This is a genomic window from Anaerobacillus alkaliphilus, assembly GCF_004116265.1.
Classification (GTDB): domain Bacteria; phylum Bacillota; class Bacilli; order Bacillales; family Anaerobacillaceae; genus Anaerobacillus; species Anaerobacillus alkaliphilus.
In genome coordinates this window covers 115,344-173,014 of record NZ_QOUX01000001.1, presented here as the reverse complement: position 1 = coordinate 173,014, position 57,671 = coordinate 115,344, and the positions used below count along the sequence as shown (strand labels likewise).

63 protein-coding genes (2 of these 63 cut by a window edge) are annotated in these 57,671 nt (G+C 36.8%); 2 read left to right on the top strand and 61 right to left on the bottom strand.

Annotated features, from left to right (window positions below):
- From DS745_RS00915 to DS745_RS00850, 14 genes are all read right to left on the bottom strand, one after another.
- Positions 1 to 154, bottom strand: partial view of an amidohydrolase gene (locus tag DS745_RS00915; protein ID WP_129076328.1) — the 5' portion only. It extends 1,145 nt beyond the left edge of the window; only the first 154 of its 1,299 coding nucleotides appear in the window; the start codon lies at positions 152 to 154; its stop codon lies beyond the left edge, outside the window.
- A gap of 25 nt (positions 155 to 179) precedes the next feature.
- Entirely contained in the window at positions 180 to 1,076 is an 897-nt protein-coding gene (locus DS745_RS00910) for a ComEC/Rec2 family competence protein (protein ID WP_129076327.1), read from the bottom strand.
- 38 nt (positions 1,077 to 1,114) lie between these two features.
- The gene (dinG, locus tag DS745_RS00905) at positions 1,115 to 3,925 is read right to left on the bottom strand and encodes an ATP-dependent DNA helicase DinG (RefSeq protein WP_129076326.1); all 2,811 of its coding nucleotides are present in this window, start codon (positions 3,923 to 3,925) and stop codon (positions 1,115 to 1,117) included.
- Positions 3,926 to 4,082: 157 nt separating this feature from the next.
- Positions 4,083 to 5,135, bottom strand: coding sequence for a tetratricopeptide repeat protein (locus DS745_RS00900; protein ID WP_129076325.1), 1,053 nt, complete (start codon positions 5,133 to 5,135; stop codon positions 4,083 to 4,085).
- An 82-nt stretch (positions 5,136 to 5,217) separates the two neighbouring features.
- Entirely contained in the window at positions 5,218 to 5,601 is a 384-nt protein-coding gene (gene panD / locus DS745_RS00895; RefSeq protein ID WP_129076324.1) for an aspartate 1-decarboxylase, read from the bottom strand.
- A gap of 28 nt (positions 5,602 to 5,629) precedes the next feature.
- Positions 5,630 to 6,475 carry a pantoate--beta-alanine ligase gene (panC, locus tag DS745_RS00890; RefSeq protein WP_129076323.1) on the bottom strand — a complete coding sequence of 282 codons (846 nt, stop codon included), beginning with the start codon at positions 6,473 to 6,475 and terminating at the stop codon, positions 5,630 to 5,632.
- Positions 6,472 to 7,308 carry a 3-methyl-2-oxobutanoate hydroxymethyltransferase gene (gene panB / locus DS745_RS00885; protein ID WP_129076322.1) on the bottom strand — a complete coding sequence of 279 codons (837 nt, stop codon included), beginning with the start codon at positions 7,306 to 7,308 and terminating at the stop codon, positions 6,472 to 6,474. The genes panC and panB overlap by 4 nt, the downstream gene beginning before the upstream one ends.
- 493 nt (positions 7,309 to 7,801) lie before the next feature.
- Positions 7,802 to 8,761, bottom strand: a complete 960-nt coding sequence (locus DS745_RS00880; protein WP_129076321.1) for a biotin--[acetyl-CoA-carboxylase] ligase — start codon at positions 8,759 to 8,761, stop codon at positions 7,802 to 7,804.
- Positions 8,754 to 9,911, bottom strand: a complete 1,158-nt coding sequence (locus DS745_RS00875; RefSeq protein WP_129076320.1) for a CCA tRNA nucleotidyltransferase — start codon at positions 9,909 to 9,911, stop codon at positions 8,754 to 8,756. The genes DS745_RS00880 and DS745_RS00875 overlap by 8 nt, the downstream gene beginning before the upstream one ends.
- A gap of 7 nt (positions 9,912 to 9,918) precedes the next feature.
- Positions 9,919 to 11,046: an N-acetyl-alpha-D-glucosaminyl L-malate synthase BshA gene (gene bshA, locus DS745_RS00870; RefSeq protein WP_129076319.1), complete on the bottom strand. Its 1,128-nt coding sequence runs from the start codon at positions 11,044 to 11,046 to the stop codon at positions 9,919 to 9,921.
- Positions 11,043 to 11,780 (bottom strand): bacillithiol biosynthesis deacetylase BshB1, encoded by a 738-nt coding sequence (gene bshB1 / locus DS745_RS00865; protein WP_129076318.1) that lies wholly within the window; start codon positions 11,778 to 11,780, stop codon positions 11,043 to 11,045. The genes bshA and bshB1 overlap by 4 nt, the downstream gene beginning before the upstream one ends.
- Complete coding sequence (mgsA, locus tag DS745_RS00860; RefSeq protein WP_129076317.1) at positions 11,756 to 12,154, bottom strand: methylglyoxal synthase; 399 nt, start codon at positions 12,152 to 12,154, stop codon at positions 11,756 to 11,758. Before mgsA ends, bshB1 begins: the two co-directional genes overlap by 25 nt.
- Positions 12,155 to 12,167: 13 nt before the next feature.
- Positions 12,168 to 12,974 carry a 4-hydroxy-tetrahydrodipicolinate reductase gene (gene dapB / locus DS745_RS00855; protein WP_129076316.1) on the bottom strand — a complete coding sequence of 269 codons (807 nt, stop codon included), beginning with the start codon at positions 12,972 to 12,974 and terminating at the stop codon, positions 12,168 to 12,170.
- A 14-nt stretch (positions 12,975 to 12,988) separates the two neighbouring features.
- Complete coding sequence (locus DS745_RS00850) at positions 12,989 to 13,318, bottom strand: nucleotide pyrophosphohydrolase (RefSeq protein WP_129076315.1); 330 nt, start codon at positions 13,316 to 13,318, stop codon at positions 12,989 to 12,991.
- Between the two features lie 221 nt (positions 13,319 to 13,539).
- Here DS745_RS00850 and DS745_RS00845 point away from each other — a divergent pair, with 221 nt between their 5' ends.
- Positions 13,540 to 14,415 carry a YitT family protein gene (locus DS745_RS00845; protein ID WP_129076314.1) on the top strand — a complete coding sequence of 292 codons (876 nt, stop codon included), beginning with the start codon at positions 13,540 to 13,542 and terminating at the stop codon, positions 14,413 to 14,415.
- Between the two features lie 99 nt (positions 14,416 to 14,514).
- Here DS745_RS00845 and DS745_RS00840 read toward each other — a convergent pair whose 3' ends face one another.
- From DS745_RS00840 to DS745_RS00635, 42 genes are all read right to left on the bottom strand, one after another.
- Positions 14,515 to 15,192 carry a zinc metallopeptidase gene (locus DS745_RS00840; protein ID WP_129076313.1) on the bottom strand — a complete coding sequence of 226 codons (678 nt, stop codon included), beginning with the start codon at positions 15,190 to 15,192 and terminating at the stop codon, positions 14,515 to 14,517.
- A gap of 104 nt (positions 15,193 to 15,296) precedes the next feature.
- Positions 15,297 to 16,088 carry a sporulation protein YpjB gene (ypjB, locus tag DS745_RS00835; protein WP_129076312.1) on the bottom strand — a complete coding sequence of 264 codons (792 nt, stop codon included), beginning with the start codon at positions 16,086 to 16,088 and terminating at the stop codon, positions 15,297 to 15,299.
- A gap of 56 nt (positions 16,089 to 16,144) precedes the next feature.
- The gene (lhaT, locus tag DS745_RS00830; RefSeq protein WP_479680216.1) at positions 16,145 to 16,738 is read right to left on the bottom strand and encodes a lipoprotein heptaprenylglyceryl N-acetyltransferase LhaT; all 594 of its coding nucleotides are present in this window, start codon (positions 16,736 to 16,738) and stop codon (positions 16,145 to 16,147) included.
- A 54-nt stretch (positions 16,739 to 16,792) separates the two neighbouring features.
- The gene (locus DS745_RS00825; RefSeq protein WP_129076310.1) at positions 16,793 to 17,569 is read right to left on the bottom strand and encodes a menaquinol-cytochrome c reductase cytochrome b/c subunit; all 777 of its coding nucleotides are present in this window, start codon (positions 17,567 to 17,569) and stop codon (positions 16,793 to 16,795) included.
- Between the two features lie 37 nt (positions 17,570 to 17,606).
- Positions 17,607 to 18,278, bottom strand: a complete 672-nt coding sequence (gene qcrB / locus DS745_RS00820; protein ID WP_129076309.1) for a menaquinol-cytochrome c reductase cytochrome b subunit — start codon at positions 18,276 to 18,278, stop codon at positions 17,607 to 17,609.
- Between the two features lie 13 nt (positions 18,279 to 18,291).
- Entirely contained in the window at positions 18,292 to 18,792 is a 501-nt protein-coding gene (locus DS745_RS00815) for a QcrA and Rieske domain-containing protein (protein ID WP_129076308.1), read from the bottom strand.
- A gap of 116 nt (positions 18,793 to 18,908) precedes the next feature.
- On the bottom strand, positions 18,909 to 19,385 hold the full coding sequence (locus tag DS745_RS00810) for a YpiF family protein (RefSeq protein WP_129076307.1): 477 nt from the start codon (positions 19,383 to 19,385) through the stop codon (positions 18,909 to 18,911).
- 175 nt (positions 19,386 to 19,560) lie between these two features.
- On the bottom strand, positions 19,561 to 20,112 hold the full coding sequence (locus DS745_RS00805; protein ID WP_129076306.1) for a ReoY family proteolytic degradation factor: 552 nt from the start codon (positions 20,110 to 20,112) through the stop codon (positions 19,561 to 19,563).
- A 130-nt stretch (positions 20,113 to 20,242) separates the two neighbouring features.
- Positions 20,243 to 21,277: a hypothetical protein gene (locus DS745_RS00800; RefSeq protein WP_129076305.1), complete on the bottom strand. Its 1,035-nt coding sequence runs from the start codon at positions 21,275 to 21,277 to the stop codon at positions 20,243 to 20,245.
- Positions 21,278 to 21,334: 57 nt separating this feature from the next.
- Positions 21,335 to 22,600 (bottom strand): tetratricopeptide repeat protein, encoded by a 1,266-nt coding sequence (locus tag DS745_RS00795; protein WP_129076304.1) that lies wholly within the window; start codon positions 22,598 to 22,600, stop codon positions 21,335 to 21,337.
- A gap of 130 nt (positions 22,601 to 22,730) precedes the next feature.
- Complete coding sequence (locus tag DS745_RS00790; RefSeq protein ID WP_129076303.1) at positions 22,731 to 23,663, bottom strand: hypothetical protein; 933 nt, start codon at positions 23,661 to 23,663, stop codon at positions 22,731 to 22,733.
- 373 nt (positions 23,664 to 24,036) lie between these two features.
- A complete protein-coding gene (gene aroA, locus DS745_RS00785; protein ID WP_129076302.1) occupies positions 24,037 to 25,320 on the bottom strand; it encodes a 3-phosphoshikimate 1-carboxyvinyltransferase in 1,284 nt (427 codons plus the stop codon).
- A gap of 26 nt (positions 25,321 to 25,346) precedes the next feature.
- Positions 25,347 to 26,432, bottom strand: a complete 1,086-nt coding sequence (locus tag DS745_RS00780) for a prephenate dehydrogenase (RefSeq protein ID WP_129076988.1) — start codon at positions 26,430 to 26,432, stop codon at positions 25,347 to 25,349.
- 71 nt (positions 26,433 to 26,503) lie between these two features.
- Positions 26,504 to 27,589 carry a histidinol-phosphate transaminase gene (hisC, locus tag DS745_RS00775; RefSeq protein ID WP_129076301.1) on the bottom strand — a complete coding sequence of 362 codons (1,086 nt, stop codon included), beginning with the start codon at positions 27,587 to 27,589 and terminating at the stop codon, positions 26,504 to 26,506.
- Between the two features lie 99 nt (positions 27,590 to 27,688).
- Positions 27,689 to 28,489: a tryptophan synthase subunit alpha gene (gene trpA / locus DS745_RS00770; RefSeq protein ID WP_129076300.1), complete on the bottom strand. Its 801-nt coding sequence runs from the start codon at positions 28,487 to 28,489 to the stop codon at positions 27,689 to 27,691.
- Entirely contained in the window at positions 28,482 to 29,681 is a 1,200-nt protein-coding gene (trpB, locus tag DS745_RS00765; RefSeq protein ID WP_129076299.1) for a tryptophan synthase subunit beta, read from the bottom strand. Before trpB ends, trpA begins: the two co-directional genes overlap by 8 nt.
- Positions 29,678 to 30,310, bottom strand: coding sequence for a phosphoribosylanthranilate isomerase (locus tag DS745_RS00760; RefSeq protein ID WP_129076298.1), 633 nt, complete (start codon positions 30,308 to 30,310; stop codon positions 29,678 to 29,680). The genes trpB and DS745_RS00760 overlap by 4 nt, the downstream gene beginning before the upstream one ends.
- Positions 30,294 to 31,064 carry an indole-3-glycerol phosphate synthase TrpC gene (trpC, locus tag DS745_RS00755; RefSeq protein ID WP_129076297.1) on the bottom strand — a complete coding sequence of 257 codons (771 nt, stop codon included), beginning with the start codon at positions 31,062 to 31,064 and terminating at the stop codon, positions 30,294 to 30,296. The genes DS745_RS00760 and trpC overlap by 17 nt, the downstream gene beginning before the upstream one ends.
- Positions 31,058 to 32,080, bottom strand: a complete 1,023-nt coding sequence (gene trpD / locus DS745_RS00750; RefSeq protein WP_129076296.1) for an anthranilate phosphoribosyltransferase — start codon at positions 32,078 to 32,080, stop codon at positions 31,058 to 31,060. The genes trpC and trpD overlap by 7 nt, the downstream gene beginning before the upstream one ends.
- Complete coding sequence (trpE, locus tag DS745_RS00745; protein WP_129076295.1) at positions 32,073 to 33,593, bottom strand: anthranilate synthase component I; 1,521 nt, start codon at positions 33,591 to 33,593, stop codon at positions 32,073 to 32,075. The genes trpD and trpE overlap by 8 nt, the downstream gene beginning before the upstream one ends.
- A 316-nt stretch (positions 33,594 to 33,909) precedes the next feature.
- Positions 33,910 to 34,287 (bottom strand): chorismate mutase, encoded by a 378-nt coding sequence (aroH, locus tag DS745_RS00740; RefSeq protein ID WP_129076294.1) that lies wholly within the window; start codon positions 34,285 to 34,287, stop codon positions 33,910 to 33,912.
- 49 nt (positions 34,288 to 34,336) lie between these two features.
- Positions 34,337 to 35,434 carry a 3-dehydroquinate synthase gene (aroB, locus tag DS745_RS00735; RefSeq protein WP_129076293.1) on the bottom strand — a complete coding sequence of 366 codons (1,098 nt, stop codon included), beginning with the start codon at positions 35,432 to 35,434 and terminating at the stop codon, positions 34,337 to 34,339.
- On the bottom strand, positions 35,434 to 36,609 hold the full coding sequence (aroC, locus tag DS745_RS00730) for a chorismate synthase (RefSeq protein WP_129076292.1): 1,176 nt from the start codon (positions 36,607 to 36,609) through the stop codon (positions 35,434 to 35,436). Before aroC ends, aroB begins: the two co-directional genes overlap by 1 nt.
- A 404-nt stretch (positions 36,610 to 37,013) precedes the next feature.
- Positions 37,014 to 37,787 (bottom strand): CheR family methyltransferase, encoded by a 774-nt coding sequence (locus DS745_RS00725; protein WP_129076291.1) that lies wholly within the window; start codon positions 37,785 to 37,787, stop codon positions 37,014 to 37,016.
- Positions 37,788 to 37,973: 186 nt separating this feature from the next.
- Positions 37,974 to 38,417, bottom strand: a complete 444-nt coding sequence (gene ndk / locus DS745_RS00720; protein ID WP_129076290.1) for a nucleoside-diphosphate kinase — start codon at positions 38,415 to 38,417, stop codon at positions 37,974 to 37,976.
- Positions 38,418 to 38,832: 415 nt separating this feature from the next.
- Complete coding sequence (gene hepT / locus DS745_RS00715; protein WP_129076289.1) at positions 38,833 to 39,804, bottom strand: heptaprenyl diphosphate synthase component II; 972 nt, start codon at positions 39,802 to 39,804, stop codon at positions 38,833 to 38,835.
- 15 nt (positions 39,805 to 39,819) lie between these two features.
- Positions 39,820 to 40,674, bottom strand: coding sequence for a menaquinone biosynthesis protein (locus tag DS745_RS00710; protein WP_129076288.1), 855 nt, complete (start codon positions 40,672 to 40,674; stop codon positions 39,820 to 39,822).
- Positions 40,675 to 40,676: 2 nt separating this feature from the next.
- Complete coding sequence (locus DS745_RS00705) at positions 40,677 to 41,273, bottom strand: UbiX family flavin prenyltransferase (RefSeq protein ID WP_129076287.1); 597 nt, start codon at positions 41,271 to 41,273, stop codon at positions 40,677 to 40,679.
- On the bottom strand, positions 41,270 to 42,136 hold the full coding sequence (locus DS745_RS00700) for a UbiA-like polyprenyltransferase (protein ID WP_277750896.1): 867 nt from the start codon (positions 42,134 to 42,136) through the stop codon (positions 41,270 to 41,272). Before DS745_RS00700 ends, DS745_RS00705 begins: the two co-directional genes overlap by 4 nt.
- Before the next feature lie 20 nt (positions 42,137 to 42,156).
- The gene (locus tag DS745_RS00695; protein ID WP_129076285.1) at positions 42,157 to 42,852 is read right to left on the bottom strand and encodes a demethylmenaquinone methyltransferase; all 696 of its coding nucleotides are present in this window, start codon (positions 42,850 to 42,852) and stop codon (positions 42,157 to 42,159) included.
- Between the two features lie 3 nt (positions 42,853 to 42,855).
- Positions 42,856 to 43,674 carry a heptaprenyl diphosphate synthase component 1 gene (locus DS745_RS00690; protein ID WP_161568132.1) on the bottom strand — a complete coding sequence of 273 codons (819 nt, stop codon included), beginning with the start codon at positions 43,672 to 43,674 and terminating at the stop codon, positions 42,856 to 42,858.
- Positions 43,675 to 43,929: 255 nt separating this feature from the next.
- A complete protein-coding gene (gene mtrB / locus DS745_RS00685; protein WP_129076283.1) occupies positions 43,930 to 44,148 on the bottom strand; it encodes a trp RNA-binding attenuation protein MtrB in 219 nt (72 codons plus the stop codon).
- A 343-nt stretch (positions 44,149 to 44,491) separates the two neighbouring features.
- The gene (gene folE / locus DS745_RS00680) at positions 44,492 to 45,061 is read right to left on the bottom strand and encodes a GTP cyclohydrolase I FolE (protein ID WP_129076282.1); all 570 of its coding nucleotides are present in this window, start codon (positions 45,059 to 45,061) and stop codon (positions 44,492 to 44,494) included.
- Positions 45,062 to 45,310: 249 nt separating this feature from the next.
- Complete coding sequence (locus tag DS745_RS00675) at positions 45,311 to 45,583, bottom strand: HU family DNA-binding protein (protein ID WP_153188165.1); 273 nt, start codon at positions 45,581 to 45,583, stop codon at positions 45,311 to 45,313.
- Between the two features lie 352 nt (positions 45,584 to 45,935).
- The gene (gene spoIVA, locus DS745_RS00670; protein ID WP_129076281.1) at positions 45,936 to 47,414 is read right to left on the bottom strand and encodes a stage IV sporulation protein A; all 1,479 of its coding nucleotides are present in this window, start codon (positions 47,412 to 47,414) and stop codon (positions 45,936 to 45,938) included.
- Between the two features lie 385 nt (positions 47,415 to 47,799).
- Positions 47,800 to 48,510, bottom strand: coding sequence for a hypothetical protein (locus tag DS745_RS00665; protein ID WP_129076280.1), 711 nt, complete (start codon positions 48,508 to 48,510; stop codon positions 47,800 to 47,802).
- A 27-nt stretch (positions 48,511 to 48,537) separates the two neighbouring features.
- Entirely contained in the window at positions 48,538 to 48,735 is a 198-nt protein-coding gene (locus DS745_RS00660; RefSeq protein ID WP_129076279.1) for a DUF2768 domain-containing protein, read from the bottom strand.
- 343 nt (positions 48,736 to 49,078) lie between these two features.
- Positions 49,079 to 49,372, bottom strand: coding sequence for a stage VI sporulation protein F (locus tag DS745_RS00655; protein WP_129076278.1), 294 nt, complete (start codon positions 49,370 to 49,372; stop codon positions 49,079 to 49,081).
- A gap of 291 nt (positions 49,373 to 49,663) precedes the next feature.
- Positions 49,664 to 50,680 carry an NAD(P)H-dependent glycerol-3-phosphate dehydrogenase gene (locus tag DS745_RS00650; RefSeq protein ID WP_129076277.1) on the bottom strand — a complete coding sequence of 339 codons (1,017 nt, stop codon included), beginning with the start codon at positions 50,678 to 50,680 and terminating at the stop codon, positions 49,664 to 49,666.
- Between the two features lie 12 nt (positions 50,681 to 50,692).
- Complete coding sequence (gene plsY, locus DS745_RS00645; protein ID WP_129076276.1) at positions 50,693 to 51,301, bottom strand: glycerol-3-phosphate 1-O-acyltransferase PlsY; 609 nt, start codon at positions 51,299 to 51,301, stop codon at positions 50,693 to 50,695.
- Positions 51,302 to 51,345: 44 nt separating this feature from the next.
- Positions 51,346 to 52,659, bottom strand: a complete 1,314-nt coding sequence (gene der, locus DS745_RS00640; RefSeq protein ID WP_129076275.1) for a ribosome biogenesis GTPase Der — start codon at positions 52,657 to 52,659, stop codon at positions 51,346 to 51,348.
- 254 nt (positions 52,660 to 52,913) lie between these two features.
- Positions 52,914 to 53,519 (bottom strand): YphA family membrane protein, encoded by a 606-nt coding sequence (locus tag DS745_RS00635; RefSeq protein ID WP_129076274.1) that lies wholly within the window; start codon positions 53,517 to 53,519, stop codon positions 52,914 to 52,916.
- 135 nt (positions 53,520 to 53,654) lie between these two features.
- Here DS745_RS00635 and DS745_RS00630 point away from each other — a divergent pair, with 135 nt between their 5' ends.
- Positions 53,655 to 53,786 (top strand): YpzI family protein, encoded by a 132-nt coding sequence (locus tag DS745_RS00630; RefSeq protein ID WP_129076273.1) that lies wholly within the window; start codon positions 53,655 to 53,657, stop codon positions 53,784 to 53,786.
- Between the two features lie 49 nt (positions 53,787 to 53,835).
- Here DS745_RS00630 and fni read toward each other — a convergent pair whose 3' ends face one another.
- The 5 genes from fni to DS745_RS00605 all read right to left on the bottom strand — a co-directional run.
- Positions 53,836 to 54,897, bottom strand: coding sequence for a type 2 isopentenyl-diphosphate Delta-isomerase (gene fni / locus DS745_RS00625; protein WP_129076272.1), 1,062 nt, complete (start codon positions 54,895 to 54,897; stop codon positions 53,836 to 53,838).
- A gap of 12 nt (positions 54,898 to 54,909) precedes the next feature.
- Entirely contained in the window at positions 54,910 to 56,058 is a 1,149-nt protein-coding gene (rpsA, locus tag DS745_RS00620; protein WP_129076271.1) for a 30S ribosomal protein S1, read from the bottom strand.
- Between the two features lie 86 nt (positions 56,059 to 56,144).
- A complete protein-coding gene (locus DS745_RS00615; protein ID WP_421721799.1) occupies positions 56,145 to 56,735 on the bottom strand; it encodes a lysophospholipid acyltransferase family protein in 591 nt (196 codons plus the stop codon).
- Positions 56,736 to 56,740: 5 nt separating this feature from the next.
- Positions 56,741 to 57,400 (bottom strand): (d)CMP kinase, encoded by a 660-nt coding sequence (cmk, locus tag DS745_RS00610; RefSeq protein ID WP_129076269.1) that lies wholly within the window; start codon positions 57,398 to 57,400, stop codon positions 56,741 to 56,743.
- A 115-nt stretch (positions 57,401 to 57,515) separates the two neighbouring features.
- Positions 57,516 to 57,671, bottom strand: the 3' portion of a protein-coding gene (locus DS745_RS00605; RefSeq protein ID WP_129076268.1) for a DUF5359 family protein. Its footprint extends 57 nt past the window's final position; only the last 156 of its 213 coding nucleotides appear in the window; its start codon lies off the right edge, out of view; the stop codon is at positions 57,516 to 57,518.

The following is a 57,671-nucleotide window of genomic DNA, read 5'->3' as shown; positions in this document are numbered from 1 at the left end:
GGTTTACTTTATTAGGTATTGATGAAAATTGATCTAATTGATCTTGTGTACCAACTACCTCTATGACTCCATCTTCTACTACCATAAATCCGTCAGGTATGACTACCTGATTTTCCCCAGTAACAATGACCCCATTGTAAAAAAGCTGTTTCATCCGTTTCTCCTTTTGTTAGATCACACTATTTTTTAAATAGTTTCGATAAGTTATTCGCTAATCCGAAGGAAAACTCTTCTTCCTCTGGTCTTACTGTCAAGATTTCGTAATCATCATTATGACATTTAATTGAAACAGTACCTAATCGATATGTTTGGTAGATATCGATCCACGTTTCTTGAAGCCGTTCCAATACGAGTTCACTAACTGGAAAATCCTTTTTCTTAAAAAGAATAGCCACTTGCGGATCTACTTCGTCCAAAAAACGTTGGGTAGTTCCTTTCGCACTTCCAAAATCAGCTACCTTAAGGATTGTTGATTTTAGTGAATATTCTTCAACTAATTGCTTTTCCACTTGTTTGTCAGCAATGCCCATAAACAATAATGTTTGTTTCCCATAGCTAAATAATATGGCTAAGGCACCCTGATCTACACCTTCGCGTTCCTCAACATAAATAACCTCCGACTTTAAAAACGGAATTAATTCTGTTGAGTCTCCCTTTTTCCAACCAATCACTTCTTTATCATGAAGAAAATAAAAGGATACCATTTGATTTTTCAGAATTGCTGGAACGATAACAGTTTTAACATTAAAATTATCAATTAACCACTGCAAGTTTCCCGTGTACTCTTCAGTTTGATTTGTAATGATAATTGTGTCGATGAATTCAACATCATACATCTTCAACCTTTGCTCTAATTCTTCTTGAGATTCAAGGCTTCCTGTATCGATGAGGATATTTTGCCCTTTTCCCGATTGCAATAAGGTAGCTTCCCCATTAGATAAATCGAAGAATGTATAGGCTAAATCCTGCTCTTCAAGATTTAAGTCGACTTCAATCGTTTCACGCTCTGCTAAAGCGATTGTCGGTGACAAAATGATACTTATTACTAAGAAAACGATAGCTAAAACTTTTTTCAAGATCATCACTCCGAGATACATGTTTCAAATCTTTTACATTATAACCAATTTTCTAAGTCATATAATAGTTCCTGTAAAGAGTTTTCTTTTAAAGGTACTGTTGGTAGTGATTGAATAAAAAGCTTTCCATAGCGTGTTTCAGTAATTCTTCGGTCAAATACGAAAATGGCTCCGCGGTCATGTGATGAACGAATTAACCGGCCAAATCCTTGCTTAAAGCGAATGATTGCCTGTGGTAACGACAGTTCCATAAATGGACTTTTCCCTTGTTCCTTAATATACTCACTTCTCGCCTCAAACACTGGATTATCAGGAGGAGAAAAGGGAAGCCTGACGATAATTAAACAACTTAAGTCTTCTCCCGGGATATCTACACCTTCCCAGAAACTACTTGTTCCAAACAAAATTGCACGATCAAATTGTTTAAAGTTTTTTGTTAGTTTCGCTCGACTACCACTACTAATCCCCTGCCCAAAAAGCACAAACTCTTCATTGACAATACAATCCTTTAGTTGATAATAAGCTTTTCTGAGCATATCATAGGAGGTAAACAGCACTAACATTCTACCTTTCGTAACTTTGGCAATCTCTAAAATACTAGTAACAACCTCGTAAATATATTCCGCTTCATCAACTTCTTTAATATTTGGCAATGTCGTTGGTATCATCAATTGTACTTGGTCAGCATAGCGAAAAGGGGATTCGATTACTCGGGTAACTACTCCAAAATCTCCTAAACCTAAACGATTAACGATGTAATCAAAAGAGTTTCTTACCGTTAATGTTGCTGATGTCATTATGACACTTGACTTCTTACTAAAGAAGTTCTCCGCTATTATTTCTGATACTTCAATTGGTTTATTATAAATAAAGGTTGCATTTCTAGCACCTTTCGCGTCAACTTCCATCCAATAAACAAAATTTGGATCATACTGAAGCAACAATTCTTCTAGTTTGCCCTTTTCATCTGAGATATTCCCATAAACACCTTTAAAGGCAGTAAAAGTACCGATCTGCTGAAAGTTTAACTCATCTTCTTCAAGCGATATCTCATCTATCACTGTTTTCATGGCCTTCAAGCCGTCTTTTAAAAGCATCTGTACCCGCAAGACTGTTTCTTGTATTTCACGCCAGCCTTTCCCTGTCATTTGATGTGGGAAATATCGCATACTTTTCCTTCCTACTTCACTGTTCGAATGACCAAAGCGATTGACAATTGTCGAATGAATGAGACGAAAACATTCATCTAGCTCGAATTTTACATCAAGAGTAAATTGGTCGAGTTTTTCTAAAGTAGGTTCTAAATTCAAACTAAGTTCTTCCTGCAAAACTGAGATTTGCTGTAATAAATCATTACTTTCAAGTGTACCTAACCTTGAGAACAACTGGTGGAAGACAAAATAATCGGTTCGCAGTCCGAAGTGATCACTTGCGACTTCTTCAAGATGATGTGCTTCATCAACGATTACTTGTTTATAGCTTGGGAGTAATTGATGATCTTGTGTCAGATCGGTAAACAATAATGCATGATTGGTAACTATTAAATCTGCTCCATACGCATTATTTCTTGCACGATGATAAAAACACCTTGAAAACCAAGGACAATGCTTGCCGATACATGTCAACGCATCACTCTGTACTTCATTCCAGAATAATCTGCCACCGCTTGGGAGGTTCACCTGCTCTACATCTCCTTCAAGCGTTTCTGTAAGCCAAATTAGGATTTGCCCTTTAGAGAGAAGCGTATCGTAGTTTTGGTCAATTTGATCATCTAGCTTTTGTTCAAACTTCCTTAAGCATAAGTAATGACTCCTACCCTTTAAAACAGCTGAGCGAAATGGAAATGGGACAGCGGCTTTTAAAATCTTCATATCTCGTTCAATTAGTTGCTGTTGCAGCTGAACGGTATGTGTACTAATCACTAACGAAGATTTTGATTCTTTCGCATAGAATAACCCAGGTAGTAAATAAGCCAACGATTTACCTGTTCCTGTACCCGCTTCTACCAAGAGATGTTGATTCGACGCTAATGCTTCGTCAATTAATTCCATCATCTCCTTTTGCCCTTCCCTTATTTCAAAGCCAGCCATCTGGCTTGAAAGTCTTTTTTCAATGGCTTCTATTTCTTCTTTAAACTCCGGAATGTCATCTAAGAAGTCATCTTTATTGACTGAGTATGACTTTCTAAGTACTAATTGACGGAACTCCTCCAATTCTGAATTAACGATAGGAACGGATGTTAATTTCTCGTTAATGACTGATTGTAAAATTTCATCCAAGGAACTATCAAGTCTTGAAACAATCGGCTTTAACCTTTGTAATGTTAGTAAAGGTAATTGACTTATTTTTTCTAAGAGAATTAATAAAATCTCTGCCGTAACCTCCGCGTCACTATCTGCTTGGTGAGGACGATCATGATGTAGGTTTAATTTCGTAGCCAATTGACTCAGCTTAAAGCTTTCTTCAGAAGGTAAGAGTAGCCTTGATAACTCGACAGTATCAATAATAGGACCATGAAAGGAGTTATACCCTGATAGTTCTAATTCAAATTGCAAAAATGATAAGTCAAAAGGAACATTATGGGCAACAAAATATGCCCCATTTAAGTACTCCATGATTTTAGGCGCAACGGTACTGAATAGTGGAGCATCTGCTACATCTTCATTATTAATTCCAGTAAATTGTTGAATAAAAGCTGGAATTTCCATTTCAGGATTTATAAAGCTAGAAAATCTCTCAACTATCTTTCCGTCTTCAACAACCACAGCACCAATTTGGATAATACGATCTCCCTTTTTAGGGTTATTACCAGTTGTTTCTAAGTCTACTACGACGTATTTATTTTTCACTAGCTTCACCTCTCAAAACGCCCTTTTATATGTATTCATTCCCCCAGCATAACTAGTGAGTTAAATAACCATTTTAAAGTTTACAGCGAAAAGTCCAAGGGTTTTTACCCCTGAACCTTTTTTGTATAATTTGTCTTAGTATTATCCCATCATACCATTAATTGATAATTTTATCGATTAATGGGTGCTGTATCTTTTGCTGTCTTGCTTTTTCAAGATACATGTAAAAACGCTCTTTATCCTCCCATTTTGAGAGAAGCCACAAATAGGAAATCCAGATATTTATATCTTCTTCATTTTGCTCGAGTAGCTCTTCAAACATGGTCATTGCCTGTTTTTTCTCATCTAACAATCCGTAGTTCCAAGCAATGCCATGAAATACCCAAGCCTCATGAAACCCAAGTGCCTCAATTCTCTTATAGCAATGAACTGCGGCTGAATAATAACCATACTTTTCAAATTCGTATGCAATTGTAACTAACAGATCTTTATACTCCAACGACTGTAATGCTGCATACCATGCTTCGAAGGCTTTTGTTTCATTGCCAAGTTTTAAATAACAATGACCTAGAAAATACTGCGCTTCTCCGTCTTCTTCATTTGCTTCAATCGTTTTCTCTAAATAAGGAACGGCAAGCTGATAATTTTTTAACATTACAAATGCCATGCCTATATTATACGGAACATCTGCATTATTATAAAGGGAATTAGCCTTTTCAAAATAGTGTATTGCCTCTTCATATTGATGAACTCTACCGTATAGACAGCCTAATCCAACATAAGCAAAATGTTTTTCTAAGGAATTTAAAGTCGTATGAACAACAAATAAAAAGGCTTCCTTTCCTTCGTTAAACTTTCCTTCATATAAATAGGAGAAGCCTAAGTACAAATAAAGAACTAGCTCTTGATGTTTCTCATTGGCAATTTCTTCTTTTAAAGTAGGAATTGCTTTAGTAAACATCTCTAAATCAAAGTAATGAGGTCCTTCTAAATGTTCTTGAACAGCAATCGATTTTGTTGATGATGCTTTCTCAATTTTCAGTTCTTTAATGTCTTCTAGTTTGTCTTCCATTTCCATCCAAGTATCTAGTAAAGCTCCGCATTCTTTTGCTAGCTCTTCATATAAGTTTTCGTTAAGATTGTTGCTTTTTTCGATCGATTTTTTTAATTTCCAATATCGGGTATGCCAATCGTTCACCCATTTTTCCATTAAAAATCCCCCTAACAGCTAAAACAACTTATGCTAAGTGTTTTACATTAGGGAGATTTATATTCTCAATTTACAGCTGTCTTTATCGGATCGTAAATGCTGGTTCCGTACCAAGCATCTCTACAATACGATTATTTTCATCCATGATCGCTACTTTTGGTTGATGAGTTTTTGCTTCTTCATTTGTATAAAGGCCATATGAAATGATAATGACTACATCGCCTTCTTGAACCAGTCTTGCTGCAGCACCGTTTAAGCAAACTACACCACTACCTCGCTCGCCTGGGATAATATACGTTTCAAGTCTGGCACCATTGTTATTATTCACGATTTGGACCTTCTCATTTGGTAGCATGTCAACAGCGTCTAAAATATCTTCATCAATTGTCACGCTACCTACATAGTTTAAGTTTGCTTGCGTAACCCTGGCACGATGAATTTTCCCTCGCATCATTTGTCTGAACATTTAAGCTTCCTCCTGGATCTCCTAATTTTTATACAGTTATTATTACATTATCAATTAAACGAGCTTGTGAGAACTTTACGGCAACAGCAATAATCATCTGGTCTTCAATCTGCTCTACTTCTTCTAAATCGGGATAAGAAAGGATCTCAACATAGTCAACAATACCAGAGGTTTTAGTTTCCAAATGGCCGATAACATGTTGTTTAATCGTACGACAGTTTATTTCTCCAGACTGAATTGCTGTAATTGCTTGTTGAAGACTTTCAAAAATTTCTTTCGCCTCGTCTCTTTCAGCTTCTGATAGGTAAACATTTCTTGAACTTTTCGCAAGCCCATCTGCTTCTCGTAACGTTACGCATTTCATCACTTGAACAGGCAAGTTAAAGTCTGCAACCATGTTTTCAATTACCGCTACTTGTTGAGCATCTTTTAAGCCAAAATAGGCTCGAGTAGGTTGAACGATATTGAAGAGTTTTAAGACAACAGTTGCCACTCCATCAAAATGGCCGAGACGGGATTTCCCACAAAGAACCTCGACTCCCTTTTTTACAGTAACTGTACAAGATAATTCTTTAGGGTAAATTTCATTGACATCAGGGTAAAAAACAACGTCTACCTTTGCTTCACTCGCTAACTTTTCATCTCTTTGAAAATCCCGAGGGTACCGGTCAAAGTCCTCATTTGGACCAAATTGTAACGGGTTAACAAAAATACTCATCACAATAAAGTCATCATGAATTCTTGCTTCATTTACCAATGAAATATGACCTTCATGTAAATAGCCCATAGTTGGCACAAATCCAACCGATTTTCCTTGCTCTTTCACATCTAATACTATTTTCTTTAGCTCAGCTATTGTTTTGACAACTATCATTCTAATCCTCCATACAAGCGATCAAGCTCTTCGTTTTTCATAGTAAACGTATTTTCCTGACCTGGAAAACGACTTTCCTTTACTTCGTTTACGTAGGAAGAGACAGCATCATGAATGATTGGAGTAATATTTGCATATTGCTTAACAAATTTCGGCACATGACCATTACCATAACCGACTAAGTCATGGTAAACTAGCACTTGCCCATCAGTATTAATCCCAGCACCAATACCGATAACAGGGATGCTCAATTGTTTAGCAATAAGATTTGCCAATTGGGTTGGAACACATTCTAACACGAGCATACAGGCTCCCGCTTCTTCTACCTTCTTAGAATCTTCAATTAACTGCTTAGCTGTCTCAGCATCTTTCCCTTGAACTCGGTAGCCACCCATGACTCCAACTAATTGGGGTGTAAGTCCTAAGTGAGCCACAACGGGAACGCCTGCTTTTGTTAACTGCTCTATCGTCTCAATGACAGCACCATTTCCTTCTAGTTTGATAGCATGAGCGCCAGCCTCTTGCATAAGTCTTCTGGCGTTTGTCATCGTTTCTGCTAGACTTGAATGGTATGTTAAAAAAGGCATATCCGTTACTACAAATGTATTTTTCGCCCCTCGTTTAACCGCCTTGGTATGCATGATCATATCCTCAAGAGTTACAGGGATCGTTGAGTCATATCCAAGAACGACCATTCCCAAAGAGTCTCCTACTAAAATTACATCTACTCCAGCTTCCTCTACTAGTCTTGCTGAAGGAGCATCATATGACGTTATCATAACAATTTTCTCACTATTTTTCTTCATTGCTTTAAATGTAGCTGTTGTTTTCATTTGTTATCCTCCTTCTCATTATTCAGAGGAGAAACAATGAAACTATTTGTTTTCTCTGTATAACAAAGGCTGTTTTCGCAAAGTTTGTTGCTTTCGTAAAAATCCCAAATGCCCGATTTTTACACAAAATACTAAGAATTCACAACTAATTTAGTAAGTATTGCTCTTTTCTTACAAAATTTATTGGCTGATATCCTCATCTAGGGTATTTTTCCCGATTATTTCAGGATAAAAAGCAACCATGTTTACGAAAAGAGCCATAACAAAAAACTTCTCACCAAAAAGGAGAGAAGGATTTCAGTGATACACAGAAAAACAGGTTCTGTATAAGCATCTGATCGTAGTTTCATTATCCCTCTGTCCTAGTCCTTTTGGGATCAAGGCAGAATTAATTAAATTCAAAAACAGGTATGACCAAACATTTTGGTGCAGTTCAAGTAAACGATACTGCCCATGATGCTTTAAGTATAGCAAAAAAAATCTATCTGCGATATTAAAAATCTATATCTGCTGAATAAATTTTATGGATTGTTCCAAAATCGTCTTCTAAAAGAAGAACTCCATCTTCTGTAATTCCTTTTGCAAAACCCTCAATAGCTCCAGAAACCGTTCTCGCAGTAATCCTACGTCCAATCGTAGTGGCATGTGCTTCCCACATTTGTTTGATTGGCAAAAAGCCGTCTTTTAAAAATAATTCATAGAGCTGCTCAAACTCTGCCATGATACTTTGCATCACAAGAGCGCGGTTTACATCTTCGCCTTTCTCTAAGGATAACGAAGTAGCGATCTCTTTTATTTCATCAGGAAAGTTTTTTTGATTAACATTGATACCAATCCCGATAATAACAGAATGAATTTGATCAGGGTCAGCTTGCATCTCGGTTAAAATCCCGACGAGTTTTTTCCCTTTTAGTAATATATCATTCGGCCACTTAATGTCACAATGTAGACCGGTTGCTGCATGGATACCACGAATTACGGCGACCGCTGCTAATAGTGTTAGTTGCGGTGCCCTTTGTGGAGGAATTTTTGGCTTTAAAATCATGCTCATCCAAATGCCCGTACCTATTGGAGAAAACCAAGCACGTCCAAGTCTCCCCTTGCCACCAACTTGTTCGTCAGCAACCACAATCGTTCCTTCTGCAACCTTTTCCCTTGCTAGCCGATGAGCAATTTCTTGTGTCGAAGATACTGACTTTTCGTAAACAACATGTTTTCCTATATAATTTGTTTTCAGACCAGCTTTTATCTCGTTTTCAGTCAATAAGTTTGGTTGGTGAATAATCCGGTATCCTTTCCTTGGAGCTGCCTCTAACTTATACCCCGCTTTTCGAAGCTCCTCAATGTGTTTCCAAACAGCCGTTCTCGAACACCCAAGATGTTGGCTAATCGCTTCACCAGAAACAAAATTTCCTTGATGGTCAAGTAGCATTTGTAACAACTCACTACGCATCTATCAATCCCTCCTCCCTTAACCATTTTATAATCGCACTTTTTGTATTTTCTACCTTTTGGTTAACTACAGCTAGTTCAATTGCTGTAATCAATTGCCCTATTTTAGATTTTGGATCATCGTTAGTTAGTAGCAAAGCTATTTCATCGCCTCTTACATCTAACTCCTTTTTATCCTTGATCGGAAGCTTTCGATACCCTTTTTCAACTTCTATCGGATTTTCAATTGTATGTAACAAGGCTGCCCTTACTCGTTCCGTTCGCAAACTTGTGTCTAAACCTAAATAATACAAGTCTTCACAAGTAAATCCACTTTCTAATATTGAGGGTAGACGCTTTATGATTGAAGCTACCTCTACAATTATTTTTTTTGGTTGCTTCCAATTTTCTAAGAAGACTTCAGGGTCTTCAAGGTTTGAAATAAATAATAAGAACGTCCATACCTCAGTACGATTCGTCAGCTTTGTTAGGGTGGTAGCGACATCTTCATCAAGCAATGCCTTTCTCAGCGGTAATAATGCTTCAAGTTTTTCTAATAGGTTTGTTTCGTTTAAATACCCAAAACTCCTTTTTACATAGGCTCCAGACCATATTTTTTCAAGTTCTAGTGAAACTCGTTCAATAGCAACGTGATTAATAAGAAAACCATTCATTTTTATTGCCTCTAACGTATCATCCTCGATTGCAAAGCCAAGCTGACTAACAAAGCGAATCGCTCTTAGCATCCTTAGTGGATCTTCTTGAAATCGCAAACTAGGATTTTCAACACAGCGAATCATCCTCTGATTAATATCGTCTTTTCCTCTGAATGGGTCCACCATATCACCGTTCCTAGACAAACCCATCGCATTCATCGTGAAGTCTCGTAACCTCAAATCTTCAAACAATGTATTACCACGATAGCTAGTAACTTCAAACGATTCCCCTTGATGACGTACGACAACTGTTCCATGCGCAATCGCTACATCAATTGTTTTCGGAAAAAGCACCTTCACTTCAGTTGCAGGGGCAGAAGTGGCAATATCGATATCGTGAATTTCTCTATTTAATAGAAAATCGCGTACCGCTCCCCCCACTATGTAAGCTTCATAGCCCGCTGTTTTTAGCTTTTGGATAATATAGTTAGCCTGTTGAAGAAAATGCATGTCCATCAAAACCCTACCTTGCTAATACCGTATAGTAAATATCTTCATATTTAGAAATTACTGTGTCTTGGCCAAATGACTCAGTTGCTCTTTGTAAAGATTTTTGAGCCATCTCTGCATGCAGTTCGCTATTACTGAGAATTTCAATAGCTCTAGCAGCAATCATATCTACATCACCAATATCACAAATATATCCTGTTTCAGCATTCGTGATGACTTCAGGAATACCTCCCGCATTGGTTCCAATCACAGGAACTTGACAGGCCATTGCCTCAAGTAAGACTAGGCCAAAGCTTTCTTTTTCAGAGAGTAGCATCATTAAATCGCTAATTGATAGAAAATCAGCCACGTGCTTTTGATTCCCGAGTAACAGTACTTTGTCTCGTATACCTAATTCTTTGACTAATTGACAGACCTTTGAATACTCTGGTCCGTCTCCAAGAAGAAGTAACTTCGCATCCATATGATCTAAAATTTTCGCAAAACTACGTACCACATCTGGCACTCGTTTTACCGAACGAAAATTAGACACGTGGATGATTACTTTTTCATGGTCAGCAATATTATATTCTTGTTTTAAGCAACCACAATCCTTCTTAAAGTAAACACGATTGTCAACAAAATTATAAACAGGTTCAATATGTTTCGTTGTATGTAAAAGTTGTTCTGTTTGTTTAATTAGGTCAACCGATACGGCAGTTACAGCATCTGATTTCTCAATTCCAAACCTAATCATCTCACTTAAAGATTGATCATAACCCAGAACGGTAATATCCGTACCATGAAGGGTCGTAACAATTTTTAAGTCTCCACCAACCATTTCTTTTGCTAAATACGCACAAATTGCATGAGGTATCGCATAGTGAACATGGAGGATATCTAAGTTGACACGTTTTGCTACCTCAGCCATCTTGTTTGCTAATGACAAATCATACGGAGGATACTGAAACACTGAATAGTTATTTACCTCAACTTGATGATAAAAAATGTTAGAGTACACTTTATCTAAGCGAAACGGTACTCCTGATGTAATAAAATGGATCTCGTGACCTCTTTCAGCTAAAAGTTTTCCAAGCTCAGTGGCGATGATCCCAGAGCCACCTACAGTTGGGTAGCAAGTAATTCCAATTTTTAATTTCATCTCTTCTCCCTCAATAGTTGTTGAATTAAGATTGGGCGTTCAGATATAAACCCTTCTCCATAAGCAACTCCTACTTCTTTTCCAAATAAACTTTCTCTAGCTACAACAGACGTAATGTAATTATTCGTCAACGGTGTGTCAACGCTTCCTGATTGTTTTGTGAATTGGCTTTCATAAGCACTCAAGGCTTTTTTCTTCAATTCTATTTCAGACGAGATATCGATAACAAAACTTGGCTTATGAAACCCGTTAATCATGTATAAGTAATAATCAGTGACTTTATGTGGTGGTAATTGTCGTTCATCTTCATATTTACGAATACCGGCAGAGAAGATTGCCTCTTTAACTAATTTTGCACAGTTACCATGATCAGGGTGGCGATCCTCGAAATAAGGTGCAAAGACAATTTCAGGACGATAATAACGAATAATTGTTACAATCTTTTTTAGTTGTTCTGCAGTATTGGAAATACCACGATCAGGAATGTCCAATTGAATTCTTTTCTTTACCCCTAATATAGCTTGTGCTTTTTTTGCCTCTTCTTGTCGTAACTCTACATTTCCATTTGAAGAAAGCTCAGCTTGGGTCAAATCACAAATCCCAATAGAATATCCTTGATTGCTATATTTGGCAATCGTACCCGCCATGCCAATTTCAACATCATCGGCATGGGCGCCAAAAGCTAAGATATCTAAACCACGGGCTAATTTTACGGATTGATAATCTTTCTCCACTCAAAATCTCCCCTTGCTAAACCTTTTACTAATATCTCTCCCGTTGCCATATTTGTAGCAAGTGGAATTCCGTATACGTCACATAAACGAATTAACGCCGTAATGTCAGGCTCATGAGGTTGGGCTGCTAGTGGATCTCTGAAAAACAATACTAGGTCCATTTCATTTCTAGCTACTAATGCACCGATTTGTTGATCGCCACCTAGCGGACCGGATTGGAACCTTTCTATCTCTAAGGACGTTGCTTCCATTATTCTAGTTCCTGTTGTACCAGTACTATATAGCTTGTGGTTTTTCAAGATCGATTCATAGGCAATCGCGAACTGAACCATATCAGGTTTTTTCTTGTCATGAGCAATTAATGCTATTTTCATACGAACTTCCCCTTTATTCGATAATATTTTCTAACCCATAAACCAATAAATCCAGTTTCATCACCGTTTCAACAGCTAGTTTTATACCAGGCATAAATGATGTTCTATCAATCGAATCATGACGGATCGTTAATGTTTGACCTACTCCGCCAAAGAGAACTTCTTGGTGAGCTACTAGACCAGGTAAACGCACACTGTGAATTCTCATCCCTTGAAACTCAGCACCTTTTGCTCCCATTAGTTCTTCTTTTTCATCAGGATTTCCTTGTTGTTTTGGTTCACGAACTTGAGAGATCATTTGTGCTGTCTTAACTGCGGTTCCTGATGGTGCATCAAGTTTACGGTCATGATGCATTTCGATAATTTCCACATCGGGCATGTAGCGAGCAGCCATTTGTGAGAATTTCATCATTAATATCGCACCAATCGCAAAATTAGGAGCAATAATCGCACCGAGACTTCTTTCTTCAGCTATTTGAGAAAGTTCTTTGATATCGTCTTCTGTAAATCCAGTCGTTCCTACAACCGGTCTAACCCCATGTTCAAAAGCAATTTCCATATGCTTTCTTCCGAATTTAGGATTAGTTAAATCAATTAGAACATCAACCTCCTGTTCGCTAAAGGCTTTATGTAAATCAACGTAAATAGGAACCTCTACATTAGGCATCCCCTCTAAATCTGCAAGGGTTTTCCCTTCATTTTTCGTGTCGATTGCCGCAACTAATTGAAAATGAGGTGTTGATGTTACCATACGAACGGCTTCACTTCCCATTTTTCCTCTTGCTCCTGTAATTGCTACTTTTATAACTGTTTCTGTCATTTATACTAACTCCTTTACTCCTCTATTTTGGTCCAACGATCTTTGTCACGAGTTCGGAATTTCTCCATGACGAGATCAAAAGATTCTTCTAAACTAATGTTTAATGAATTAGCAAAGCATACTAATACAAAGAATAAGTCTCCTAGCTCTTGCTCCATTGTCTTTTCTTCTTCGGAAGACTTTTTTGGCTTTTCACCATAATAATGATTAACTTCTCGAGAAAGTTCGCCTAGCTCTTCCGTCATTCTAGCTAGCATCGCTAAGGGACTAAAATATCCTTCTTTATATTGTCCAATATAATTGTCTACTTCTGTTTGAATGTCAGTTAATGTTTTATTGTTCATGCTCTCACCTCAATTTACTTCTAGTAACATGTTAGCTAAATCTTCATGATTTGACAAATATTATTTGTCGGTAGAAAACAAGATAAGTAAATATAAAGCTATTTACCAGTTCACTAATCGTGTTCATCATTAACATTATATCCTTGATTTATTTATTGTAAAAATTCCGGTATAATATAGTTCGCGGAACACATGGAAAAATTATGAAAAGGGACTGAATTATGAATACACCAATTAAATTCAAAAATGTTTTTTATATCCTATTAGGTGCGGCAATTATGTCGTTTGGACTCGTCTATTTTAATATGGAAAATAACCTAGCAGACGGTGGTTTTACTGGAATAACACTTATTCTGTTTTTTATGTTTGGCTTTGATCCTGCCTATACTAACCTACTATTAAATATCCCATTGTTTTTTATCGGTTGGAAAGTACTTGGAAGAAATGCGTTTATTTATACTCTAATCGGAACGACAAGCTTATCACTATTTCTATTTATTTTTCAAAGATACCGATTTCTCGAAATCCCTCTTCATGACGACATGACTCTTGTTGCACTGTTTGCTGGGGTGTTCATTGGGGTCGGGCTTGGAATCGTCTTTCGTTTCGGTGGAACAACCGGAGGCGTCGATATTATCGCTAGGCTTGGGTTTAAGTACTACGGTTGGAGTATGGGGAAAACAATGTTTCTGTTTGATGCAGCTGTTATAACTTCCTCAATTATCTTCTACTTAAACTATCGCGAAGGTATGTATACATTAGTAGCGGTTTTTATTAGTGCGAAAGTAATTGATTTCATGATACAAGGGGCATATTCCGGTAAAGCTGCTTTTATCATTTCAGATAAGTCCAAAGAAATTTCAAGCTGCATTCTTCAACAAATGGATCGCGGAGTCACCATTTTAAAAGGGACAGGTAGTTTCTCAGGACTTGATAAAGAAATTCTGTATTGCGTTGTAAGTCGAAATGAAATTATTCGCTTAAAAGGAATTGTTGAGAAGGTCGATCCCCATGCCTTTGTTACGGTCAATGATGTTCAAGATGTTATGGGTGAAGGCTTTACTTTGGATGAGTATAAACGTCCAATTGAACACTAGAGAATAATTATCAATTGTCAATTTTGAATTGTGAATTAAAATCAAGTGGTTGAAGCATAGAAAAAGGATGGCCCGCTACTTGCGGTCCATCCTTTAGTTTTAATCGTCGTTACGCATTCCGATATACATTAATACGAAACGTAAAAGTTCCATTACGGCAACTACAGCAGCAGCTACGTATGTCAATGCAGCAGCATCTAAAACTTTTTTCGTTTCTCGTTCTTCATTGTTTCGAATGACACCTACAGAAACGATTTGTTCCATCGCGCGACTTGATGCGTTAAATTCAACTGGTAAGGTAACAAGTTGGAATACTACAGCTGCAGCCATAAAAACAATTCCTAGTAAAAGTAAGTTTGGAATTGACATTAAAATACCTGCTAAAATGATAAAAATTGCACTGTTCGATCCAAAGTTTGCTACTGGCACTAGTGCATGGCGGAAACGTAAAAAAGCATAATCCTCAGCATCTTGCATCGCATGCCCAACTTCGTGAGCTGCAACTGCAGCACCTGCTACAGAATGCCCATAGTAATTTTCCTCAGACAAACGTACTGCTTTTGCTCGCGGGTCATAATGATCAGTAAGCTTTCCTGGGATTGGCTCTACTGTTACATTATATAGTCCATTATCGTCTAAAATTTTTCGAGCTACTTGCGCTCCTGTCATACCAGATGAAGCTGGTACTTGTGAATACTTTTTGTACGCACTCTTCACCTTCATTTGTGCCCAGATCGGGATAATGATAAGTATGGCAAAATAAATTAAGAAACCCATCGATCAAATAACCTCCGTTGTAGTTTGAGTGAGAACACTCAAATAGTATTTATCTATAATTTTAGTGAAACTTCTTTTCTGTGTCAATTATTTCGACAAGGAATCTATTTTTGTTTCATCTTTACTTTACTTTTTTCACCTTTGTATTTCCTATAGCCCACATAAGAAAGCGACATTAGTATTGTTCCACCAATTGATAGAATGACCCACCATAATGACGGATCGGCTTGATCTTCCTCGAAACCTTTATATAGGTTTGCAAAATCTTCTTCCATTAGTTTTAAATGTTTTGATTTATCCTCATCATTAATAATTGTCGCACGATATCTCTCAACAAATTTTACATGGGAATCAATTCTTTGAAATTGATGCGGTAATAAATCAATCATGATTGCAGGGCGAATTACTGCATACCTTTGTAAGAAACCATTAAAATGATGTTGAAAGGCATTGTTGTCGCCGCTTGAAACGGCCTCTCTCATCTTTGCAAAATAATTCATTACTTGAGTCTCAGTATTTTTCCACAACGGATGGTGTTCTGATACGAGCGCATCAATAACTAGACGAAATTCCGAAACAGCTAATACTCTTTCTTCATGGCTTGCTCCTGCACTTGTAACAGCCCCCATAGCTTTTTCATAAGAAGTAGTAATTAAGCGAAGATGTGTCATGGACAAATTTTGATCATCGTAACGAATTGCTAAAAATTGTTTAGAGAAAAAGTCCATAACCTGCTTTGCTTCACTATATTTTTCTTCCTTTACAAGCTGGAGTATTTTATCCGCTGTTTTGTTTAAATGTTGCCAGTCTTTTTGTTCTACGTCCTTTTCTGCATGAACACTGGTAGAAAAAACAAGAAAAAATAAACAAATAAAAACGAGCATCTTCTTGTGCATGCCTGTCCCTCCTCTTCTTCTAATTAAATCCTATGAAGAGGTGGACAAGAGTAGACCTACAAATTGAGTTTGTAGCGTGTTTTTCTTACTGCTATGTAATAAACCATGAATAGTGAAAAGATACTCAACCAAAACGTAAAATACCCTATATGAGGCACATAGTCATATAAAGATCTAGAAACCCAAGGGTGCATTCCAAAAACATAATCAATCACATCATTATGTAACGTCCATACAGCAACAACAACTAAATGCCATGGTTTAATTCGAAAAAAAGGAGCAAAAAGAATTGCCTGTAGTGCCATTGCTAAATGAGAGGCAATTAACATATAGTTTTGCCACATTAATGTTGATCCAGCTACGCCCGCAGCAATGTTCATAACAACTGCCCATACCCCATACTTAATTAAGGTAACAGCAGCAAAGGCCTCCATCAACGGCCAGTTTTTTTTGAACAAAAACATTACCAAAACAAAAACTAGAAAAAGACTTGCAGTTGGACTGTCTGGAACAAAGATGTAAAAATGTGATGGCGTAATTGCCAACTGGTCCTTATACCACCAATATCCATAGATTGTACCGATCAGATTAGCCATCAATAAAATAACTAATACAGATCGTTGCTTAAAAAGGTAGAGAATTTGACTAATCATTTTTTCCTCCATTTAGAAAAAAAGCTGACATAAATGTCAGCTTTTTCTTTCTTATTCAGGTTGCCCATCAGCAGCAATGTACTCTGCTAAAATTTCAAGTTCTTCAGGTGTTCCAGCGAAAAGACCTGCTGGCATTCCTGGGGCACCTTCTGTGATAATTTTGATGATTTCTTCTTTTGTGTAATCATGTTCGAATACCGAAGGGGCAACACCAGGATTTCCTTGCATGTTTTCACCGTGACAGCCTATACATGCACCTTGTTGTAGCCAAATTTGATATCCTTCAGCATCAGTATTAATTTCCTTTTCTTCAACAATCGCACCTTGTTTTGCAGCAGCTTCCCAGTCATGGCTAGCAACTGACTCGTAAGTTAACCAAAAGATTGAAGCTATTCCCAGTAACATTAGCCCAGATGCTATTGGTCTTTTAATTGGTCGACGTTCAGCACTTGTATCTAAAAATGGCGCTAATAATAAAGCTCCGAAAGCAATACCTGGAATAACTACGGCCCCAAGAACCGTATAATCCCCTGAAGCAAATTCATATTTCAATAATTGGTATAAAAATAAGAAATACCAGTCTGGTAATGGAATATAACTTGCGTCTGTTGGATCAGCAACACGTTCAAGTGGTGAGTAGTGAGCAACTGTTAAACATAAATAACCAACTAAGAAAACTGCACCAACCATCCATTCTTTAAGTAAGAAGTTTGGCCAAAATGCCTCTGTTTTCCCAGGGTATTCAGAATAGTCTTTGGGAATGTTCGGCTTTCTTTCAGCCGGCACACGAGAATCCCCAACAAATTTCATTCCTTTCCCACGATGCATAGTTTTCCCTCCTTTTGCCTATAAATTAACGTAGTTTTTACAACGGTCCAGAGATACCTTGTTTACGGATCATCACAAAGTGAGCTCCTAGTAAACCTAGTAATGCACCTGGTAAGAAGAATACATGGATGGCAAAAAATCTAGTTAACGTTTGTGCCCCAATAATTTCTCCACCGGCTAATAAAGTCTTTGCAAATCCACCAATGATAGGTGCACTCTCAGCAATTTGTAATCCTACTACTGTTGCAAAGTATGCTTTCATATCCCAAGGTAATAAATAACCCGTAAACCCTAAACCTAACATAACAAAGAAAATAAGTACTCCTACAACCCAGTTTAATTCACGAGGCTTTTTGTAAGAGCCTGTAAAGAAAACACGTAACGTATGTAGAAACATCATAACGATAACTAAACTTGCACCCCAGTGATGCATGCCACGTACGATTACCCCAAATGTCACTTCATTTTGCAAGTAGTATACAGACTGGTATGCATTAATGATATCAGGTACGTAATACATTGTTAAAAACATACCAGATAAAATTTGAATTACGGTAATAAAAAACGTTAAACCCCCAAAACAATATACAAATGCTGAAAAGTGGTGAGCTGGGTTAACATGCTCAGGCACTTCATGATCAGCAATATCACGCCACATTGGCGTAATATCTAGACGTTCGTCTACCCAATTATAAATCTTATTTAACAATTATTACGCCTCCTTACACCTGTGGTCTTGGTCTTCCTAAATAAACAGTACCGTCGCGAACTTCAAGGTCATAAACAAATAACGGTTGCGTTGGCGGAGTACGATCTACGTTTTTTCCATCTTTTTCAAAAGCTCCATAGTGACATGGGCAGAAGAAGCGATTTGGATGATCATCACTTGTATTCCAGTCAACTGTACAGCCTAAGTGTGTACATACTGGTGATAGCGCAACAATTTGACCGCCTTCTTCATAAATCCAAGCAGAACGAGATACTTCTGATTCATACCAAGCATCAACTTGGTTAATCTTAAAGTCAAATCGCTTTGGCTCATTAGAAAGTTGATTCACTTGTGCTACCGCTACCATTTCTGTTTCTTCACCAGGTTTTAAAGCTGGATCAAGGGCAAAACGCACCATTGGTAAAGTAATACCAGCAGCCATAAATCCTCCAACACCTGTTAACGTATAATTTAAAAACTGACGTCTTGATACTTTATGTTCTTTCTCACTCACTCATATTTCCCTCCTTACATTTTATAATAAGTCCCTCCGGACTATGGTAATACTCATTATACTAGGACATTATCATGATACTTTAATACAATATCACTGTCAATAAAATGATAGAGTTAATTCTCTTCATTTTTAGGCTTTTGCCATTTATTGGTCATTATTGGTAACATCTGTTTAATTTGATTTGAAAGCGTTTCTTGCTTATATTTTGGCTCCATATGTTCTAGAGGGATTGAAGGTATCCATAATAAAGTGTCTTTCATTTCAGTTTCGATTTGTTTCCAATCAATATCTGAAGTTAGGTAGACAATAAAATCAAATCCGTGTTCCTTCAGATGGTCGTCTAACATATTAATTCTCGTTAAACGATCCTCTACTTTTTCACTCTTTAAGTATGTATAGGGTGGAAACTGAAATACCCTTCCTTTAAACTGTCTTTCCAATTCATCGCTAATTAACGTAATGAATTCTCCCATTTGCACAGTTGATTTTAGTTCATTCCCCCACGAAATTGGAATAAGCGGTACAATCGCAGTATCAACATATTCTCTCGCTTGTAAGTAAAGGTCAACTTCTTTTGCTTGCCACTTCATGTTTCTCCTCCTCATAACTTTTTCTACGATTTCAATTTTATACTAAATGTACCAAGAATAAAATATATCAAAATAATTTCTTTGCTATTTTTCCGCTAAAAGATGGTTACTATACAAATTCTTGTTATAATACCCAATTCTTCTTTTAGTATAATATGAGCAAAATGAAAAGCCCTTATTCTTTAAGGGCTTTAAGATTTGATAGCATTTCACTATACTTTAGAAAACTCTCTTTGTCACCGCTATCTAAAGCACGATCGATCAGTTCAAGTAAGCGCTTTTTTTCAAACTGGTGCTTGGCTTGATCAATAACTAAATCAGCAAAAAGACTATATAATTTTTCTGTATCCTTATCAATAGGTGTAAAAGGATTATCTTCTAGCACTGAAACATACTGAGGATTTTTCTTCGCATCTTTAAAATTCAACTGAATATAGACTTCTTCTTCCTTATTAAGTCGTATATCATGGAATGATTTTTCAGCATCCATTGTGACGTGTTGCCTCTTATGAAAACTAAACGGGATACAATCAACATCATTAGCGGAAATAATTAAAGATTTCGGGCAGTATTCTGCATTTTCAACAAAATGGACTTTTTCCATTAAGTGATCATCGCTCATTAAATAATTTAATAACCACGCGCATTCTCTTCTTTTTAACTGATAATTATTTAAGAACCATTTTAAAAAATCTTTTTTTTCTAAAACTGAAATGATACTACTCATATCATATCCCCTCCCCTATTATTGACGATAGCGGGCCTCTTTTATAGTTATCAATCCTTACTAATGTATTTATTCGTTTTTAAAATCAAAATTCCTTTTAAATATAGAAATAATTTAAATATTTTCACAATTATTTCAAAAATCGATGACTCGGTCCAATTGTGTATCCTGTAAAGTGTTCTAACTCGACCTTTGAGACAACATCTAAATAAACTAGCATCTGTAAAAAACGCTTTGTTATGACGTCCTCTTTCGTATCGAAATAGTATTCATTAACAAACGGAGCGAACGCTGACAGAAGGTAGTCTTCCTCTACAGCCTCACCTTCGACTAAGGAGTTAAACAATAGTAGATACAACAATCGAACTGAAGGGAATGGACGTCTATATAGTTTATGCCAATACGTAACAATACTTTGCATAAGTTCATTTATCCGCATTTCAAAAAGTTCTTCTACAGAGGTATGAATTGTCAACGTGTCAGCTGTTTCCTTTAGCCAACCATTTGAGAAGCAAAAGTCATAGATTAATGAGAAGCGGTCCGGATATAGCGAAAATCTTCGACCGTAACCGAATCTCCATTGGTCGTTAGGTAAACTCTCTTTATATGAAAAAACATTCATTAGCGCTTGGAAGTCTTTTTTGTACATAGCACCAGACTTCGTTAGTGTCAATGGTTTGTCCATAATAAAATCTACAAAAGCAAATATGTCGGTAACAATCGTAATTTCCTTTTGGTCAGAGGTAGACGAAGGTAAAATAAAGGAATTATCTTTAATTTCGATTTGAATACACCGAATCAGTTCATTCTTTACTTGGATTGGCACAACATAATTTCCTTGCTTAAAGACAAATAATAGACCATTAGTAGCTAGTTCATTTATCAACTCATGAAATTCATTCCCTTTTCGCTTTGGAACAAAACCATTAAGCTCTTCTTTTGAAATAAACATTTTTTTATCATAACACAAATGTAAAATAACTTTTTTAGCGTCATTAGATAGTTGTTGGTATCTCTCTTTTAAATCATCAAAGTTAGCTAACCTTGGGTAAAGAACCTCCACCAATTCTCTTTTTGAATTTATATTAAGTGAGCGATCGCTCTCTTTTAGAAGTTTCCGTAACTCTGATCGGTCTTGAAAAAGTAAAACATCCATTAAATTCATACTAACCACCGTTCTCTCTATTAAATACTAATGTTAGTATGAACGAATTTCATGAATTTAATAATTAGTATCTAAGTCAAACAGTAATTCATTTAGATGTGTTTTCGAAGAATCTAGCTTTAACGCTTTTCTCAACACTTCTACCCCTTTTTCTTTGTAGCCATTTTCTAAAAGGACTTGTCCATACTCCTCCATAAAATCGCTATCATGAGAGAGAGCTTCCTCGATCTCTTGATAAGTCTGAATGATAGATAAGTCTTCACTTAAATTTCGTTTTGCACTTGCTAGGAACCAATCAAACAAAGGATCTTCCTCTCCCTGTTCCTTTAAATAGTTGATTAATTCTAGAAGTTCTTCAAAACGTTCTTCTTTTTTTAATAAGCTAGACAGCATTTTAGCCCCCTCAAAATTACTAGGGTTTATTGCTACTACTTTTCGTAAGTACTCTTCTCCATCATTAATATACCCATTATTTAAAGAAACTCTTGCTCCTTGAACATACAAAGCCTCATTGAATTCATCAATTTCTATTCCTTTTTTAAAGATTTGTAATGCTTCATGGATTTGTCCCTCTTCTTCGTATGCTTCTCCTAAATATGAGTAGACACTTGAGTAACTTTCGTCCATATCAATAACTTTTTCAAATTGAGTAATTGCTACAGTATATTGGCTTAACTGGAAAGCTGTATAACCATACCCAAAATGTGCGTCAATCGTGGCATTTTCATCTATCCCTTGTTCATAATAGGTAATTGCCTCCTCGAAAGACCCACTAGCACTGTACGCTTCAGCTAAGCGAAGTGCTATGTTCGTTCCATCTAGCTCATCCTGGAACGGGAGTACTTTTTTGTAATAAGGAATTGATCTTAAATAGTCCCCTCTTGATAAGTAAAATTCTCCTAACCCAAATAAGACAATAGGTTCCTCAGGCACTTTACTTTCTGCTATTAGAAGCTTTTGCTCTGCTACTTCGTCTAAGCCTTGAAGTTGATATAAATCAGCTAAAAGTAATTGTCCTTGTACATAGACAGGGTCATCTTCTTTTATTTCTAATAACATTTCGATTGCTTCATCTTCTTCATCTAAGTCAATTAATAATTCAGCCATAAACGTATACAGTTCACCTTCGTCAGGGTATAGCATTAATAGCTCCTCAATTATTGCTTTTGCTAAATCTACTAATCCAAGTTCATAATAAACTTCCGCAAGTGAATATTTCGTATCATGGTCAGCAGTCTCATTTACCTTTTTCAACTGTGTAATTGCTTTTTCCATTTTCCCCTCATCTATTAATGCCAGCGCTTGTTTTAATTCTTTATTCATTTTTCCGCTCCTACCCTATTAGTTTTAGTTTTTATCTATGTTCCCATGTTCTCCTTCAAAAAAAGAAAACCACCTCAAACGGTGGGTTAAGTAAGTAGTTAAGTAATTACTATAATTATAGACATTCCTCTTAATAATAATCAATAGGTATAGGAGACGGTTGAAAGGCATTACTAATAGGCACAAGTTTTCTTGGGACATTTACAGTTAGCTCTTTTCCTGAACCAGGCTTAATAAATATATGTCTACCAGCTTTTTTTACTGTTCCACTTGCGTAAACAATCTCTGGCCGAACTTCATCAATTGTCCCTTTTTCGGCTTCCTCTAACGCTTTTTGGGAGAAGAGCAAATAGTCTGCGTCTGCTCCTATGTGTAAAGAACCCTTGATTGGATACAAACCAATATTTAATAAGAACTCTTTTTGTAGAGGTGTATGCTCATCTGGAACATCTACTAGTGTCGTAATTTTATTTTCTGTTAAAATTTCTTCCCATTTGCTTTTTAATCTTCTCAATCTTCCACTCGAATTGGGAACGTTCCAAATCGGGAGTATCATCGGGTGGTAGGGAAACAACTCATTACGGACCCATTGCCATGGAACAACGTCAATATCTTCCGGCTCAGTAATCTCAGTAAATATCACCGGAACTTTGTGTTTACAGCATTTCCTCGCCAAAGATGGAGTTAGTTTCTTTAACGGAGTTCTTATTCCAATCATATAATCAATGCTACTGTTGATTAATGCATGTTTTACTCGTTTTAAATTACTCTTTACTTCGTTCTCATGGTGAACCTCACAAGCCGTTATTAGAGTTGTACAACCAAGACCCTGTAAGTGTCTCATTCGCTCTTTAATGCTATGAAAATCATTAATTGCTACAACACTAAAGTCGATCATAATATGTCCGGGGGCAATTACGTAGTTTGAAGTGTCCAATCTCATATGATTATGTTTCGAGAAGCGGTTTGAAGTATAAATAATTTTTGAACCCTCAATTAAATAAGAATTTATCTTTTCTTCGCCATAACGGTTTGTTAACGTGTTCTCAATAATATATCTCATTGTACCCTCCTCACTATCGAAGCAAAAGGAGGAATATCGCCCCCTTGAACTTTCGCCTATTTCAATTCTTATAGACAAGCTATGAATGGAGGCCATCGGATATACCATTATTTAGAGAATTTAATGTTTAAAGAATAAAACTTTCAACATAGGTTTCATTCCTTTTTCAGACAAAAAAAAGCTCCTGCCAAATTTTAGCAGGAAAGAGTTGGTTGGAGTGGAGAATTTAAGTTATACCGCATTTTCAACACTACGTATAACTATACTAAAACCACCATGTAGATAGGATTTAGTTGGAAAATGGGAACTGACTAATGTTATTATATTATCCACTCCATATTGTTGTCAATAAATTTTCTGAAAATTTTATATTTTAAATTAATTCATACAAATGATCAAAGAAGTTAGGGTAAGATACATCAATGGCTTCTATTTCCTCAATCTCAACAGGACCATTACTAACTAACCCTGCAATTGCCATAGCCATTCCTATGCGATGATCTCCATAACTCTCTACTTGTCCACCGTGTAACCTAGTTGGGCCATGAATAATCATTCCGTCTTCTGTAGCTTCAATATCGGCTCCTAACAGCTTCAGTTGATGTACTACTGTATCTATCCTATTTGTCTCTTTTACTTTAAGCTCTTCGGCATCTTTAATGACAGTCGTTCCATTCGCTTGTGTTGCCAGGACAGCTATAACTGGGATTTCATCAATTAAGCGAGGAATAATTTCGCCCCCGATTTCTGTACCAGTAAGGTCTGACGCGCAAATCAGTAAGTCTGCCATTTTCTCTTCATTGACGACTCGTTCATTTTTTATCTCTAATTTTGCACCCATTGCCTGTAAAACATCAATAATTCCTGTTCTAGTATCATTAATGCCTACATCTTTCATTAGAATTTCACTGTTTGGAACGATTGCCCCTGCCACTAAAAAGAAAGCTGCAGAGGATATATCACCAGGTACAACAATGTGTCGTCCTTGTAGAACTTGTCCTCCAGTAACCGAAACAGTGGTACCGTTCTCTTGAATGTCTGCGCCAAATGCTTTTAACATCCGTTCTGTATGATCACGAGATTTATGCGGTTCTGTTACAGTTGTTACTCCCTCACTTTGAAGGCCGGCAAGAATAACCGCAGACTTTACTTGTGCACTGGCAACAGGAGAAGTAAACGTAATCCCCTTTGTTTTTCCACCGCGAATTGATAATGGCGTAAAATTCCCTTCATGACGACCATCAATGTTTGCACCCATTTGTTTTAGAGGAGAAGTAACCCTTGCCATTGGTCTTTTCGCAATAGAGGCGTCACCGATAACAACTGAATGAAAAGGTCTTGTTGCTAATATCCCTAACATAAGTCGAGTCGTTGTCCCTGAGTTACCAACATCCAATATATCAGAGCTTTCTGATAAACCGTCCCAGCCTTTACCGTAGACCGTCACCAAGTCCTCTTTTTGCTCAATTTCAATCCCGAGTTTTCGAAAGCAGGCAATGGTACTTAAACAATCTTCACCTGGTAGGAAGCCTTCCACTGTTGTTTTCCCATTGGCTATTGCGCCAAACATTACGGCTCTGTGGGAAATTGATTTATCTCCCGGAACTTTTATACTTCCTTTTAATTGTTGGACACGTTCAACAACTTTTTTCGCCATGACTAACACCTCAATTTTTTAGACATCTAAGAGCTTATGTAACACTCGTATAAATGGTCAGTTAAGCAAGCAAGGGCTCTATCCCGATCTGGATCAGATCTAAAACTTAACCGTAAAACTCCCATTATATCTTCTCTCGTTTCTAATATTCTTATGTTTGTGATACTTATATCTTCTCTAGCTAATATCCCAGTTACATCAGAAATCACACCAGGATGGTCTGGAACGTCCACATACAAATCATAAAAAGAAGGGATCGCTCCTTTTTGTTTTACTGGAAGACCATCGCGGAACATCTTTGCTGTATCGAAGTATTCATAGATAGAACTGTCATCTGCAGCTTCGATTAAGTTTTTCACACGATCCATTTCAACTTGCCATCTTGATAATAGTTCTAATAATGTTTCTTTGTTATGAATAAGAATATCACGCCACATGACAGGGCTAGCTGATGCAATTCTCGTGATATCCCGGAATCCACCAGCTGCTAAATTTGAAAGAAGTGGTTGCTCCTTTTCAATTTTGGCTACTTGATGTACAAGACTGGCCGCAATAATATGTGGAAAATGGCTAATAATACCTGCAAGCTCATCGTGCTGTTTCGGTGACAACTCAATAAATTTAGCTTTCGTACCTTTTAACCAATTTTGTAGTTGAATTACCTTAGTCATATTCGTATCTTCTGTCGGAGTTAATATATAGAATGCATTCTCAAATAAATGAGCTTTTGCTGCTTCTACCCCTGTTTTATGGGAACCCGCCATCGGATGTCCGCCAATAAAAGTAACATCTTTGCCCTCAAATGCCTTTGCTTTTTCAACAATTTTTTCTTTCGTGCTTCCTACATCAGTAACAATACAAGAAGGCTTTAACTTGTAAGTAACTAACTTGTCAATCATTTCTTCTGTCTTAGTTACTGGGATTGCTAAAATAATGAGGTCAGCGTCAACGATACCTTCTTCGATATTTGTCACAAACTCATCAATTACACCAAGAGATTTTGCCATCTTTAGTTGATCTTCTTGAATATCGTAACCTAATAGCAAACAAGTAGGGTGTTCCTTCTTAATTGCCAGTGCTATAGAACCACCAATTAATCCTAAACCTATCATAAAAACTTTTCGCCTTAGCAATTATTTCCCCTCCTTTCAGCTAGTGTTAATTGTTCATTTAGTTTGCAATCTTAACTGTTAAGATATTGCTTTAATTCGTTAATAATGGCGTCATTTTGTTCAGTATTCCCTACCGTAATTCTTACTGATGTAGGAAAGCCTAGAGCCTCTCCTGAGCGAACAATGAACCCTTTAGATACCAAGTAATTAAACACATCATTACCAGATCTTTGTAAATCAATTAGAATAAAATTCCCTTGAGAAGGATAATAGTCTAAATTATGTTCTTTACAGAAACGATAGTATTGTTCAAGTCCTCCGCGATTTTGTTCTTTGCAATGAGTAATAAACTCTTGATCCTTTAATGCGGCACTAGCTGCAACTTGGGCTAATAAAGAAGTATTAAATGGTTCTCTTGCAGGTTCAATGGTTTGAATGAAATCTGCATTTCCAACTCCGTAACCAATTCGTAATGATGCTAAACCGTATGCTTTTGAGAACGTACGTAAAACCATTAAATTATCATATTGCGAAAGTAGTGGCAGCGTACTAGGATAGTCTTCTGCTACTACATATTCATAGTAAGCTTCATCGCTCACAACTAATACATCTTTTGGTACTTTTGCCATGAACTCTTGAAAGCTTTCGGCGTCAGTGTATGTACCTGAAGGATTATTTGGGTTACAGACCCAAACGATTTTCGTATCAGCATCAATTTGAGCTAACATCGCATTTAAATCATGAACTCCATTAACAAGTGGAACTTCTCTAACTTCTGCTCCTTCAATTACTGCATTGTGCTTATATTGAGGAAATGATGGAACTGCACAAACCGTATTTGTTCCTGGGGTTAATAACGCTCTACATAAAATAAGAATAATTTCATCCGAACCATTTCCAAAAATGAGTTGTCGCTCATCTACATGTAAAAAATTAGCAACTTCCGTTCGAATGTTTGCAGCATAACCATCAGGGTAAATTGCTAATTGGTCTAAGACATTAGCAATTGCTTCTCTTGCAAACTTAGAACAGCCAAATGGATTTTCATTAGATGCAAGTTTAATGACTTCATTTAGACCAAATTCTTTTTTAACTTCATCAATTGGTTTTCCAGGTTTATAAGGGGAAAGTCCTACAAGCTGTTGTTTTACTCTCATCTTTTTTCACTCCATTTTCATAATATAATTAACTTCGCCTTTTCACTGCCCTTCCTCTTCAAGGATAAGATAGTCTTCGGGCTATTTTAATCTATGTTATTACGAAATGATGGAATAAACAAATGTTTTTATTTCTGAAAGTGCTTTTTCCCTTTGATTACTATCTAAAAGTTCTGATTTTTTCGTTTCGATCAGTTTAATTAGTGCACTACCTACAATAATTCCATCACAATGTGGACTTAACAAAGTGACTTGTTCACGATTAGAAATCCCAAATCCAACAGCAACCGGGACTTTACTATGCTTTCTGACTTCTCCTAAAAACTGATAAATTCCATCATCCATCTCTTTTCTTACTCCTGTAACCCCTAGCGAAGAAACACAATATAAAAAGCCAGATGCCTCATTAGCAATCATCTGTACTCTTTCTTTTGAGGTAGGAGCTACTAATGAAATCAACGGAAGCCCAACTTGTTCGCATTTATCGGAAAGGCTACGACTTTCCTCAAACGGTAGATCAGGTATAAGGATCCCGTCAATTTGATTTTGGTTTAACATTGATAGTACTTTGTCTTCGCCTAGCTGTAAAACTGGATTGTAGTAAGTAAAGATGATGACAGGAATGGTTAATCCACGATCTCGCATTAATGGTACTAATTGGATCGCTTTTTCTAAGTTCATTTTTCCCTCAAGAGCCCTTAATGCGGCCTGTTGAATTACAGGTCCATCTGCTAGAGGATCGGAGTATGGAACTCCTAGTTCTAAAATATCTGCTCCAGCTTTTTGTAGTGTTAAAGCTATCTCAATCGTTAGTTCTGCCGATGGATCTCCAGCCATGATAAAAGGAATAAATAATTGTTTTGCCTTACTTGTCGCAATTTCTAACCTTGTATTAGTCATCAGTATTCCCTCCAAAATGATCCATCAGTGTATGAACATCTTTATCACCTCTACCTGATAGACAGACTAAAATTGACTCGTCTTTTGAAAGTTCCTTTGCTCTCTTAAAAGCATGGGCTAAAGCATGGGCACTTTCAATTGCTGGGATTATTCCTTCTTTTCGGGATAACAATTGGAGCGCATCGAGTGCTTCCTCGTCTGTAACACTTTCATATTGAACTCTACCGATATCTTTTAAGTGAGCATGTTCTGGTCCAACTCCTGGATAGTCTAAGCCAGCTGAGATAGAGTGTGGTTCAATAATTTGACCGTCTTCGGTTTGTAAGAGATAGGTTAGTGATCCATGAATTACACCCTTACTTCCTTTTGTTAAGGTCGCAGCATGAAAATTAGTTTCTACACCCATCCCGGCAGCCTCTACTCCTATAAGTGTCACATCCTCCTCTATAAATGGATAAAACATTCCCATTGCGTTACTACCACCACCCACACAAGCGATGATTTCAGTAGGAAGCTTTTCCTCTAAGCTAAGGAATTGCTCTTTTGCTTCATCACCAATCACTCTTTGAAAATCTCGGACCATTCGTGGATAAGGGTGTGGTCCTACGACTGATCCTATAAGGTAAAAGGTATCTGTTACATGAGTGACCCAATAACGGATGGCTTCGTTTGTCGCATCTTTAAGTGTACGACTCCCACTACTAACTGGGATTACCTCAGCACCTAATAGTTTCATCCGAAAGACATTTAAGGCTTGACGTTCGATATCTTTTTCTCCCATAAACACTTTACACTCTAGACCAAACTTAGCCGCCACAGTTGCTGCTGCTACTCCGTGCTGTCCTGCCCCAGTTTCGGCAATAATTTTTGTTTTTCCCATTCGTTTCGCTAGTAACGCCTGCCCAATCGCGTTATTTATTTTGTGAGCACCTGTATGATTTAAATCTTCCCGTTTTAGATAAACTTTCGCACCATCTAAATGACTTGTTATATTTTCTGCGAAAGTTAATGCTGTCGGTCTACCTGAATACTTCTTTAACTGGCTAATATATTCAGAGACAAACGCATGATCTTCAAGAGCTTGCTTAAAAGCTTCTTCTAATTCATTCAATGCATACATTAACGTTTCTGGGACAAATTTTCCGCCGAATTGTCCAAAACGACCATTATCATCTGGAAACTGATAGTTCATAGAAACAACCTCTCCTCAAAATTATTCTTAATTGTTGTTGATTTCCTTCCATCTCTTTCAATCCCACTTGAAAGGTCGATACCTATAGGGTTATACTCCAGCAACTGAGTAATTGTGCTCACATTAATTCCCCCGGCAATAAAACATGGGACTTGCTGATTTTTAGCCTCTTGTTGATATTCCGGGATTACCTGCCAATCAAACTGAACTCCAGTTCCACCTCTTTGTCCAGCTACCTTGCTATCAATCACAAACCCATCAACTTTGTGTCGATATGCTTGCATCGTTTGTAGTCCACTTTTACTATGATGGATGACCTTCCAAACATTCTTTTGATATTTTTCTTTAAGGGTTGTTACAAACTCTGGTGGTTCTTCCCCGTGGCATTGGATAACATCAAGTGAAACTTCTTCCATAACCTCTTCAATTTCCCGAAGCGTGGCATTTACAAAGACACCAACAATTTTCTGGGAAACTTCAACTTCTTTCAGCCACCGGCTGACTTGCTGAGCGGTTACACAGCGCTTACTTGGCGCAAATACAAATCCTAAGTAATCCGCTCTACTTTTGGCAGTAACAATCACATCATTGAGACTATGGTTGCCACAATACTTAAGCAAAGGTCTCATGAAATGCTTCTCCAAATAAACTTTGAATACCTTCTAATGGTGTTCTTGCTCTCATCAACGTTTCACCTACTAAAATTGCTCTCGCTGAACCTTCAAGTTGTTCTAGATGAGCTGTTGAACGGATACCACTCTCACTTACCACAAATTGTTCTTTTGGTAATTGTTTAGCTAGTTCAATTGTTTGAGTAATCGTAGTATTGAATGTTTGTAGATCTCGATTATTAACCCCGACTATCTGGGGCGTAAATGTTGCAAAGACTTTTTCAAGATCAGCTAGTGAGTGTACCTCAACGAGACACTCTAGCCCTTTTTCATAGGCTTCAAGATAAAACTCGTGAAGTTGATTTTTTTCTAAAATCGTAGCTATGAGTAAAATCGCATCCGCTCCAATACGTAAGCTCTCCTCAATCTGTTTAGAATGGATAATGAAATCTTTTCGTAAAATTGGTAACTTTACTTGCTGCTTAATAGATGATAAGAACGTATGATGCCCTAAAAAAAACTGTTCATCGGTTAATACTGAGATAGCGTCTGCTTTTCCCTCTTCATAATGCTTTGCTATGTCAACTGGATGAAAGTCTTTTTTGATAATTCCTTTAGATGGAGAAGCTTTTTTCACTTCGGCAATTAACGCGAGATTACGGTGAGGATTGCTTAGACTCTCAAAAAGCGAATATCTCGACACTTCTAATGTTTCTCGTAATTCAAGCTTGGCAACTTCTTCATGTTTAACAGCAACAATTCGATCTAACATACTCTTTCCCCCTTAGTAACTTGCAGCGAACGAAGCTGTTCTAAACCCTTATATTTATAAAGAGTTTCACTAGCTTTCTCAACACCTTCTTTAATCGACCCAACTTCTTCTGCCACATATAAAGCACTTGCACTATTTAAAATGACAATATTCTCAGCAGTTTTATTTGCCCTTCCCGTGAAAATATTTTCAATTAATCTTGCACTATCGGTTACTGACGTTACTTGGATATCTTCAATTGCTCCTCGCTTTAACCCTACCTCTTCAGGAGTTAATTGGTATTGAAAAATTTCTCCTTTTCTTAACTCAATTACATTTGTATCGGTTGATATAGAGCATTCATCTAATCCATCAGCACCTGTTACAAACATAGCCCGATCAGTCCCCAACTCCCTCAATGTTTGCGCCATTTTCATAGCGAAAGTAGGGTGAAAAACTCCAATCATTTGACGATTAGCATTGGCAGGATTTACAAGTGGTCCTAATAAATTAAAAACTGTTTTAAACCCTAACTGTCTACGAACTTCTGCGACATGTTTCATTGATTGGTGATAGAGAGGTGCAAACAAAAAACAAAGTCCCTTTGTTTTTAATGCTTCTAATGCCTCTTTAGGTGAGGATTGGACTGGGATTTGTAACTGCTCTAAAACATCCGCACTTCCACTTTTGGAAGATACTGCACGATTCCCATGTTTTGCAACCTTCACTTTACAGGCAGACAGGAGGATTGCCGATGCTGTTGAAATGTTAAATGTTGATAAATCATCTCCACCGGTGCCACACGTATCGAGCAAGGTTGCTTCGTCGTGTTCAACAGTTACCGCATGCTCTCGCATAGACTGAGCAAATCCTACCATCTCATCAACTGTTTCTCCTCTAAGGCGCATCATTGACAGTAGACTAGCTACCTGAAGAGCTTCTCCATTTCCACTCATGATCTCATCCATCAGTGACTTTGCCTCAACTCGTGTTAATGTTTTTCCTTCTGAACAATTCTTCAACATTTGTTTAAACATTAGCAACTTCCCCCTCTCTATTTCCAAACATCTTTTCTGCAACAGCTACCGCTTTGATTAATGCTTTTGCTTTATTTCTTGTTTCTTCATATTCCAGTTCTGGCACTGAGTCGGCAACAATCCCGGCTCCTGCTTGAACATAAGCCTTATGATTCTTGATAACCATCGTTCTAATGGCAATGCACGAGTCAATATTTCCATCTAATCCTAAATAAGCAATTGCTCCAGCATAATACTCACGTTTTGTAGGCTCTAACTCTTTTAAAATTTGCATCGCACGAATTTTAGGAGCACCTGAAACAGTTCCAGCTGGAAATGACGAAAATAAAGCTTCTATCGGGTCAACCTTTTTATCAAGATGGCCTGTAACTTTTGAGATCATGTGCATAACATGAGAGAACTTTCCAACTTCCATTAATACAGGGACTCTAACAGAACCATATGCCGCGACACGACCAATGTCATTTCGGGCCAAGTCTACTAACATAAAGTGTTCTGCCCGTTCCTTTTCATCTTTAAGAAGGTCTTTTACTAAAACTTCATCTTCTTCTTTAGAAGAACCACGTTTTCTCGTACCTGCGATCGGATGAATTTCAATATGACCATCCTGTATTTGAACTAATCGTTCCGGTGAACTACCAACAATTTCAATATCATTAAGCTTCAAATAAAACAGGTATGGTGAAGGGTTTATCATCCGTAGAACCCGGTATAGCTCCATCCCAGATACTGTAATATCCATTTCAAACCTTTGTGATAACACTGTTTGAAACACATCACCCGAACGAATATATTCCTGTATCTTTTCGACATCAGTTATAAATGATTGTTTATCGTAATTAGAGCGTACGTTAGAAAATGAAACCTCTTCGTCAATTGGTGGTTGATAAAGTTTTGTAGGTATGCTAAATTCCGACACTCTACGAATAATTTCTTCAACCTTATCCACAGCCAATTGATATAGTTTCTTCAGTTGATCCTCATCCTCTGTCCCAGTTAGTGATATTTGATGAATAAGGAACAACTCTTTTTTATGATGGTCGTAAGCTAAGATCGTTTCACAGAACACAAAGCTCATTTTTTCACTTTTGATATTTTCTAGATCATGTAGGATTGGCTCGATAATCTCTACTGCATCATATGAAATTGCTCCGACAGCTCCACCTTGAAAAGGGATTGGCAAATCTACTTCTTTCGCTTGAATGTAGTCGAGCGCTTGATGAAAAGCTTTGTTGAAAGTACTGTGCTGTGAAATTACTTGCTTGTTTGAATCTAAGAATAAGAAAGCCTGATTATTTTCTCTTAGATAGTACTTTGGAGTTAATCCAATAAATGAATATCTCGACCAAGGAGATTGCTCGTCTTTACTTTCTAATAAAAACACTGCTTCTTGCTCAAGTTGATTAAAAATTTGAATAGGTGTTAACGTGTCTGCAAAAAAATGGGATATAAAAGGGATTGTTTTGTATGTTTTTGCGTCTTCAAGAAATTGCGCAAATGTTAGGTTTTTCATTATTTTCACCTCAGTTAATATAGGTGAAGAAAACGAAAGGTTGAGGGTGAGTTGTTAGACTTTTCGTCATAACAAATGGGGTAGTTTTTATATAGAAACAAACAAATATAGTAAATTTGTTCCTTTTAAACTATAAAAGCCTATAACTGTACAGTTATAGGCATACTTAAATAAACTATACCTCTGCTCAGCTCAACTATACTCATTCTCTTCTCTGCTCTTCTCTGCTAACTAAACAACTAAACTACTCTTTAGACTAACTTTTCTCGTTAAAAACTCTTCTACTCTAAACTCTTCTCTTACACGACATCTTAACTTACAAGTGTCTGTCTGTCAACTGTAAATCTGGTCTTAAATGAATAGCATCCTCTAAATACACATGTTTAATGTCTGCTTGCGCAGAACTAGTGTTAACAGTAAGCATAACCCGAATACATTTAGGTAAGCTCTTTGGAACTGGTATCTCACGAGAACACATAACTGGTACATACGTCCACCCTTCAAACGAACGTAATGCTTTTGCAGGGAACGTTGCGTTTAAGTCCTCTGTAACCGTGATGATTATATGAGCTACATTCTCAGGAGCAACTTGATTTAGGATTATGATCTCCTTTATTAATCTTTCAGTAGCTTTGATTATTTCTTGTTCTTCATTATTGATGACAGTGATTGCACCACGAATTCCTCTAACCATATAATCCCTCCGTCGTTTCTTATTTAGAAAACCTTTTTACTTGGATTTTCTAGCGCGCTATTCCTTTACGAGAAAATTCGCTTAATAACACTTTTAATCGCTCTTCTGGAATTGAAACGACCTCTGCTTTTCCTAACTCACTTAGAAGAACCATACGAACGATGCCATCTTCCGACTTTTTATCTTTTTTCATTGTTTCTATTAATTGCTCAACATCTAACTGGGACGGTAGATCTACTTCATAATTATATTGCTTTAACCAATTGATCATGTTTGGTATATGTAAGTCTACTGAAAAAATTTCCTCACTAACCACTAAGGCAAACAGTATTCCGATTACAACCGCTTCACCATGTGTAATCCTACCATAACCAAGTTCTGTCTCAATTGCGTGACCTAAGGTATGACCCAAATTTAAATGAGCTCTAATCCCTTTCTCAGTCTCATCTTCTTTCACAACAGCTTTTTTAACCGAAATGGATCTTACTAGCAATTGCCCGGCAAGATCGCCTTTGATTTGTGAAAAATCATGAACATTTGATATTAGCCAATCTAAAAACTCTTTATCCCATATCAAGCCATGCTTGATCACTTCCGCAAATCCAGAACGCCACTCCTGTTCTGGTAGTGACTGAAGAGTGGCCGTATCATAAATAACTGCTTCCGGCTGATAAAAAGCACCAATCATATTTTTTCCTAATGGATGATTGATCGCTACTTTACCGCCAACACTACTATCATGGGCTAACAAGGTAGTTGGAACTTGGATAAAAGGAATACCTCTCATAAAAGTGGCAGCGACAAAACCAGCTAAGTCACCAACAACTCCTCCTCCCAGGGCAATCACTAAAGATCGGCGATCAAGACCTTTTTCAAGAGCAAATCCTTGAATTTCATAGTACGATTGAAAAGACTTTGATGCTTCCCCACTAGATATTACATATTCGAACAGTTTATCAAACGTTGAAAGTGATTTCTTAAGTTCCTCTAAAAATAAAGGTGCAACTTTATCATCCGTAATAATTAAAACAGAAGTGATTGAATGTTTAACCGTATCACGAATAAGCCTGTCAACATTGAATCGAATATTCTCTCCAATGAAAAGTGGATAATTTTTCGTACGGGTTTCTATAAGCATTGTTTCCATTAAAAGTCTCTCACCCGTTCTTGGTAACGCTCGATGTTTCCGGCAATCTCATCAATAAAGTCTTTCCCAAATTTATCAAGTAACGCTACCGCTACTTCCCAAGCAACTGTAGCTTCAGCAACAACTGCAGCTGCTGGAACCGCACAGCTGTCAGAACGTTCGATACTAGCTTCAAACGGTTCTTTCGTATCAATATCAACACTTTGTAACGGTTTATAAAGAGTTGGTATTGGCTTCATCACGCCCCGAACGATAATTGGCATACCTGTCGTCATACCACCTTCAAAGCCACCCAGATTATTTGACTTACGACTGTACCCAGTCTTTTCATCCCAGATGATTTCGTCATGAACTTGGCTTCCCGGCTTTCTTGCGGCTTCGAACCCAATCCCAATTTCCACACCTTTAAAAGCATTAATTCCCATCACAGCCGCAGTAATTTTAGCGTCTAACTTTTTGTCGTACTGAACATAGCTACCTAACCCGGCAGGGACACCTTCGATAACAACTTCGACAACACCACCGATAGAGTCGCCGTCTTGCTTAGCTTGATCAATCGCATTCATCATCTTCTGCTCAGCCTCTAGGTCGAGACAGCGAACTGGTGAGTTTTCCGTTTTTTCTTGCAGTTCTTCTATCGACTGATAATGAACATTTTCTGCTTTAACGCCACCTATTTCTAAGACATGACTAGCAACTTTAATACCAAACGTTGCTAATAGTTTTTTGGCAACAGCACCTGCAGCAACCCTAACTGTCGTCTCACGTGCTGATGATCTTTCTAATACATTCCGCATATCACGATGATTGTATTTTAATGCTCCTACTAAGTCTGCATGACCCGGGCGTGGACGAGTAATCTTTCGCTTAACTTCATCCTCACTCATCGATTCATCTAATGGTTCAATCCCCATAATTTTTGTCCAGTGCTTCCAATCATCATTTTCTACAATTAGCGTAATTGGTGCGCCTGTTGTTTTCCCATGTCTTACTCCGCTGACAATCTTCACTTGGTCTTTTTCAATTTGCATCCTTCTACCACGGCCGTGCCCTTTTTGCCTTCTAGCAAGGTCAACATCAATATCACTAGTTTCTAATGCTAAGTGGGCAGGAACCCCTTCTATAATCGTCGTTAATTGTGGTCCGTGTGACTCACCTGCAGTTAAATATCTCATCTCGGTTCCTCCTTATATTCTTTAGCGCTTTTATGCACTAAATTATAACATGCTTTTGTTCTTTTGTCTTACTATTACAAAATCTTTTTTATTTTGCAATGTTTTTTATGATATTTTCCCCAGAAAAATAAGAAAAACGCAAGGCGCCCGCCTATCGGCGACAAGCAAATGTTCTGACAAGCGACTTCCTGAAATTCTTCTTTGCAAGCTTTGCGACGAGTAATCGCAGGAGCAAGTAGTGCGCTCTTTCACTTTTTATCTAGGAAAAAGGCATTACACTTTTTCTTTGGTCAGGTTATTTGACCTCGAGCCCATGGCGCCTGGAGCTAGACAATATTAAAGTCGAAATTATATACTTTCCTATAATGCCAAAAAGGTTAATCATTGATTAACCTTTTTATGTCCTAATTCTTTTTTCTATAAAAAAACGTATCCTCTGTATCAAACGCATACTCACTCGGATTAAAAATTTGTTCGGTACTCCCAACAAATAAGACACCATCCAACCGTAATGATTGACTAAACTTATGATATAAATCATGCTTTGCTTCTTCCGTAAAATAAATCATCACATTTCGACAAACAATTAAGTCAAAATTCATGTCAAACCGGTCAGCAAGCAAATTGCCTTGTTTAAACGTAATCATTTTCTTTAGCTCGTCTTTTACTCGATATCCCATACCATCGTTTATAAAATGCTTTTGTAGCATATCCTTTGGAACATCTTTCATTGATCGATCAGTATAAATACCAGATTTTGCTCTTTCTAAGATGGCTTTATCGAGATCTGTCGCGAGAATTGAAAAACTACCCGACGGAACTAGTTTCGATAAAATCATTGCTAGGGTATAGGGCTCTTCTCCAGTGGAACAAGCGGCACTCCATATTTTCAAGCGCTTATTCGATTCTAACAGACGAGGAAGAATTTTAGTTTCTAGCACTTCCCAACGTTTCGGATTTCGATAAAATTCTGAAACATTAATGGTCATTCTCTCTAGGAATTCATCAAATAGCTCTTGACTTTTCATCATTGATTGGAAATAGGCAGAAAAATCAGCATAACCTCGTTTGTCCCTTAAAGAAGTTAATCTTCGTTTCATTTGAGCCTCTTTGTATAAAGCTAAGTCAATTCCAGTTTTCCCTTTAACATTATGTATAAACCCTTGATAGTCATCCATTTCTAGTTCCCCTTTATAAAAAAGCCTAAGCGCCTAGTTATGCCAAATTGACAAACTCTTTATTTATCTTTTCTTTATAACATATTTTACTATGAGTTACTAGACAAAAAAAGCAACTCCTAGACGATATTAGACAAAAAATGAGGACCCAAGCAAACGCTTAGGCCCTCATTTTTTATTTTTATATTATGTCCAAGTACCAATTGTTTTTTCGTAGTTATTTAATTCCTCTTCTTTAAAGAAAATTCCGATCTCACGAGCAGCACTTTCTGGAGAGTCAGAACCATGAATTACGTTCATGCTCAATTTAGCAGCGTAATCTCCACGGATTGTTCCTGGTAGAGCATCTTTTGGGTTAGTTGCCCCCATCATTTGACGAGCGATACTAATAACGTTCTCACCTTCCCATACCATTGCAAATACAGGACCAGAAGTAATAAAGTCAACTAATTCACCAAAGAACGGACGCTCTTTATGCTCTGCATAATGCGTTTCTGCCATTTCTCTTGAAACCGTTAACAATTTTGCACCTACTAATTGAAAACCTTTGTTTTCAAAACGCGAAACGATTTCGCCTACTAAATTTCTTTGTACACCATCAGGTTTCACCATTAAATATGTTCTTTCCATCCGTAATAACCTCACTCTCAAAGTATGTATTTATTTTGTTGGACAAGTTACCTATTATTCTCAGAAAGACCAACATTCAGAATTATAACAAACATTCACTAGATATTCAATAAATTGAGATTTCGCTTAGGAACACACTTCTACTAAAAAATCAGGCTGTTTTCGCAAAGTTTGTTGCTTTCGTAAAAATCCCAAAAGCCGGATTTTTACACATATCATGCTATTATTTCACTACTTATATAGTATGCACTGCTCTTTTCTTCCAAATTTAAGGGTTAGATTCCCGTCTAAGGAATTTTTCCAGCTAAATTAATGTTAAAAAGCAACAGTTTTTTGTGCGACGAGTAACCGCAGGAGCAATGTTTTAGAAAAGAGCCAAAAATAAAGACATATACAAATGCATATGTCCTTTTTATTAGTATTTTCTTGTACCAATATATTTGGCAATTTGATAAAAAGAGTCTTTGGCTGGGATGTCTGGTAGATTTTCAAGTTCACGATATGCCTTAGTAAGATAGCGATCACTTATCTCAAATGAATACTCAACTCCACCTGTTTCTTTAATCATTTGGATGATTTCACTCATTACTTTTTTATCTGATGTTTCATTATTTATCATTTGAACAACATACTCTCGTAATTGGGAGTTCTGCTCCATACTGTATAAGGCTGGTAAAGTAACATTTCCTTGTTGTAAGTCACTACCGGCTGGCTTCCCTAACTCTTTTTCTGTAGCAATAAAATCCAAAATGTCATCCGTAATCTGAAATGCCATTCCTACATTATATCCGTAGCGATACAGGCTTAATTGGATATCTCTAGGGGCATCAGCAGCTAGTGCACCTAGGCGACAACTAACAGCAATTAAAAGAGCAGTTTTGCGTTTAATTCTCCTTAAATAGTTACGAAAGTTTTGGTCCCAGTTATACTGATCACGTATTTGCTCTACCTCACCAATACACATCTCAACCATTGCATCTGAGAGAATTTGATGAACTTCTGGTTTATCACAATTTGTTGCCATTTCAATTGCCCTAGCAAAAATATAATCACCAGTATACATAGCCACGCGATTATCCCATTTTGATTTTATCGTCTTCTTCCCACGACGTAAATCAGCATCATCAATGACATCATCATGAACTAGAGATGCCATATGAATAAGCTCTAATGGTACAGCCACTTGTTTAATTTTTTCAATCTCATAATCTCCAAATTTAGCTGCAAGTAGAACAAAAACAGGTCTAATACGCTTTCCACCAGCCTTCAATAAATGGGAAGAGGCCTTTTTTAAAATCGGATGCTTAGCGTCAATTGTCGCCTCTAATTCTTTTTCTATTTTTGCTATATCAGAGCGTAAATGCCAATATATATCCGTTAACTTCATGCTCTCCACCTTAAACTAAATGGAATGACAATGATCTAATGCACTCCATAATGATATTGTGTTCACTTTCTTTAACAACCCTAACTCCGTTGCTTTATCAAAAAAGAGATAGAGCCCCTCAATATGTCTCTCAGTTAAATCATGATTTAATCCATAGAAATAATTCTGCCAAAACTGCTCAGAACCACGTAACTCTTTCCTGATTGAAGATATCATTTCTGAATAATTGTTTTCAATACATTTTTTCTTACTTTCCATAAAACCTTCATACAGAATACTAATTCTTTCATTTTCTCGCTGCAAGATTTCATTACGAACGGCTAGAACTGCAAATGTCATTGGTAATTTCGTATGCTCGTACCAAATCTGCCCTAAATCATAACGGTGGACTTCAGGTGAAAGCCCCCATAAGGTTACGATCGCATCATCTCCAATTAACATACAAGCATCGTGTTCTTTTAGCATTTCATGTAAATCAGGCTTCATAACAGTATAGGTAATATCCATTTGATAAAAAGTTTGTAAAATGATTTTTAATAAATTAACCGATGTAGCAGAACTAGAGGTTAATGCTACTTTCTTTCCATCAAGCTGAGTAATCGGCACTTTTGAAAACAAAAATATTGAGCCAACGCTCTTTGGCGATGATACAGATAAGTTCGGAAGAATTGTGTACTGATCTACATGTTCACCGTAAGAGAAGGAAGATATACCACCCACATCAATTATTCCATTTGCCATTGCTTGATTTAACTGTGACGGAATTTGTGGCACAAACATACATCCAATACGGTTTAAATAATCTCGTTTTAAATAGTAATATAGTGGAAGCATATTTGTGTATGAAATCTCACCAATTACTAAACTCATAATTAGTCCCCCCATCGGGTGAAGAGTTGATGATCAACACCTATATTATCAAGCACTTTTCCAACCACAAAATTTATTAAATCGTCCATCGTCTTTGGAAGTTGATAAAAACCTGGCATAGCAGGAATAATTTTTCCCCCAACCTGTGAGACTTTTAGCATATTTTCTAAATGAATTTGATTTAGTGGTGTTTCCCTTGGAACAAGCAATAATTTTCTGCCTTCTTTTAACATAACGTCAGCAGTTCTTTCAAGTAGATTTCCGGATGCACCATGAGCAATACCTGATAGCGTCCCCATAGAGCATGGGATAATAACCATACCTTCATTACGATATGAGCCACTAGCAATCGGCGCAGTGAAGTCTCGTAACGTGTGATAATGTAGATTTCCTTTGGAGTTAATAAAGAGCTCATTTAGTAGTTTCTCACGATCGCTTGTTTCAAATAGTAATTCCTCTTTAAATACTTGCCAGCCCGCCTCAGTGATAATTAGATGGACTTTATAATCAGTTTTTAATAATTCCTGTACGAGTCTAACACCATAAATTGCCCCACTCGCTCCGGTTATACCCACAGTAAAGATTTTTTCCTGGCTCATAGTAATAAATCCCCAATCGTAAAAATCAACATTACCATACTTAATATACCGTTCATCGTAAAGAAAGCAACATTTACTTTTGATAGGTCATTTGGCTTAACTAACGAGTGTTCGTAGATCATAATTGCACCTGAAATTAGAACACCAATTAAATAAAGCCAACCAAGTGGTGTAATAAAAAATAGGGAAATGAAAGCAAGAAAGCTGACTACATGAATTCCCTTCGCAATTAGTAAAGCTTTGGCGATTCCGAAATAACTTGGAATAGAGTATAATTTCACATTTTTATCATAATCCGCATCTTGTGTTGCATAAATAACATCAAAACCTGCAATCCATAAAGCAACCCCAAGAAATAATAAAAAGGCATCTAGTGTTAAAGTGCCAGTAGCACCAACCCAACCACCTAAGGGAGCAATTCCAATCGTTATCCCAAGCACCAGGTGGCAAGCCCACGTAAAACGTTTCGTATAAGAATAGATAACTAGAAAGAAAACAGCAACCGGTAACAAATAAACAGCAAGCATGTTTAGTTGATAGGCTGAATAAAACAGCAATGCAAAAGAAACAATAATAAAGGCTATTGATTCAAATGTTGAAATTAAACCAGCAGGAATTGCTCGGTCTTTCGTTCTTGGGTTTGCCTTGTCAATCTTTGCATCAATAACACGATTTAAGGCCATGGCAGCGCTCCTCGCTCCTACCATAGCCAAAGTAATCCAAACCCACTGAGATATAGTTGGCCAAGTACCGTTTACTAGCAAACTTCCTAACACAGCTCCTAAAAAAGCGAACGGTAAAGCAAATATCGTATGTTCAAACTTAATCATTTCAAGAATTATTTTTATTTTTCTAATCACAATTCGCTCTCCAGTCTCTCCTGTTATTTCACACCAAGATGCATGGCAGCAACACCGCCGGAATAAGATTTCACTTGAACACCAGTAAATCCTGCTTCGGCAAACATCTTTGCTAATTTTTCCTTGTCGGGAAAGGTCATTGTTGACTCTTGTAGCCATGAATATTCTTCATAACTCTTTGCAAACAATTTTCCGAATATAGGCATGATATATCTGAAGTAAAGATGATACACTTGTTTGAAACCGAAAGCCGTTGGCTGAGAGGTCTCAAGACAAACTACCTTCCCTCCTGGCTTAAGAACTCGATACATTTCCTTTAAAACTTGCATATAATCCGGAACATTTCTAAGTCCAAAACCAATCGTCACGAAATCGAACTCATTATCTTTGAACGGTAGTTCCATAGCATTCCCATGAATTAGTTCGATCTGTGGCATTGACTGAACTTTTTGTTTTCCAATGGAAAGCATGTTTTTGCTAAAGTCTAGCCCATATACCTTTCCATTATTCCCAACCGCTTGTCCTAAAGCAATTGTCCAATCAGCAGTGCCACAACAAACATCTAATGCCTTCTGCCCTTTTTGTACAGACATGCGTTTCATTGTATCTTTACGCCAAGCGACATGACGCTGAAAACTAATAATCGAGTTCATCTTATCGTATTTTTTATATATCGTTTCAAAGACTTGATGAACTTTCTCCTCTTTAGATTGAGCCATTTCTTAACCTTCTTCCGCTATTTTTTCTTTTAAAAGTTCATTTTCAATTAGCATTTGATCCATCCTAACCAAAATAAATGAGCTTAATGGAGATGGTTGTTTACAAAGGGTATGCAATTGACTTTTTGAAAGAAAAATATATTTATCACAAATTTCTATGCAGTGTTTTAGCCGAGCTTCTCCATGTAGATTGAGCTTATTATTTGCATTAACAATTGCATCAATTAATGGAACACTCTTCCCTTGTAAAAGAGACTCTCTTTCTGTAATTAAACGTTTAAAGAAGAAGAACTCTCTAGCTATGCTTTTCCAATTCGGTAACTTAAAGTGATCCGCAATCTTTGCAATTAAGGAAGATTCAATCGTTTTAATATCAGAGATAGACTGTGTGACACTTTGCTCGGTATTTTTATAAAAGCTCATCTTTGATTCATTAATTTCTTGGATTGAATTTGCTAAAAGACGAATCATGGAAATATCATTTATTTTCGCTAACAAAAAGTAATACAAACTACTATAGTAGTCCCCGGCCAATACAGTAAGTTGTCTTTCTTTTTTTATTTTTTCAGAGCTGAGCACCGATGTAGATACTGTTTCATGAGTATCTAAAGCAGCTTGCACAAGTAAAGTGGTAATGATATAGTCATTCAAACTCTTTTTTGCCAGCTTCTTCTCCTCGAGCATCGAATAAAGGAGAAATAATCGATCTTCATCTAGGGATGGGTCCTCTAAAAACTTCGTAATATAAGGATGATTGGTCCTTTGATAAAATCGTTCCTTTATTTGTTTTATTTCTTCATTTATATAGTTAATTAAGATCATCTCAAGTCCCCCAGAAAACAAAACAATTTTCCCCATATTGATTTTCATTACAACGTAAATAATTATCGCAATTGTTAATAAGTGTTTAGTTTGGTAATGATTCATCAACGATTTTGAACAAAATGCGAACAAGTTTAGTATAACATAATTTTTTAAAAAGGATAAACCCTGATATCATAATATAAACATATGCCACTAAAGATTGGTTAAGCTTAAGCATATAAGTGAAAAAAAAAGCAGGTTTTGCCCGCTTTTTTAACTATCAGTCTCCATCTCGCCGTGCTTCGTTTGAATAATTGCTTTTCCTCTAATTTTAATTGCAGAGGTGTGTTCAGTAAACTGAGCAATCATTACTTCCCCTTTATCTAATTTCTCAGAATGATGGAAGCGAGTATCTGACCCTCTTGTTAAACCAATGACGTTGACGCCATTTTCTTTTGCCTTTATTACTATAAAATCATCACTACTAGCCATAACGTCCTCCCCAAAATATAACACTTTTTCTTTACTATCACCTAAGTACAATCGAATGTCAATGTTTGTTTACATAAGGCTGTTTTCTCAAAGGTTGTTGCTTTCGTAAAAATCCCAAAAGCTTGATTTTTACACCCACTCACACTTACGAAAAGAGCCTTACATAATAAAAATATAAGCTAAATAAACACCTAGCAAAATTAATATCATAGGAATGATCCAACTTAACAGCTGAGTTTTTGCGTTATTCCTCATTACGTTCACCTCATTATTAAGGTAACCACTTTTTAGCATAAAATGTAGAATTAGCTTCTTCTAGACAAACCCAATCTAAACTTCAGTATTACCTTGAATTAATTAAGGATAAGACCTCAGCTCTTGCTGCAGCATTATTAGCAAATGCACCACGAACTGCAGACGTCACTGTGGAAGAACCAGGCTTCTTTACTCCACGCATAGTCATACACATATGTTCTGCCTCAATAACTACAATTACACCTAGAGGCTGTAATGTTTCAACCATTGCATCTGCAATCGTTGATGTAATCCTTTCCTGTAGCTGTGGACGTTTTGCTACAGCTTCGACCGCTCTTGCTAGTTTACTTAAACCAGTAACTTTACCCCCTTTAGGAATATACCCGACATGGGCTTTTCCATAAAAGGGTACCAGGTGATGTTCACACATTGAATAAAACGGGATATCTTTAACAAGGACTAATTCTTCATGTTCTTCACTAAACACGGTAGCAAAGTGTTCTTTTGGGTCTTGGTTTAGCCCTTGAAACACCTCTTCATACATTTTTGCTACGCGCTTTGGTGTATCAAGTAATCCCTCTCGGGTAGGATCTTCGCCAATCGCTTCTAAAATCATGACAACCGCTTGTTCAATTTTTTTATGATCAAAATTATTCAAAACAATTATCCTCCTAGTATGAAAGTCTTTGCTTTATAGAACCTGTTCATATAAAAATCACGTTTATCAATAATTCATTCGGTATGAAAAAATCATAGCATAGTAAACATTACCAAGCAAATTACTACTAGAACATGATCAAAGCTTAAATCACTCTTTATTATCATGTCCAGAAAGAAATGATCTAGATATAAAAACATAAAAAAGAAGAGATGTTCTCACATCTCTTCTTTCCCTATATGTATAGGATTATTTTACTGCATCTTTCAGTTGTTTACCAGGTTTAAACGCTGGAACTTTACTAGCAGCGATTTCGATTTCTTCACCTGTTTGAGGGTTGCGTCCTTTACGAGCAGCACGCTCACGTACCTCAAAGTTACCAAATCCGATTAATTGTACTTTATCCCCACTTTGAAGAGAGTCAGTAATTGCTTCGAATACAGCATCAACTGCACTAGTTGCATCTTTCTTAGAAAGACTTGACTTCTCAGCAACTGCATTGATTAATTCTGTTTTGTTCATGGATTTCACCTCCTCCCAAAATTTCGCGTTATTCAATTTCTTGCACATTTTCACAGTTTTTATACTTGTTTTAAAGGAAATACTTGAATAACAAGCCTTATATTAAACGATCAGCTAAAATAATTCAATATGTTTTCGATAATTCCTTGCATATTTAAAACTTTTTTTCCTAAATTTTCACGTTTTACCTAAAAAAAATACTATCAGTTTAGGGAATTTTATCATAATTATTACAGGTTGGCAAATATTATATTTTATTGTATTTTTTCGGCGATTTTTTTCACTTGACAAGCCATAAGAAATACAAAAAAACTCTCCAAAAATCTGGAGAGTTTTTACGGTTTAGTAGTTATTATAAGATAATCGCGATTAATCCGCCTGAACCTTCGTTAATAATTCTTTCAAGAGTTTCTTTAAGTTTATATCTTGCGTTTTCAGGCATTAATGATAACTTCGCTTGGATTCCCTCACGAACGATGGAATTTAATGAACGACCAAAGATATCTGAATTCCAAATGGATAACGGATTGTCTTCAAAGTCTTGCATCAAGTAGCGAACAAGCTCTTCACTTTGCTTTTCTGTTCCAATGATTGGTGCAAATTCTGACTCTACGTCTACTTTAATCATGTGGATTGATGGCGCAACAGCTTTAAGACGAACACCAAACCTTGATCCTTGACGAATGATTTCAGGCTCATCTAAGCTCATGTCACTGATTGATGGTGCAGCAATACCGTAGCCTGTTTGTTTAACCATTTTAAGCGCGTCTGCTACTTGGTCGTATTCTGCTTTAGCATGAGCAAAATCTTGCATTAGCTGGAGCAGATGATCTTTCCCTCTAATTTCAACTCCAACAACCTCTTTTAAGATTTGGTCATAAAGGTCGTCTGGAGCATAAAGGTCAATTTCCGCGACACCAACGCCCATCTCAATGCCCGCTAAACTAGCATGGTCAATGAATTCAAATTCACCAAATAATCCTACAACACGATCTACATCACGTAGTCGCTTGATATCTTTCACTGTGTCACGAACAGCTTCTTCATAACTCTGACGTAACCAATGCTCTTCTTTCAACACCATTACCCAGCTTGGCAGGTTTACGTTTACTTCATGTACTGGGAATTCAAATAGAACCTCTCTCAAAACGCTATTAATGTCTTGTTCATTCATGCTTTCCACACTTAAAGCTAAAACTGGAACATCATGCTTTTCCATTAACTCTTGTCTAAGCGCCTCTGTATCAGGGTGTTGCGGGCGCACAGAATTAATGATAACGATAAATGGCTTACCTACTTCTTTTAATTCATTAATGACTCTTTCCTCAGACTCAAGATAATTTGCTCGAGGAATTTCACCAATTGAACCGTCCGTAGTAATGACCACCCCTAACGTGGAATGCTCTTGTATCACCTTTCTCGTACCAATTTCTGCCGCTTCTTGGAAAGGAATTGGCTCCTCATACCATGGTGTATTGATCATTCGAGGACCATTCTCATCCTCATAACCTGTAGCACCAGGAACTGTATACCCAACACAATCTACAAGCCTAATGTTCACATCTAGTCCTTCATCAACATGGATTGTAGAAGCATGATTTGGGACAAACTTTGGCTCAGTAGTCATAATTTGTTTTCCTGCAGCACTTTGAGGTAATTCATCTTTAGCTCTGGCTTTTTCAGCCTCATTTGCAATATTTGGAATTACTACTAACTCCATAAACTTTTTAATAAATGTCGACTTCCCTGTTCTAACGGAGCCCACCACTCCTAAATAAATATCGCCACCCGTTCTCTCAGCGATATCTTTAAAGACATCAACCTTTTCCACGTGATCCCCTCCCGAATCATTTGTTTAAAATATTTCATCCACGACTTTTAGGACTTTTACTAAATATAGTAGTACATAAAGTTATCGTGGAAGCTTCCAGTTCGATAGTTTTTTTCTTGGACAATATATACATATGATGTTGTCCAACAAATATGACACTTGTTCCCAAAAAGATATTTAAAAAGAAATAACAGGTATACTTTTTTATGTTTTTTACTCATCACCCACTTACCCCAAAAAGTCATTACATCTTAGCCTAGTTGATATGAACTTAGTAGAGTCTTGGCTTTATGTATTAATTAAATGAACACAAAAAAGCCCCTTCCTTTTTGTATGTATATGCAGGAAGAGGCACTATATAACTATTATTTTAAGTTCTTTATATTTAATTTTGAGAAAATACTACTTTGCCTTCTTTTATTGTATACGGTACAGAATAGGCAGGGACAAATGGAAAATGATCAACAAGAATGCTACGTACATCATCACCTTCTTGGAAATTATGTTCAAACTTAGATAAGGCATATAGCAAATCTATTGAATAGTCTACAAGAACCTGTCCATTTCCATCGATGTAAAGAGGTAAGCGGTGATCTGGGTGGAAAGGACTTCTAACAGTTGGTTGCTCTTTAAGTCTCAATTTTTCGTAGTCTAATAAAAATACTCCAGTAGCGACAACTTCCTTCACAGGAGCAAAACGATGTTTTCGACGGTAATCATTCACATTTCGCTGCAATTCTTGAATACCCCTTGTTATCGTTAAGTCAATAAGCTTTACTTGAGGGTGTTTCTCAACATCAACTAGTACGTACTGGTAAACACCACCGTTTTCAAACGAATTTCCTGGTGGTTGCTGTAAATATTTCGGTACTAACCTTTGGAAATTAACTAAATATTGTTGAAATTCATTTGTTTCAGTATCCCGAAGATGAACCGGTAAGTCTTGATTTTCAAGACGATACTGAACAACAGCATGTTGTACAGAAAGTATCTGATCTTGATAGGGAACTTGGTTCTCGACCCTTTTTTCACTTGGATATAAGCACCCTGATAGTAAAAAGATAAGTGCTATCAATACTAGTAATAGCTTTTTCAATTCAATCAACCTCAATTACTCTATTATTTATGCAGTAGGAACATTCACTACAATTAATAAAATGATAATTCCTGCAAATACAATACATATAAACGCAATACCTAAGATGATTTTTTGAATAATACCTGTAAGCTTTTGTCTGGCAAAATGTGATCCAAAAACAGCAATAAACATTAATCCCATCGCTATAAACGACACCCACATCTTCATTAAACTTTCACTCATGTTCTTCCTCCATTTTTCATGCCTATATTTAAGATAATTGTCGAATTATTATAGCATAAAAACTAAGATTTTTCATATTAAAACCCTTTACGGTAAAAACCATCAAAAAAAGATGGTCACAATAGGCGTGACCATCAGACACTTTACCAAACTAACAACAATTTGACTACGCAGCCAATACTTGAGGTTTTTTTAGAATTCTTTATAACTAACAGAAGAAGGGGCGATTTCTTATGTTAGTGAGCTAAATACTTATTCCTAAAAAGAGCCCTTGTTAATGTTGGTTCCGTTTCATTATATGCATGTATAAAACAAAGCGTAGATAACACTAGCCTATATAAGTCTATTTTTTCCCGAACATTTTTGAAAGAGAAGCAAAATCTAGTGGAAGATTATTATTAGTGATCGCCTTTACTAGTTCATCCTCTTTTTCTTTTGGCACTGGTTTGTTTGCTAACTTAGAAACTTGCTGAATTAGGTTCCGTACAGTTTGCTCATCTTTAAAGTTAGCTCCGCTAACAGAATTTGCTAAATTAAATATATCTTGTTGCTTTACGTTTGTTTTCTTTTCTAAGTTATCAAAAAGATTGTTATTTTTCTCCACAATAATGTCCTCCCTAAAAGTAAGTTTCAACATATCATATGCCACAGGCGCACTATTGTGAAAGTTTTGTTCTCAAAATAGAAAAACCAATATTGTATTAGCCTAGCAACATTGGTTTTGTTCTATGTTAAAGTATGTTTTCGAAAATTTGTTGCTTTCGTAAAAATCCCAAAAACCGGATTTTTACACAAAATACTAAGAATTCACCACTCATTTAGTAAGTATTGCTCTTTTCTTACTTATTATAATGGGTGGTATCTTCATCTAAGGTTTTTTCCGATTATTTTAGGGTAAACAAGCACAGTGTTTACGAAAAGAGCCATGTTAAAAGCTTAAATTCTCGACTTCATGAGTCTTTACTCGACCCATGAGTTCCTCAACAGCTATTTGCGGTTGCTTATTGTTAAATAATACATCATATAAGACTGCTGTAATAGGCATTTCCACACCTTCTCGAAGCGCCAATTGGTAGGCCGCCTTCGTAGTTCGAACTCCTTCTACAGCCATTCCCATGTTAGCTAATACCTCGTCTAAAGAATTGCCCTGACCAAGTAAATTCCCTGCTCTCCAGTTTCGACTATGAACACTTGTACAAGTAACAATTAAGTCACCTAATCCAGAAAGGCCTGCAAAAGTTAACGGATTTGCACCAAGTTTCACTCCAAGTCTTGCAATTTCAGCTAATCCTCTTGTCATAAGGGCTGCTTTTGCATTATCACCGTAGCCTAAACCATTCGTTAACCCTGCTCCTAGAGCAATAATATTTTTCAAGGCACCACCAAGTTCAACCCCGAGTAAATCCGGGTTAGTATACACTCGAAAATGCTTATTCATAAATAAATCTTGCACATACTCAGCTTCTTCATTATGTAGGGATGAACTTGTGACAGTAGTCGGTTGACGTAGACTAACTTCCTCAGCATGACTCGGTCCAGATAAAACGACAACGGATTTACGCAAATGCTCAGGTATTTCTTCTTCAATCATTTCTGATATACGTTTGAGACTGTCAGGTTCAATACCTTTGCTTGCATGAATAAACGTAACTTTCGTTGTCAACGACGCGCGAATTTCAGCTAAAACTCCTCGCATTGCCTTGGTAGGTACAACAAGTAAAATTGCTTCAACCCCATTTAATGCGTCATTCACGTTTGTATAAGCTTTAACATTACTCGGTATTGTGGTACCTGGCAGGTACTTTTCGTTGGTACGCTCTTCATTAATTTCCTGTATCTGACGCTCGTCTCTTCCCCAGAGGCGTACTTGATGGTTATTGTCAGCTAAAACAATACTTAGTGCACTTCCCCAACTGCCCGCGCCGAAAACTGTTATAGTTGCCATGATTCCATCCCCCTATTGATTTGCTTTTTGACCGATTTTACTTTCATTTCCTTTAATGAGCCTTGAAATGTTTGTACGATGTCTCCAAAACGACAAAATCGTTACCGCAATCATTAAATATACATACTCAATTGGATACGCAAAATACTCCCTAAATAGAGCTGTAATGATTGTCGTCAGTAGCAAAAATAACAATGACCCTAAGGATACAAATCTTGACACAACGATGCTTAAAATGGCCACAAGACCGGCAATAAGGGCAGGCCAAAAGACTAGGGTTGCAAGGACTCCTATTGTTGTAGCAACTCCTTTTCCACCTTTGAATCTAAGGAAAATTGGCCAATTATGCCCGATAATGGCTGCTAACCCTGCAAGAGCAGGAGCAAGTCCCTCTCCAGCTAAATAAAGAGCTAATAAGACCGCTACAATCCCCTTAAGGGCATCTAGTAATAATACACCGATTGCTGGCCCTACCCCCAGGACACGCAGTGTATTCGTCGCTCCAGCATTTCCGCTGCCATGTTGGCGAATATCAAGCTTTTTTAGCTTTTGGCCAAACACATAACTAAAACTAATTGACCCTAGTAAATAGCCTACTAGTACTGAAATAAAAATATTCATATTCTACCTCCCCCATTACCCTTGAGTAATCCAATTAGAAATGATTAATCATTCTTTTTTCTTGCAAAAATTCTTATCGGTGTTCCTTTAAACTCAAAGGTTGCTCTAATTCGATTTTCTAAAAACCTTTCATATGAAAAATGCAGTAATTCTGGTTCATTAACGAAAATAACGAACGTCGGCGGTTTAATAGCTACTTGGGTAGCATAATTAATTCTCAAACGCTTTCCTTTGTCCGTAGGTGCTGGGTTCATAGCAACTGAATCCATGATTAATTCATTAAGAACATTGGTTGGTACACGTAAAGTATGATTTTCTGCAACCTCATTCACCAAAGGTAAAATGGTATTTAAACGTTGTTTTGTATGAGCAGAAACAAACAAGATAGGAGCATAATCTAAAAATAAAAAGTGATCCTTTACTTTTTGCTCAAATGTCTGTAATGTTTTATCATCTTTGGTTATCGCGTCCCACTTGTTTACAACAATAATTACTGCTCGTCCTGCCTCGTGAGCATAACCAGCTATTTTTTTGTCTTGTTCAATAATGCCTTCTTCAGCATTTAAAACGACAAGGACAACATCAGATCTCTCGATGGCCTTTAATGCTCTTAATACACTATATTTTTCGGTACTCTCGTACACTTTTCCTTTTTTTCTCATACCTGCTGTATCAATTAATACATACTCTTGATCATCAACAGTAAATGGTGTATCAATCGCATCCCTTGTTGTTCCAGCAATACTACTAACAATTACCCGTTCTTCTCCTAAAAGAGCATTTACTAACGATGATTTCCCTACATTTGGACGCCCAATTAAAGATACACGAATTGTCTCTTCATCGTAGGGAACTTCTTCTCCTTCAGGAAAATGTTTAATTACTTCATCAAGTAAATCACCTAAACCTAATCCATGGGACCCTGAAATAGCAACAGGATCTCCCATTCCTAAAGAATAAAATTCATATAATTGTTCACGCATTTCTGGATTATCAATCTTATTAACACCTAAAACAATTGGTTTTTTTGAGCGAAACAATAGCTTTGCAACTTCCTCATCAGCACTAGTAATTCCTTCCCGACCATTTACAATAAAAATGATTACATCAGCTTCATCAATGGCAATTTCCGCTTGTTGTCTCATTTGTGTTAATAGTGGTTCTTCAGTAATCTCAATTCCACCAGTATCAATTAAATTAAAGTCTTTATTTAGCCATTCACCAGAACTATAAATACGGTCTCTAGTTACTCCTGGCATATCTTCAACAATGGATACTCTTTCTCCTACGATCCTATTAAAGATCGTAGACTTTCCAACATTTGGCCGTCCCACAATAGCTACTACAGGTTTTGACATAATTAATTACCTTCCTTTTTATCACCTATAAATTTTTCATTTGAAAAACTAAGTAATTATTTTTAATTATTTTCAACTTAAAGAAGCAAGCCTAGGTTTGGTATTTGTATAGACCAATTTCCACTACTACCTACTTTACGTAAAGCAAAACCCTTCTATTTTAGATAGAAGGGTAATCTTTTCCTTTAAATCTTAGCTTATCCATTTTATCAAAAAACAATATAAAGAGACAAGATTTTCTTTCAAATACCTTTTTATCGTCTTGACGTCCTTAAAACCGTTCGTTTTTTCACTAGCTCATCCAATAAAGTAACTAACCTTTCAAATGCATACCATAAGAAGATAATACATGAGGTGATTGCTATAATATCTAGGCTCTCCCGTTGACCTATAAGAAATTCTGGAACAATTGTGCTTAAAAAAATCGTGTAGACTAATTCACCTTGTGCAACAGTGACAAAAAGTAAAGCTATTCTCATCTGTTGGTCTTTCACTAATACGAGGATCAAAATAACTAATAAAAATGATAATTTAAGGGTAGGGTGAAACATCACCCAAACAGGATCGTACAACTGAAACAGTCGAAATGTCACATAGGAAATCGTCGAAATGATACTAACACACAAAAAAAAGACAACTACTCCTACCCTATTTTTTGAAATCAAATAATATCCTATAAGTAAAGAAAGCGCGATTGTACCATTTACTATATATTCCCCAACAACGAGATGTCTACTTGATAAAATGATTAATAGAAGTATTCCAGCACCAATCACTAATCGTTCTTTCGTTTTTCTTAGCAAAAAAGTCGTATATACCCACCCAATCCAAAAAAGCCAATAGAAATAAATTCCTTCCATGTAGCAACTCCTCCACTTTCATTATAGGAAAAAAAAAGCAAAAATAATCAAAGTAATGAAAATTTCTGATAACTACAATAAGTATAGACACTTGTTCTTTTACGAAAAATAGCCATGAAAGGATGGTGAGACAAATTGGGTAAAGATCGCCAAGAAAAGAAGTTACGAAAATCAGGGAAAGTAGAAATGGATCGTGATCAAGCTCTTCACTATGGTGGAGCAACTCGATTAGAAGGGCCAGAAGAGGCTAGAAAAAGGCAACGATAAAAATTTTGTATCTGAAAAAAGAAGAGGGGACGTTATCGTCCTCCTCTTCTTAATGTGGATAAACTCTTTGAGAGTAGTTTTTTGTTGGGATACCACGCTGCTTTAGCCAATGGAACGTTTCACCACTAATAACGAGCGGAACTTTTCTTAACTCATCAATTTTTCTAATCCCCAAGGCTGTCATCACCATTTTAAGTTCATTCATCAGCCTCTCGATTGTCATTTCTAGTCCTTCTTCTCCGTTATCATGAAGCTCCTTTAACAATAACCCTGCAACACCAACTGCAGAGGCACCTAGGCTAAGAGCTTTGGCTATATCTAAACCAGTTCTTATTCCACCTGTCCCAATCACAGAAAAAAATGGTTGCGATTGTTTTACTTCACAGATAGAAGCAGCAGTAGAAATTCCCCAGTCGTTAAATAGATCAAGAGTAAACTCTCTACGAAGATTTTCTATTTTCGCGAAGTTTGTCCCACCTGACCCTCCTACATCTATAACGTTCACACCCACATTTGCCAATTTTGTAGCTGTTTCCTTACTCATGCCAAAGCCAACTTCTTTAACAATGACTGGGATGGAAAGTTCATCAACGATATCTTTAATTCTTTCCAACACACCAGAAAATGTACGATCTCCTTCTGGCATTACTAATTCTTGCACTACATTTAGATGGATTTGTAAAGCATCAGCACGTAACATCTCGACAGCCTCTTTGGCCTGTTCGACAGTAGCTTCACTACCAATATTACTAATAATGATACCCGTAGGATTTTCTTTTCTTACTACCTCAAATGTAGCTCTTTCATTTTTATCTCTAATCGCAGCCATTTGTGAGCCTACAGCCATAGCAAGATTATACTTCTGTGCTACTCTTGCTAACGAACGATTAATGCTTATCGTTCTTTCCCCGCCTCCACCTGTCATTGCATTGATAAAAATTGGCGAACTTAAAGGTAGTTCGCCGACAGTTGTATGAATTTCAACATGTTCAACATCAATGTTAGGTATGCTTTGGTGAACAAATTTAATATCTTTGAACGAATTTGGCTCATTTGATGAAAGCTTTAATGTGTGTTCAATATGTTCAATTTTTCTCGAAGCTCTGTCCAAACCATTCACCTACTATTTAAACTTTTTTAATTGCTCTCCTATTACATCAGCTAGTGAAAAACCACTCGTTTCTTCATCACGCTGATATTGTTGTGTTGGGATATTTGCTTTTTCCTCTGCTTCTAGTAGCTCACGAATACTTAACGAAATTCGTTTTTCATTTGTATTAATATCTAACACCTTTGCTTTAACAACTTCTCCTACTTTTAAGGCTTCGCTTGGAGTTCCAATGTGACGATTTGCAATCTGTGAGATATGAACTAACCCTTCTACTCCCGGTGCTATTTCTACAAAAGCACCAAATGACACAAGACGTTTCACTTCACCTTCAACAACATCACCTGTTTGAATGCTCTCGATAACTTGTTCCCATGGGCCTGGTTGTGTATCTTTAATTGATAGAGAAATACGACCATTTGTGTCATCAACCGAAAGTATTTTCACCTTAACCTTATCACCTTCGTTAAGGACATCTGATGGCTTTTCTACACGTTGATGAGCCATTTGTGAGATATGAACAAGCCCATCAATGCCTCCGATGTCAATAAACGCACCAAAATTTGTTAATCGTTGAACAGTTCCTTCAACAATTTGACCTGTCTTTATCTCAGTCATAGCAGCTTTCTTTTGAGCTTCAGCTTCTTCATCTAACAGAGCCCGCTGAGATAAGATAAGTTTGTTTGCTTCTTTATCAATTTCAGCAACTTTCAATCTTAATGTTTTTCCCTTATAATCGGAAAAATCTTCGACAAAGTGTCTTTCTACTAAAGACGCAGGTATAAAACCTCTAATGCCAACATCAACGACTAATCCACCCTTGACTACATCCGCAACTTGAGCTTCAAATATCTCGCCTTTTTCAAATTTCTGTTGAAGATCTTCCCATGCTACTTCAGCCTGAACAGCACGTTTTGAAAGGACAACTTCTTCTTCAGTTACTTTGATTACTTTTAATTGAAACTCATCCCCTGCTGAAACTACTTCAGAGGCATTTTCAACATGAAGGCTAGATAGTTCACTGATTGGAATAATTCCATCTACTTTATAACCAACATTCACAAATACTACTTTGTCTTCTACCTTTGTTACCGTACCTGTTACAACTTCACCTTCGACAAACGTTTTAACTTGGTCCATTGCCTGATTCATTTCTTCTGACATAAAGTTTACCACCCTTCAAATAAAAGTTTTTAGGATACAACATAAAATAGGTAAGATTTATCTTTCTAAATTTGAAAGAGATTTCATTAGTTACGTGGTTCGTGTTCTCTAATCAATTGCGCTATTTCTTCCATTATGTATTTCGTAGCTTCTTCTGATGAAGCTCTCGATTCCCTTAATTCGTTAAAATTTAGGGGCTTACCATAAACCACTTTTAATGGCTTGAATGGTTTATATGGACCAATAATAGCACTCGGAACTACTTCAGCTTCGGTTTTTAGAGCAAAAAATCCTACACCAGCTAGTCCCTCTTGTAGTTCTCCCGTCTGACTTCTAGTTCCTTCAGGAAATATCCCTAATACTTTGTCTTCTTTTAAGATTTTTAGTCCTTGTCTTAAGGCTTGCTTATCACTCATGCCACGTCTAATTGGAAAAGCATTGAGCTTAGGGATCAGAGACTTTAAAATTGGGGTTTCAAAAAGTTCAGCCTTGGCCATATAGTGTATCGGCCTTTCAATATAAGAGCCTAAAAAAGGTGGATCCATTGCATGAATGTGATTACAGCAAAGCAATACACCTTTATCTTTTGGAATATTTTCTTTTCCTACTACCTCTACTTTATACAAGGTAGATAAATAGGCTCGACAAAGAGCTTGTCCAATCGTGTACAAATTCAAGGTCATCAAGTCCTTCCTGCCACTATCTCTAAGATCGAAGCTACAACCTGCTCAATCGACAATTGGGTCGTATCGATCTCAATAGCATCATCCGCTTTTTTTAATGGTGCCGTCGCTCTTTCGGAGTCCCGCTTATCTCTTAAAGCTATTTCATCCTTTAGTTGTTCGAAGTCAGTGGGAATTCCTTTGGCCTGATTTTCTTCATATCTACGTCTAGCACGTTCCTCTACTGTTGCAGATAAGAAAACTTTGACTTCAGCATTCGGCAATACAGCTGTTCCAATATCTCGGCCATCCATCACTGTTCCACCACTTTGTGCCATATTTTGTTGCCTTACTAACATCTCGTGACGAACAGAGCTATGAGCAGCAACAAAGGAAACCGAATTTGTTACCTCTTGCGAGCGAATTTGTTCAGATACATCTTCCCCATCAAGATACACTTTTCCTGCTGATGTTAACTGAATATTTGTATCTTTTAACAAAAGATTTAGCTCTTCCTCATCGTGAAAATCAATTTTGTTCTGAAACGCTTTGTATGTAAGAGCTCGATACATTGCACCTGTATCTATATAGATAAATTCAAGTCTTGTTGCGACTAACTTAGCTACAGTACTCTTTCCAGCACCAGCTGGACCATCAATGGCTATATTAATCTTATTCATCTTAAAAACACCTCAACTAGTACAACAAGAATATGAGTAGCATCTTGTTGATTTCACATTTGTCAACTATGGATATAATCCTATAAAATAAACATACTTAAAACTCCAGATATCATTACATATGATACCATATTGTAGTAAGTTGGTCTAATGTTTCCATTGTCCTATACACGTACTCGATAAAGACACCTTCTGAAAAAATCGTTTTACTTATGTAGGGAGCAACTTCCTTTTTATAAAGAAGAATTTGGGCAATGATCAAGAAAATAAA

Bases quoted from the DNA above. Each gene is read 5' to 3' on its own strand.
- DS745_RS00795 (WP_129076304.1), bottom strand. From the start codon at position 22,600: ATGAATAAAGAATTAAAACAAGCGCTGGCATTAATAGATGAGGGGAAA.
- DS745_RS00695 (WP_129076285.1), bottom strand. From the start codon at position 42,852: ATGGCTCAATCTAAAGAGGAGAAAGTTCATCAAGTCTTTGAAACGATA.
- panB (WP_129076322.1), bottom strand. From the start codon at position 7,308: ATGAAAACAACAGCTACATTTAAAGCAATGAAGAAAAATAGTGAGAAA.
- aroH (WP_129076294.1), bottom strand. From the start codon at position 34,287: ATGGTTAGAGGAATTCGTGGTGCAATCACTGTCATCAATAATGAAGAA.
- ypjB (WP_129076312.1), bottom strand. From the start codon at position 16,088: ATGCACAAGAAGATGCTCGTTTTTATTTGTTTATTTTTTCTTGTTTTT.
- DS745_RS00760 (WP_129076298.1), bottom strand. From the start codon at position 30,310: ATGAGACCTTTGCTTAAGTATTGTGGCAACCATAGTCTCAATGATGTG.
- DS745_RS00800 (WP_129076305.1), bottom strand. From the start codon at position 21,277: ATGAATTTAATGGATGTTTTACTTTTTCAAGACCGATCAGAGTTACGG.
- DS745_RS00900 (WP_129076325.1), bottom strand. From the start codon at position 5,135: ATGGAAAAATGGGTGAACGATTGGCATACCCGATATTGGAAATTAAAA.
- DS745_RS00690 (WP_161568132.1), bottom strand. From the start codon at position 43,674: ATGATCTTAATTAACTATATAAATGAAGAAATAAAACAAATAAAGGAA.
- trpE (WP_129076295.1), bottom strand. From the start codon at position 33,593: ATGAAAAACCTAACATTTGCGCAATTTCTTGAAGACGCAAAAACATAC.
- DS745_RS00655 (WP_129076278.1), bottom strand. From the start codon at position 49,372: ATGTTGAAACTTACTTTTAGGGAGGACATTATTGTGGAGAAAAATAAC.
- plsY (WP_129076276.1), bottom strand. From the start codon at position 51,301: ATGAATATTTTTATTTCAGTACTAGTAGGCTATTTACTAGGGTCAATT.
- DS745_RS00725 (WP_129076291.1), bottom strand. From the start codon at position 37,787: ATGGATGACTATCAAGGGTTTATACATAATGTTAAAGGGAAAACTGGA.
- DS745_RS00780 (WP_129076988.1), bottom strand. From the start codon at position 26,432: ATGATAGGTTTAGGATTAATTGGTGGTTCTATAGCACTGGCAATTAAG.
- cmk (WP_129076269.1), bottom strand. From the start codon at position 57,400: ATGAATAAGATTAATATAGCCATTGATGGTCCAGCTGGTGCTGGAAAG.
- rpsA (WP_129076271.1), bottom strand. From the start codon at position 56,058: ATGTCAGAAGAAATGAATCAGGCAATGGACCAAGTTAAAACGTTTGTC.
- DS745_RS00840 (WP_129076313.1), bottom strand. From the start codon at position 15,192: ATGGGTTTCTTAATTTATTTTGCCATACTTATCATTATCCCGATCTGG.
- DS745_RS00850 (WP_129076315.1), bottom strand. From the start codon at position 13,318: ATGAACAATAAAACATTAACTGACATTCAAACAGAAGTAGACAATTAT.
- DS745_RS00825 (WP_129076310.1), bottom strand. From the start codon at position 17,569: ATGCATCGTGGGAAAGGAATGAAATTTGTTGGGGATTCTCGTGTGCCG.
- DS745_RS00650 (WP_129076277.1), bottom strand. From the start codon at position 50,680: ATGGCAACTATAACAGTTTTCGGCGCGGGCAGTTGGGGAAGTGCACTA.
- DS745_RS00710 (WP_129076288.1), bottom strand. From the start codon at position 40,674: ATGAGTTTAGTAATTGGTGAGATTTCATACACAAATATGCTTCCACTA.
- DS745_RS00675 (WP_153188165.1), bottom strand. From the start codon at position 45,583: ATGAACAAAACAGAATTAATCAATGCAGTTGCTGAGAAGTCAAGTCTT.
- trpC (WP_129076297.1), bottom strand. From the start codon at position 31,064: ATGTTAGATCGAATTGTTGCTGTTAAACATGAAGAAGTTGCCAAGCTT.
- DS745_RS00635 (WP_129076274.1), bottom strand. From the start codon at position 53,519: ATGGAAGGAATTTATTTCTATTGGCTTTTTTGGATTGGGTGGGTATAT.
- aroA (WP_129076302.1), bottom strand. From the start codon at position 25,320: ATGGCGAAAAAAGTTGTTGAACGTGTCCAACAATTAAAAGGAAGTATA.
- hepT (WP_129076289.1), bottom strand. From the start codon at position 39,804: ATGAAGTTAACGGATATATATTGGCATTTACGCTCTGATATAGCAAAA.
- bshA (WP_129076319.1), bottom strand. From the start codon at position 11,046: ATGAAATTAAAAATTGGAATTACTTGCTACCCAACTGTAGGTGGCTCT.
- DS745_RS00880 (WP_129076321.1), bottom strand. From the start codon at position 8,761: ATGCGTAGTGAGTTGTTACAAATGCTACTTGACCATCAAGGAAATTTT.
- ndk (WP_129076290.1), bottom strand. From the start codon at position 38,417: ATGGAAAGAACATATTTAATGGTGAAACCTGATGGTGTACAAAGAAAT.
- DS745_RS00805 (WP_129076306.1), bottom strand. From the start codon at position 20,112: ATGAGTAGTATCATTTCAGTTTTAGAAAAAAAAGATTTTTTAAAATGG.
- aroB (WP_129076293.1), bottom strand. From the start codon at position 35,434: ATGGAAACAATGCTTATAGAAACCCGTACGAAAAATTATCCACTTTTC.
- aroC (WP_129076292.1), bottom strand. From the start codon at position 36,609: ATGAGATATTTAACTGCAGGTGAGTCACACGGACCACAATTAACGACG.
- der (WP_129076275.1), bottom strand. From the start codon at position 52,659: ATGTCAAAACCTGTAGTAGCTATTGTGGGACGGCCAAATGTTGGAAAG.
- DS745_RS00845 (WP_129076314.1), top strand. From the start codon at position 13,540: ATGAATACACCAATTAAATTCAAAAATGTTTTTTATATCCTATTAGGT.
- trpB (WP_129076299.1), bottom strand. From the start codon at position 29,681: ATGAACTATCAGTTTCCAGATGATAATGGTCGTTTTGGACAATTCGGC.
- trpD (WP_129076296.1), bottom strand. From the start codon at position 32,080: ATGTTTAAACAAATGTTGAAGAATTGTTCAGAAGGAAAAACATTAACA.
- DS745_RS00705 (WP_129076287.1), bottom strand. From the start codon at position 41,273: ATGAGCCAGGAAAAAATCTTTACTGTGGGTATAACCGGAGCGAGTGGG.
- mgsA (WP_129076317.1), bottom strand. From the start codon at position 12,154: ATGAAAATAGCATTAATTGCTCATGACAAGAAAAAACCTGATATGGTT.
- dapB (WP_129076316.1), bottom strand. From the start codon at position 12,974: ATGACAGAAACAGTTATAAAAGTAGCAATTACAGGAGCAAGAGGAAAA.
- hisC (WP_129076301.1), bottom strand. From the start codon at position 27,589: ATGAGAGTAAAACAACAGCTTGTAGGACTTTCCCCTTATAAACCTGGA.
- DS745_RS00875 (WP_129076320.1), bottom strand. From the start codon at position 9,911: ATGGACATGCATTTTCTTCAACAGGCTAACTATATTATCCAAAAGCTA.
- mtrB (WP_129076283.1), bottom strand. From the start codon at position 44,148: ATGGCTAGTAGTGATGATTTTATAGTAATAAAGGCAAAAGAAAATGGC.
- trpA (WP_129076300.1), bottom strand. From the start codon at position 28,489: ATGACTAATACAAGGTTAGAAATTGCGACAAGTAAGGCAAAACAATTA.
- panD (WP_129076324.1), bottom strand. From the start codon at position 5,601: ATGTTCAGACAAATGATGCGAGGGAAAATTCATCGTGCCAGGGTTACG.
- DS745_RS00810 (WP_129076307.1), bottom strand. From the start codon at position 19,385: ATGAAGTGGCAAGCAAAAGAAGTTGACCTTTACTTACAAGCGAGAGAA.
- panC (WP_129076323.1), bottom strand. From the start codon at position 6,475: ATGATAGTTGTCAAAACAATAGCTGAGCTAAAGAAAATAGTATTAGAT.
- DS745_RS00660 (WP_129076279.1), bottom strand. From the start codon at position 48,735: ATGAGTGAAAGTTTAATGAAGATGTGGGTGTCGTTTATAGCGATGGGA.
- DS745_RS00790 (WP_129076303.1), bottom strand. From the start codon at position 23,663: ATGAGATATATTATTGAGAACACGTTAACAAACCGTTATGGCGAAGAA.